General features: G+C 57.4%; 44 protein-coding genes, 1 other RNA gene and 1 pseudogene (1 of these 46 running past the window's edge). 22 read left to right on the top strand and 24 right to left on the bottom strand.

Annotation, left to right across the window (positions count from 1 at the left end; genetic code table 11):
- Both ftsH and rlmE read right to left on the bottom strand, forming a co-directional pair.
- Positions 1-1,419, bottom strand: the 5' portion of a protein-coding gene (gene ftsH / locus QMX91_RS02630) for an ATP-dependent zinc metalloprotease FtsH (protein WP_027610779.1). Its footprint begins 489 nt before the window's first position; only the first 1,419 of its 1,908 coding nucleotides appear in the window; its start codon is at positions 1,417-1,419; the stop codon falls past the left edge of the window.
- A gap of 202 nt (positions 1,420-1,621) precedes the next feature.
- Positions 1,622-2,251, bottom strand: coding sequence for a 23S rRNA (uridine(2552)-2'-O)-methyltransferase RlmE (rlmE, locus tag QMX91_RS02625; protein WP_003221536.1), 630 nt, complete (start codon positions 2,249-2,251; stop codon positions 1,622-1,624).
- 101 nt (positions 2,252-2,352) lie between these two features.
- On the opposite strand from rlmE, the gene QMX91_RS02620 reads away from it, so the two are divergent.
- A complete protein-coding gene (locus QMX91_RS02620; protein WP_003221534.1) occupies positions 2,353-2,661 on the top strand; it encodes a YhbY family RNA-binding protein in 309 nt (102 codons plus the stop codon).
- Positions 2,662-2,670: 9 nt separating this feature from the next.
- Here QMX91_RS02620 and QMX91_RS02615 read toward each other — a convergent pair whose 3' ends face one another.
- The 8 genes from QMX91_RS02615 to grpE all read right to left on the bottom strand — a co-directional run bounded on the left by QMX91_RS02615 (position 2,671) and on the right by grpE (position 13,142).
- Positions 2,671-3,075 carry an MFS transporter gene (locus tag QMX91_RS02615; RefSeq protein ID WP_282412198.1) on the bottom strand — a complete coding sequence of 135 codons (405 nt, stop codon included), beginning with the start codon at positions 3,073-3,075 and terminating at the stop codon, positions 2,671-2,673.
- A gap of 28 nt (positions 3,076-3,103) precedes the next feature.
- Positions 3,104-3,580 (bottom strand): transcription elongation factor GreA, encoded by a 477-nt coding sequence (gene greA, locus QMX91_RS02610; protein WP_003221530.1) that lies wholly within the window; start codon positions 3,578-3,580, stop codon positions 3,104-3,106.
- On the bottom strand, positions 3,577-6,798 hold the full coding sequence (carB, locus tag QMX91_RS02605; protein ID WP_007961429.1) for a carbamoyl-phosphate synthase large subunit: 3,222 nt from the start codon (positions 6,796-6,798) through the stop codon (positions 3,577-3,579). The genes greA and carB overlap by 4 nt, the downstream gene beginning before the upstream one ends.
- A gap of 126 nt (positions 6,799-6,924) precedes the next feature.
- The gene (gene carA / locus QMX91_RS02600; protein ID WP_027610776.1) at positions 6,925-8,061 is read right to left on the bottom strand and encodes a glutamine-hydrolyzing carbamoyl-phosphate synthase small subunit; all 1,137 of its coding nucleotides are present in this window, start codon (positions 8,059-8,061) and stop codon (positions 6,925-6,927) included.
- Between the two features lie 257 nt (positions 8,062-8,318).
- Entirely contained in the window at positions 8,319-9,125 is an 807-nt protein-coding gene (dapB, locus tag QMX91_RS02595) for a 4-hydroxy-tetrahydrodipicolinate reductase (RefSeq protein WP_134785409.1), read from the bottom strand.
- A 9-nt stretch (positions 9,126-9,134) separates the two neighbouring features.
- Positions 9,135-10,259 (bottom strand): molecular chaperone DnaJ, encoded by a 1,125-nt coding sequence (gene dnaJ / locus QMX91_RS02590; protein ID WP_003221522.1) that lies wholly within the window; start codon positions 10,257-10,259, stop codon positions 9,135-9,137.
- Positions 10,260-10,556: 297 nt separating this feature from the next.
- Positions 10,557-12,473: a molecular chaperone DnaK gene (gene dnaK / locus QMX91_RS02585; protein ID WP_003221521.1), complete on the bottom strand. Its 1,917-nt coding sequence runs from the start codon at positions 12,471-12,473 to the stop codon at positions 10,557-10,559.
- 102 nt (positions 12,474-12,575) lie between these two features.
- Positions 12,576-13,142: a nucleotide exchange factor GrpE gene (grpE, locus tag QMX91_RS02580; RefSeq protein WP_210559117.1), complete on the bottom strand. Its 567-nt coding sequence runs from the start codon at positions 13,140-13,142 to the stop codon at positions 12,576-12,578.
- A 240-nt stretch (positions 13,143-13,382) separates the two neighbouring features.
- On the opposite strand from grpE, the gene recN reads away from it, so the two are divergent.
- A complete protein-coding gene (recN, locus tag QMX91_RS02575) occupies positions 13,383-15,056 on the top strand; it encodes a DNA repair protein RecN (RefSeq protein WP_282412197.1) in 1,674 nt (557 codons plus the stop codon).
- Between the two features lie 75 nt (positions 15,057-15,131).
- Here the strand turns inward: recN and fur are convergent, their stop codons facing one another.
- The gene (fur, locus tag QMX91_RS02570) at positions 15,132-15,536 is read right to left on the bottom strand and encodes a ferric iron uptake transcriptional regulator (RefSeq protein WP_003221515.1); all 405 of its coding nucleotides are present in this window, start codon (positions 15,534-15,536) and stop codon (positions 15,132-15,134) included.
- Between the two features lie 97 nt (positions 15,537-15,633).
- On the opposite strand from fur, the gene QMX91_RS02565 reads away from it, so the two are divergent.
- On the top strand, positions 15,634-16,161 hold the full coding sequence (locus tag QMX91_RS02565; protein ID WP_027610774.1) for an outer membrane protein assembly factor BamE: 528 nt from the start codon (positions 15,634-15,636) through the stop codon (positions 16,159-16,161).
- Between the two features lie 61 nt (positions 16,162-16,222).
- Here QMX91_RS02565 and QMX91_RS02560 read toward each other — a convergent pair whose 3' ends face one another.
- From QMX91_RS02560 to QMX91_RS02550, 3 genes are read right to left on the bottom strand one after another with little or no spacing between them, the layout of a single operon-like run.
- Positions 16,223-16,537, bottom strand: a complete 315-nt coding sequence (locus tag QMX91_RS02560; protein WP_282412196.1) for an RnfH family protein — start codon at positions 16,535-16,537, stop codon at positions 16,223-16,225.
- Complete coding sequence (locus QMX91_RS02555; protein ID WP_003221509.1) at positions 16,530-16,964, bottom strand: type II toxin-antitoxin system RatA family toxin; 435 nt, start codon at positions 16,962-16,964, stop codon at positions 16,530-16,532. Before QMX91_RS02555 ends, QMX91_RS02560 begins: the two co-directional genes overlap by 8 nt.
- 7 nt (positions 16,965-16,971) lie before the next feature.
- Entirely contained in the window at positions 16,972-18,375 is a 1,404-nt protein-coding gene (locus tag QMX91_RS02550) for a sodium-dependent transporter (RefSeq protein WP_282412195.1), read from the bottom strand.
- A 119-nt stretch (positions 18,376-18,494) separates the two neighbouring features.
- Between QMX91_RS02550 and smpB the strand changes: the two genes are divergently transcribed.
- Positions 18,495-18,977, top strand: a complete 483-nt coding sequence (gene smpB / locus QMX91_RS02545; protein ID WP_003221505.1) for an SsrA-binding protein SmpB — start codon at positions 18,495-18,497, stop codon at positions 18,975-18,977.
- 102 nt (positions 18,978-19,079) lie between these two features.
- Here smpB and QMX91_RS02540 read toward each other — a convergent pair whose 3' ends face one another.
- Complete coding sequence (locus QMX91_RS02540) at positions 19,080-19,847, bottom strand: GntR family transcriptional regulator (RefSeq protein WP_027610772.1); 768 nt, start codon at positions 19,845-19,847, stop codon at positions 19,080-19,082.
- 261 nt (positions 19,848-20,108) lie between these two features.
- On the opposite strand from QMX91_RS02540, the gene QMX91_RS02535 reads away from it, so the two are divergent.
- The 12 genes from QMX91_RS02535 (at position 20,109) to QMX91_RS02480 (ending at position 36,849) form a co-directional block, all read left to right on the top strand.
- Positions 20,109-21,803 (top strand): lactate permease LctP family transporter, encoded by a 1,695-nt coding sequence (locus QMX91_RS02535; protein WP_098967142.1) that lies wholly within the window; start codon positions 20,109-20,111, stop codon positions 21,801-21,803.
- A 150-nt stretch (positions 21,804-21,953) separates the two neighbouring features.
- Positions 21,954-22,778, top strand: coding sequence for a (Fe-S)-binding protein (locus tag QMX91_RS02530; protein ID WP_282412194.1), 825 nt, complete (start codon positions 21,954-21,956; stop codon positions 22,776-22,778).
- The gene (locus QMX91_RS02525) at positions 22,775-24,229 is read left to right on the top strand and encodes a LutB/LldF family L-lactate oxidation iron-sulfur protein (RefSeq protein ID WP_135294931.1); all 1,455 of its coding nucleotides are present in this window, start codon (positions 22,775-22,777) and stop codon (positions 24,227-24,229) included. The genes QMX91_RS02530 and QMX91_RS02525 overlap by 4 nt, the downstream gene beginning before the upstream one ends.
- Positions 24,229-24,900 (top strand): lactate utilization protein C, encoded by a 672-nt coding sequence (locus QMX91_RS02520; RefSeq protein WP_135294930.1) that lies wholly within the window; start codon positions 24,229-24,231, stop codon positions 24,898-24,900. The genes QMX91_RS02525 and QMX91_RS02520 overlap by 1 nt, the downstream gene beginning before the upstream one ends.
- Positions 24,897-27,707, top strand: coding sequence for an FAD-binding and (Fe-S)-binding domain-containing protein (locus tag QMX91_RS02515; RefSeq protein WP_282412193.1), 2,811 nt, complete (start codon positions 24,897-24,899; stop codon positions 27,705-27,707). The genes QMX91_RS02520 and QMX91_RS02515 overlap by 4 nt, the downstream gene beginning before the upstream one ends.
- 133 nt (positions 27,708-27,840) lie before the next feature.
- The gene (locus QMX91_RS02510; protein WP_027610766.1) at positions 27,841-28,122 is read left to right on the top strand and encodes a hypothetical protein; all 282 of its coding nucleotides are present in this window, start codon (positions 27,841-27,843) and stop codon (positions 28,120-28,122) included.
- A 197-nt stretch (positions 28,123-28,319) separates the two neighbouring features.
- Positions 28,320-28,595, top strand: a complete 276-nt coding sequence (locus QMX91_RS02505) for a hypothetical protein (protein WP_027610765.1) — start codon at positions 28,320-28,322, stop codon at positions 28,593-28,595.
- A gap of 96 nt (positions 28,596-28,691) precedes the next feature.
- Positions 28,692-29,081, top strand: a transfer-messenger RNA (tmRNA) gene (gene ssrA / locus QMX91_RS02500).
- A 185-nt stretch (positions 29,082-29,266) separates the two neighbouring features.
- Positions 29,267-30,523 (top strand): integrase domain-containing protein, encoded by a 1,257-nt coding sequence (locus QMX91_RS02495; protein WP_220381822.1) that lies wholly within the window; start codon positions 29,267-29,269, stop codon positions 30,521-30,523.
- An 825-nt stretch (positions 30,524-31,348) separates the two neighbouring features.
- Positions 31,349-33,538, top strand: a complete 2,190-nt coding sequence (locus tag QMX91_RS02490) for a hypothetical protein (protein WP_282412192.1) — start codon at positions 31,349-31,351, stop codon at positions 33,536-33,538.
- Positions 33,539-33,549: 11 nt separating this feature from the next.
- The gene (locus QMX91_RS02485; protein WP_220381824.1) at positions 33,550-35,256 is read left to right on the top strand and encodes a LeoA/HP0731 family dynamin-like GTPase; all 1,707 of its coding nucleotides are present in this window, start codon (positions 33,550-33,552) and stop codon (positions 35,254-35,256) included.
- 18 nt (positions 35,257-35,274) lie between these two features.
- Complete coding sequence (locus QMX91_RS02480) at positions 35,275-36,849, top strand: tetratricopeptide repeat protein (protein ID WP_282412191.1); 1,575 nt, start codon at positions 35,275-35,277, stop codon at positions 36,847-36,849.
- A gap of 437 nt (positions 36,850-37,286) precedes the next feature.
- Here the strand turns inward: QMX91_RS02480 and QMX91_RS02475 are convergent, their stop codons facing one another.
- From QMX91_RS02475 to QMX91_RS02455, 4 genes are all read right to left on the bottom strand, one after another.
- A complete protein-coding gene (locus QMX91_RS02475) occupies positions 37,287-39,830 on the bottom strand; it encodes an AAA family ATPase (protein ID WP_282412190.1) in 2,544 nt (847 codons plus the stop codon).
- Positions 39,831-39,839: 9 nt separating this feature from the next.
- Positions 39,840-41,093, bottom strand: coding sequence for a DUF1269 domain-containing protein (locus QMX91_RS02470; RefSeq protein WP_282412189.1), 1,254 nt, complete (start codon positions 41,091-41,093; stop codon positions 39,840-39,842).
- A 370-nt stretch (positions 41,094-41,463) separates the two neighbouring features.
- Positions 41,464-42,516, bottom strand: coding sequence for an ADP-ribosylglycohydrolase family protein (locus QMX91_RS02460; protein ID WP_282412188.1), 1,053 nt, complete (start codon positions 42,514-42,516; stop codon positions 41,464-41,466).
- 9 nt (positions 42,517-42,525) lie between these two features.
- Positions 42,526-42,783 carry a hypothetical protein gene (locus QMX91_RS02455; protein ID WP_127650044.1) on the bottom strand — a complete coding sequence of 86 codons (258 nt, stop codon included), beginning with the start codon at positions 42,781-42,783 and terminating at the stop codon, positions 42,526-42,528.
- A gap of 119 nt (positions 42,784-42,902) precedes the next feature.
- Between QMX91_RS02455 and QMX91_RS02450 the strand changes: the two genes are divergently transcribed.
- Entirely contained in the window at positions 42,903-43,778 is an 876-nt protein-coding gene (locus QMX91_RS02450) for a WYL domain-containing protein (protein WP_220381831.1), read from the top strand.
- 50 nt (positions 43,779-43,828) lie between these two features.
- Here QMX91_RS02450 and QMX91_RS02445 read toward each other — a convergent pair whose 3' ends face one another.
- From QMX91_RS02445 to QMX91_RS02435, 3 genes are all read right to left on the bottom strand, one after another.
- Complete coding sequence (locus QMX91_RS02445) at positions 43,829-44,497, bottom strand: ankyrin repeat domain-containing protein (RefSeq protein WP_282412187.1); 669 nt, start codon at positions 44,495-44,497, stop codon at positions 43,829-43,831.
- A gap of 45 nt (positions 44,498-44,542) precedes the next feature.
- The gene (locus QMX91_RS02440) at positions 44,543-47,944 is read right to left on the bottom strand and encodes a TM0106 family RecB-like putative nuclease (RefSeq protein ID WP_282412186.1); all 3,402 of its coding nucleotides are present in this window, start codon (positions 47,942-47,944) and stop codon (positions 44,543-44,545) included.
- 63 nt (positions 47,945-48,007) lie between these two features.
- Entirely contained in the window at positions 48,008-49,489 is a 1,482-nt protein-coding gene (locus QMX91_RS02435; RefSeq protein ID WP_282412185.1) for a hypothetical protein, read from the bottom strand.
- A gap of 219 nt (positions 49,490-49,708) precedes the next feature.
- Here QMX91_RS02435 and QMX91_RS02430 point away from each other — a divergent pair, with 219 nt between their 5' ends.
- The 4 genes from QMX91_RS02430 to QMX91_RS02415 all read left to right on the top strand — a co-directional run bounded on the left by QMX91_RS02430 (position 49,709) and on the right by QMX91_RS02415 (position 54,820).
- Positions 49,709-50,356, top strand: coding sequence for a HEPN domain-containing protein (locus QMX91_RS02430; protein WP_057025050.1), 648 nt, complete (start codon positions 49,709-49,711; stop codon positions 50,354-50,356).
- 187 nt (positions 50,357-50,543) lie between these two features.
- A complete protein-coding gene (locus tag QMX91_RS02425) occupies positions 50,544-51,287 on the top strand; it encodes a hypothetical protein (RefSeq protein ID WP_282412184.1) in 744 nt (247 codons plus the stop codon).
- Positions 51,288-51,303: 16 nt separating this feature from the next.
- Complete coding sequence (locus QMX91_RS02420) at positions 51,304-52,800, top strand: DUF262 domain-containing protein (protein WP_282412183.1); 1,497 nt, start codon at positions 51,304-51,306, stop codon at positions 52,798-52,800.
- Entirely contained in the window at positions 52,790-54,820 is a 2,031-nt protein-coding gene (locus tag QMX91_RS02415; protein WP_220381837.1) for a DUF262 domain-containing protein, read from the top strand. Before QMX91_RS02420 ends, QMX91_RS02415 begins: the two co-directional genes overlap by 11 nt.
- 415 nt (positions 54,821-55,235) lie before the next feature.
- On the opposite strand, the gene QMX91_RS02410 is transcribed toward QMX91_RS02415, so the two are convergent.
- Positions 55,236-55,871, bottom strand: a complete 636-nt coding sequence (locus QMX91_RS02410; protein WP_220381838.1) for a hypothetical protein — start codon at positions 55,869-55,871, stop codon at positions 55,236-55,238.
- Positions 55,872-55,937: 66 nt separating this feature from the next.
- A complete protein-coding gene (locus QMX91_RS02405) occupies positions 55,938-57,224 on the bottom strand; it encodes a hypothetical protein (RefSeq protein WP_282412182.1) in 1,287 nt (428 codons plus the stop codon).
- A gap of 167 nt (positions 57,225-57,391) precedes the next feature.
- Here QMX91_RS02405 and QMX91_RS02400 point away from each other — a divergent pair.
- Positions 57,392-57,671 (top strand): annotated as a pseudogene (locus tag QMX91_RS02400) (lambda-exonuclease family protein); the annotation flags it as partial.

The following is a 57,671-nucleotide window of genomic DNA, read 5'->3' as shown; positions in this document are numbered from 1 at the left end:
ACCGTACAGCGAGCAGATCTGACTGATCAACGCACGTTTGGACAGGCTGTAGCGATCTTCTTCCGGCAGGAACATGGTCACACCCAGCGCACGACCACGTGGAATGATCGAAACCTTGTAGACCGGATCATGCTCAGGTACGACGCGACCGACAATAGCGTGACCCGCTTCGTGATAAGCGGTGTTCTGCTTCTCTTTCTCGGACATGACCATCGATTTGCGCTCGGCGCCCATCATGATCTTGTCTTTGGCCAGCTCGAACTCTTTCATTTCGACGATGCGCTTGCCGCTGCGTGCAGCGAACAGCGACGCTTCGTTGACCAGGTTGGCCAGATCGGCACCAGAGAAGCCCGGGGTACCACGTGCGATAACGGCCGGGGCAACGTCGTCACCCATTGGCACTTTGCGCATGTGAACCTTGAGGATCTGCTCGCGACCACGGATATCCGGCAAACCTACAACGACCTGACGGTCGAAACGGCCCGGACGCAGCAGCGCAGGGTCGAGTACGTCAGGACGGTTGGTAGCGGCGATCACGATGATGCCGTCATTCATTTCAAAGCCATCCATCTCTACCAGCAACTGGTTGAGAGTCTGCTCACGCTCGTCGTGACCGCCGCCCATGCCGGCGCCACGGTGGCGACCGACGGCGTCGATTTCGTCGATGAAGATGATGCACGGCGCATGCTTCTTGGCCTGCTCGAACATGTCGCGAACGCGGCTTGCACCAACACCCACGAACATTTCAACGAAGTCGGAACCGGAAATAGTGAAGAACGGAACCTTCGCTTCGCCGGCAATCGCCTTGGCCAGCAAGGTTTTACCGGTACCCGGAGGGCCGACCATCAATACGCCGCGAGGAATACGACCACCCAGGCGCTGGAACTTGCCCGGATCACGCAGGAACTCAACCAGCTCGCCGACCTCTTCCTTGGCTTCGTCGCAACCTGCAACGTCAGCCAAGGTGGTTTTCACCTGATCTTCGGAAAGCAGGCGTGCCTTGCTCTTGCCGAAGCTCATCGGTCCGCCCTTGCCGCCAGCACCGCCCTGCATCTGGCGCATGAAGAACATGAACACCGCGATGATCACCAGGATCGGGAAGCTCGCCACCAGGAGTTGAGTCCAGATGCTTTGCTGTTCAGGCTGCTTGCCCTCAACCACAACGTGGTTGTCGACCAGGTCGCCGATCAGGCCATTGTCCTGGATCGCCGGACGAATGGTCTTGAAGCTGTCGCCATCGTTGCGCTTGCCGGTAATCACATAGCCATCAACGGCTACGCGCTCGACCTTGCCATCCTTGACCTGCTGGATGAAGTCGGAATAGTTGAGGGTCTGCGGCTCGTTAGGGCTGGAGAAGTTGTTCATCACCGTCACGAGGACTGCCGCGATGATCAACCACAGGATCAGATTCTTTGCCATATCGTTCAATTAACTACCCTCTGAAGCAAGCTCCGCTACTGGCGCGCGCTTCGCATGATATTCACCGGCCTAACTTACTACATTACCTACAACTCTGGCAGGCGCCGTCTGTAACCCTTTGTGAAACACTTTCTACACAATATTCGCTTATGCACGCGGGGCAAAATACGAAAAACCTATCGCCCCGGCAAAAAACCTCGTTTTACTCGTTACCACCGCGGTAACCCCAAGCCAGCATATATTGCTCGCGGGAGCTGCCTCGGGAAGAATCCGGCTTGATCATCTGGATCTTGTCGAATTTCTTGCGAGCATCCTTCAGGTAAACATCGAAACCTTCACCCTGAAAGATCTTGATCACGAAATTGCCACCCGGCTTGAGTATCCGTTCCGCTAGATCAAGCGCCAGTTCGCAAAGGAACATGGCTTTCGGCATATCCACTTCAGGCGTACCACTCATATTGGGGGCCATATCGGAAATCACAAGGTCCACCTGCGAATTACCCACGGCCTCAAGGATTCGCGCGAGCACTTCGTCCTCGGTGAAGTCACCCTGAATGAAGGTAACGTCCGGGATGCTGTCCATTTCCAGAATGTCCGAAGCGATCAGACGCCCCTGACCGCCGATCAGCCGGCTGGTGACCTGCGACCAGCCGCCGGGCGCTGCGCCCAGGTCGACAACGCTCATGCCGGAACGGATCAGCTTGTATTTCTCCTGGATCTCCAGAAGCTTGTAACTTGCACGCGAACGGTAGCCATCCTTCTGCGCCTGCTTCACATAAGGATCGTTGACATGTCGTTTCAGCCAACCAAGGCTTGTCTTGGAACGCGCCATTGGGCACCTCGATGATTAGGGTCGTGATTAATTGGGCGGATCCACGAACCCTCGGGTAAAATGGCCGCCATTTTACAGAATCCAGACGAAAGGGTCAGATTATGCCGCTCACTCCAGAGCAGAAGAAACAGTACAAATCCATTGGCCACCACCTGAAGCCGGTTTTGACGGTGGCGGACAACGGTCTGACTGAAGGTGTATTAGCCGAACTCGAACGCGCACTGGCGGATCACGAGCTGATCAAGATCAAGCTCAACATCCTCGATCGCGAGTCGCGCCTGGCGCACATTGCAGAATTGTGCAAGGTCGGCAAGGCTGACCTGGTTCAGGTCATCGGCAAGATGGCACTGGTTTATCGCAAGAACTTCAGCGTCAACAAGCAGCTGTCGAACGTTCATCGCTTCAAGTGATGACAAGGGTCAAGGGTGTGCTTCGCGCACCCTGCCACTCCATCCCGGCAGTGGCTGCAACACCAACACCACACCGGAGAAGCCCAACAGCAGAAAACTGAATTCCTGCCAGCGCTGCGCTTGCGGCCAGCCGACACGCACTGCAATAAACATCGCACACGCATACAACGCCATCAGCAACACCTGCCCGCGAAAATCCCGCCATAGACTGGCAAGGCCATCGGCCTGTACCAGCACCAAAGCCTGAAAAATCACGCATGCCGCGGCAAAACCCGCCACCGGCACTTCGAATGCATCGGCAACTTCATCGATCAGCAACGGTGCCAGGCCAATCTTGCCCAACACCGGTCGCAAACCGAGATATATCAACCAGAAGCCGCCGACCCACAACATCTGGGTCAGCTGCCAAAGCATGGCGCCCGCACGTAGCGGGCGCCTGCCTTCAGATGTGACGGACTTCGACAATCTCGTACTCGATAACGCCACTCGGCGTTTTCACGGCGACCACATCACCCTCTTCCTTGCCGATCAAGGCACGGGCCAATGGCGAGCCGACCGAAATCTTGCCGAGTTTGAAGTCAGCCTCATCCTCACCCACGATGTGGTAAGTGACGCTTTCATCAGTCTCGACGTTGGCGATTTCGACGGTAGTACCGAAGATCACTTTGCCGGTGTGCGGGATAGTCGTGACGTCGATGATGACCTGATTCTGAATCCGGCCTTCGATGTCACGGATCCGCGCCTCGACCATGCCTTGCTGTTCGCGGGCGGCATGGTATTCAGCGTTTTCCTTCAGGTCACCCAACTCGCGAGCGGTACCGATGTCCTGGCTGAGCTTCGGACGAACGACCTTGGTCAGGTGAGCGTGTTCTTCTTCCAGGGCTTTCGCGCCCTGGACGGTCATTGGGTATTTGATCATGCCTTCAATCCTGCGTGTAGATCCTGCAAGCGGCGCACGGTCTTCTCGGGACCGAACTTCAGCGCTTCGCAGATAGCTTCGCCCGCAGCAATGGTGGTGGTGCAGTAGATCTTGTGCTGCAGGGCATTACGACGAATGGAGTAGGAATCAGCGATCGACTGACGGCCTTCGGTGGTGTTGATGATCAGAGTGACTTCGTCATTCTTGATCATGTCAACCACGTGCGGACGCCCCTCGGTCACCTTGTTCACACGGCGCACTTTCAGGCCTGCAGCTTCGATCAGCTTGGCAGTGCCGGCAGTCGCGACCACTTCGAAGCCCAAGTTGATCAGATCACGGGCCACGCCTGCAACCAGCGGCTTGTCATCATCACGCACGCTGATGAACGCGGTACCGCCGGTCGGCAGCACTTCGCTGGCGCCCATCTGGGCCTTGGCGAATGCTTCACCGAAGGTGTCGCCGACGCCCATCACTTCACCGGTGGACTTCATCTCTGGGCCGAGGATCGGGTCAACACCAGGGAATTTGGCGAACGGGAACACCGCCTCTTTCACGCTGTAGAAGTTCGGGATGATTTCCTTGGTGAAGCCGATTTCCTTCAGAGTCTTACCGGCCATGACGCGAGCCGCGATCATTGCCAGGGAAACACCGATGCACTTGGACACGAACGGCACGGTACGCGAAGCGCGCGGGTTGACTTCGATGACGTAGATGTCTTCGCCCTGCAGCGCCAGTTGCACGTTCATCAGGCCGACAACGCCCAGTTCCAGGGCCATTTTCTTGACCTGTTCGCGCATCTCGTCCTGGATGTGCGCCGGCAGCGAGTAAGGCGGCAGCGAGCACGCGGAGTCACCGGAGTGAACGCCCGCCTGTTCGATGTGCTGCATGATCGCGCCGATCACCACGTCTTTGCCGTCGCAGACCGCATCCACGTCCATCTCGATGGCGCAGTTGAGGAAGTGGTCGAGCAGCACCGGGCTGTCGTTGGACACTTGCACCGCATCACGCAGGTAGCGCTTGAGTTCGTCTTCCTTGTAAACGATTTCCATCGCGCGGCCGCCCAATACGTAGGACGGGCGCACCACCAGCGGATAACCGATTTTCGCCGCAGCGCGAACGGCTTCATCTTCGCTGCGCACGGTGGCGTTTGGCGGCTGACGCAAGTTCAGGCGTTCAACCATTTGCTGGAAGCGCTCGCGGTCTTCGGCGCGGTCGATGGCGTCAGGGCTGGTACCGATGATCGGCACGCCAGCGGCTTCGAGGGCACGCGCCAGTTTCAGCGGCGTCTGGCCGCCGTACTGAACGATTACGCCCTTCGGCTTCTCGACGCGGCAGATTTCCAGCACGTCTTCCAGGGTTACCGGCTCGAAGTACAGACGGTCGGAAGTGTCGTAGTCGGTGGAAACGGTTTCCGGGTTGCAGTTGACCATGATGGTTTCGTAGCCGTCTTCGCGCAGTGCGAGGGCCGCGTGTACGCAGCAGTAGTCGAACTCGATGCCCTGGCCGATACGGTTCGGACCGCCACCCAGAATCATGATCTTGTCGCGACCGGACGGCGCGGCTTCGCACTCTTCCTCGTAAGTCGAGTAGAGGTAAGCGGTGTCGGTGGCGAACTCGGCGGCGCAGGTGTCAACGCGCTTGTAGACCGGGAACACTTCCAGTTTTTGACGGTGAGTACGCAGATTCTTCTCGGTCACACCCAGCAGTTTTGCCAGACGCTGATCGGAGAAGCCTTTGCGCTTGAGTTTGAACATCAGGTCGCGGTCGATGGCGGACAGACCGAGGGTCTTGACCTTCTCTTCGTCCTTGATCAGATCTTCGATCTGCACCAGGAACCACGGGTCGATCATGTTCATGCCGAAGATGTCTTCGACAGTCATGCCGGCGCGGAAGGCGTCCGCCACGTACCAGATACGCTCGGCGCCCGGCACGGTCAGCTCGCGCTTGAGGATGCTCATGCTTTCCGGATTGCTCAGGTCGAGCTTCTCGTCCAGACCGCAAACACCGACTTCCAGACCGCGCAGGGCTTTCTGCAGGGATTCCTGGAAGGTGCGACCGATGGCCATGACTTCGCCGACCGACTTCATTTGAGTGGTCAGGCGTGCGTCAGCGTTGGCGAATTTCTCGAAAGCGAAACGTGGCAGCTTGGTCACGACGTAGTCGATCGACGGCTCGAAGGACGCCGGGGTCTTGCCGCCGGTGATGTCGTTCGACAGTTCGTCGAGGGTGTAGCCCACAGCCAGCTTGGCCGCGACTTTGGCGATCGGGAAACCGGTGGCTTTCGAAGCCAGTGCCGAGGAACGCGATACACGCGGGTTCATCTCGATCACGACCATGCGGCCGGTGTCCGGGCAGATACCGAACTGCACGTTGGAACCGCCGGTCTCGACGCCGATCTCGCGCAGTACCGCCAGCGAGGCGTTACGCAGGATCTGGTATTCCTTGTCGGTCAGGGTCTGTGCCGGAGCAACGGTGATCGAGTCACCGGTGTGCACGCCCATCGGGTCGAAGTTTTCGATCGAGCAGACGATGATGCAGTTGTCCTTTTTGTCGCGGACAACTTCCATTTCATATTCTTTCCAGCCGATCAGCGACTCGTCGATCAGCAGCTCTTTGGTCGGCGACAGGTCCAGACCGCGGGCGCAGATTTCTTCGAACTCTTCACGGTTGTACGCGATACCGCCGCCGGTGCCGCCCATGGTGAAGGACGGACGGATGATGCACGGGAAACCCAGACGCTCGAGGACGGCGTTGGCTTCTTCCATGCTGTGGGCGATACCGGAACGCGGGCATTCCAGGCCGATCGACTTCATGGCCTTGTCGAAACGCGAACGGTCTTCAGCCTTGTCGATGGTGTCGGCGTTGGCGCCGATCATTTCCACGCCGAACTTTTCCAGAACGCCTTCGCGCTCCAGGTCCAGGGCGCAGTTCAGAGCAGTTTGGCCGCCCATGGTTGGCAGCACGGCATCCGGACGCTCTTTTTCGATGATCTTGGCCACGGTCTGCCATTTGATCGGCTCGATGTAGGTCGCGTCGGCCATGTCCGGGTCGGTCATGATGGTGGCCGGGTTGGAGTTCACCAGGATGACGCGGTAACCCTCTTCGCGCAGGGCTTTGCAGGCCTGGGCGCCGGAGTAGTCGAATTCGCAGGCCTGGCCGATAACGATCGGGCCAGCGCCGAGAATCAGGATGCTTTTAATGTCTGTACGTTTTGGCATGGGTTTGTCACTCAAATCCGCAGGTCAGTCGGCAAGCCGTCTTGATCGATTTCTGAAGCCCTGAGGGGCGCCACCGGTATCGGGGCCGCCCTCGAGGGCTTCTCGCTACAGTCTCAAGGCGAACGCTTAGCGTCGCTTGGCCATCTCGTTGATGAAGCGGTCGAACAGGGGCGCCACATCGTTCGGGCCCGGGCTCGCTTCAGGGTGGCCCTGGAAGCTGAACGCGCTCTTGTCGGTGCGTTCGATGCCTTGCAGGGTGCCGTCGAACAGCGACTTGTGGATCGCACGCACGTTGGCCGGCAGGGTCGCTTCGTCAACTGCAAAACCGTGGTTCTGGCTCGTGATCATCACGACGCCAGTGTCCAGATCCTGTACCGGGTGGTTGGCACCGTGGTGGCCGTGGCCCATTTTCAGGGTCTTGGCGCCGGAGGCCAGAGCCAGCAGCTGGTGACCGAGGCAGATACCGAAGACAGGAATTTCGGTTTCCAGCACTTCCTTGATCGCCTTGATTGCGTAGTCGCAAGGCTCCGGGTCACCAGGGCCGTTGGACAGAAACACGCCGTCCGGCTTGAGTGCCAGCACATCGGCAGCCGGGGTTTGCGCCGGCACCACGGTCACGCGGCAGCCGCGCTCGACCAGCATGCGCAGGATGTTCAGTTTGACGCCGTAGTCGTAGGCAACCACGTGGTACGGCAACTCGGACGCTTCGATGGTCGCGTGGCTGTCGGTCTTCAAGTCCCAGACAGTGGAGCGCCATTCGTACTTTTCCTTGGTGCTGACGACTTTCGCCAGATCCATGCCCTTCAGGCCCGGGAAGCCTTGCGCAGCGGCAATTGCAGCTTCTTCGGAGATGTTGTCGCCGGCCATGATGCAGCCGTTCTGTGCGCCTTTTTCACGCAGGATGCGGGTCAGGCGACGAGTATCGATACCAGCGATTGCCACAACATTGTTGGCTTTCAGGTAGTCGGACAGGGACATCGTGTTACGCCAGTTGCTCGCTACCAGCGGCAGGTCACGGATGACCAGGCCAGCGGACCATACGCGGTCAGACTCGGCGTCTTCCGGCGTGGTGCCGGTGTTGCCGATGTGCGGGTAAGTCAGGGTAACGATCTGTTGGGCGTAGGAAGGATCGGTAAGGATTTCCTGATAGCCGGTCATTGCGGTGTTGAACACCACCTCACCAACGGTTTGACCGTCGGCTCCAATGGCTTCGCCGCGAAAAATGCTGCCATCAGCAAGGGCGAGTATGGCTGGCTTAGTCAAGAAGACCTCCCGTAAATAACGCATGAAAGGGCAATCGCAGGTTGTAAAAAAGCGGAGTGACGTATGGACACGTCACCCCGCTTCTTCACTGAATTATTCTGCGCGCTTTTAGTGGACACACTAAAGCTGTAGCTTACAGAAAAAGGCTTTTTTGGTCCACCGCTAAAGAGCCTAAAAGGCCGGAGAATGCGACAGGCCGTCGCGCGGTGTAGAAAAACCAGCGCAAACCGGGCGTTTGCGCTGGGTAAAGCAGTCAATTAATGCAGGTCGAGCACGTCCTGCATGTCATACAGACCCGGCTCGCGACCATCCAGCCACAACGCCGCACGCACCGCGCCCTTGGCAAAAGTCATGCGACTGGAAGCCTTGTGCGTGATCTCCAGGCGCTCGCCTTCGCAAGCGAACAGCACGGTGTGATCGCCGACCACATCACCACCACGCACGGTAGCGAAACCGATGGTTTCCCGCTCGCGCGCACCGGTGTGGCCTTCACGGCCATAGACCGCAACCTTCTGCAGATCACGATCCAGCGCCTCGGCGATCACTTCACCCATGCGCAGGGCCGTGCCCGAAGGCGCATCGATCTTGTGCCGGTGATGCGCCTCGATGATCTCGATGTCCGCATCATCGCCCAGCACCCGAGCGGTCATTTCGAGCAGCTTCAGCGACAGGTTGACCCCGACACTGAAGTTGGCCGCGAAGACGATCGGAATATCCTTGCCCGCCTCAGCCAGCAGCTGCTTCTGCGCAGCGTCGAGCCCGGTGGTGCCGATGACCATGGCCTTGCCAGCCTTGCGACAGAACGCGAGGTTTTTCAGCATGACTTCCGGCAGGGTGAAATCGATCAGCACATCGAACTCTTCAGCCACCGATTCGAGATTGCCGGACAACGGCACACCGATGCGACCCAGCGAAGCCAGCTCACCGGCATCCACCCCGATCAGCGTACTGCCGGGACGAACGATCGCCGCGGTCAGGCCGGTCAGCGGCGCGCGCTGTTGCACGGCCTCGACCAGAATCTTGCCCATGCGCCCGGCGGCGCCCATCACAGCTATACGTCGCATGCCGACTCCTTACAGATCGCCGAAGAAGCGCTTCACGCCATCGAACCAACCGGTGGTTTTTGGCGAGTGACTGTTGTCATCCGCCAGCGAGCTGCGGAACTCTTCGAGCAATTCGCGCTGACGACGATTCAGATTGACCGGGGTCTCGACCGCTACACGGCACATCAAGTCGCCCGCACCACCGCCCCGCACCGGCGCCACGCCTTTGCCGCGTACACGGAACTGCTTGCCGGTCTGGGTGCCTTCAGGGATTTTCAGTTTGACGCGACCGTCGAGGGTCGGGATTTCCAGCTCGCCGCCGAGCGCCGCATCAACAAAGCTGATCGGCACTTCGCAGAACAGATGTTTGCCATCGCGCTGGAAGATGTCGTGTTCGCGCACGTTGATCACCACGTACAGGTCGCCGGTCGGGCCGCCCTGGGTGCCCGCCTCGCCCTCGCCAGACAGACGAATGCGGTCGCCGGTATCAACGCCAGCCGGCACCTTCACCGACAGGGTCTTGTACTCTTCGACGCGACCGTCGCCGTGGCAGGAATCGCACGGATCGGAAATGATCTTGCCTTGGCCATGGCAGCGCGGGCAGGTCTGCTGCACCGAGAAGAAGCCCTGCTGCATACGCACCTGGCCGATGCCGCCGCAGGTCGGGCAGGTTGATGGCGACGAGCCTTTCTTCGCACCGGAACCATCGCATGGCTTGCAATTGACCAGTGTCGGAACGCGGATATTCACGGTAGTGCCGCGCACCGCTTCTTCCAGATTCAGCTCCAGGGTGTAGCGCAGATCGCTGCCGCGCTGGGCGCCGCCACGGGAACCGCCACGACCGCCACCGAAGAAGTCACTGAAGACATCGCCAAAGATGTCGGAGAAGTTCTGCCCGCCGAAACCGGCGCCACCGCCACCCATGCTTGGGTCGACGCCAGCATGACCGTACTGGTCGTACGCCGCGCGCTTGCTCGAATCGGACAATACTTCGTAGGCCTCGTTGGCCTCTTTGAACAGTTCTTCCGACGCTTTGTCATCGGGATTACGGTCCGGGTGATGCTTCATCGCCAGACGACGATAGGCCTTCTTCAGGTCTGCATCGCTTGAACCACGCTCTACACCCAATACTTCGTAATAGTCACGCTTTGCCATAAGTCTTTTGCACTCTTGAGGACGTTCGGCAAACCCCTCCTGAGGATGGCCAAACTCGTTGAGCCCCAATACAGGCCCGGACCCAACTCACGTCAATTCAACGATCCTGGTCTTTGTTTCTTTTGGTACTTGCGGCGCGAAAAGCAGGAGCATTCCCGGCCATACCAGCAGCAGGCGAACCTTGTCGCATGCTGTAAAAATTCGTGTATTCCAGATACGCCAACGCGGGAGCAAGCTCCCGCGCGGCGACATCCTACCAGTCACCGCCGCAAGGCAGTCAACCGGCCGACCAACAACTTACTTGTGGTCTTTGACTTCTTCGAACTCGGCATCGACAACATCGTCAGCCTTTTCAGCTTTCTCGTCGTGCGGTGCCGCGCCTTCAGCAGGCTGAGCCTGTTCGGCGTACATCTTCTGAGCAACCGGAGCCGAGACTTTCGACAGCTCTTCGATCTTCGCTTCGATGGCAGCCTTGTCGTCGCCTTTCACAGCGGCTTCCAGTGCAACCACAGCGGCTTCGATCGCGGTCTTCTCTTCAGCGCTGACCTTGTCGCCCGCTTCGGTAACCATTTTGCGAGTCGAGTGAACCAGTGCATCACCCTTGTTACGGGATTCAGCCAGTTCAGCGAACTTGCGGTCTTCCTCGGCGTTCAGCTCGGCATCGCGAACCATCTTCTGAATTTCTTCATCCGACAGACCGGAGTTGGCCTTGATGGTGATCTTCTGCTCTTTACCGGTCGCCTTGTCTTTCGCACCAACGTGCAGAATGCCATTAGCGTCGATGTCGAAGGTCACTTCGATCTGTGGCACGCCACGTGGAGCTGGTGGAATGTCGGCCAGGTCGAACTTGCCCAGGGACTTGTTCTGTGCGGCTTGCTTACGCTCACCTTGCAGAACGTGAATGGTCACAGCGCCCTGGTTGTCGTCGGCAGTCGAGAAGACTTGCGATTTCTTGGTAGGAATCGTGGTGTTTTTCTCGATCAGCGCGGTCATCACGCCACCCATGGTTTCGATACCCAGGGTCAGCGGGCTGACGTCGAGCAGCAGAACGTCTTTCACGTCACCGGCCAGAACGGCGCCCTGAATCGCAGCACCCATGGCAACCGCTTCGTCCGGGTTCACGTCTTTACGAGCTTCTTTACCGAAGAAGTCGGTCACCAGCTTCTGCACCAGCGGCATACGGGTCTGACCGCCGACCAGAATCACGTCGTTGATCGCGCCAACGTCGATACCGGCGTCTTTCATGGCGATGCGGCAAGGTTCGATGGTGCGCTGAACCAGGTCTTCAACCAGAGCTTCGAGCTTGGCACGCGAAATCTTCACGTTCAGGTGCTTAGGACCGGTGGCGTCTGCAGTGATGTACGGCAGGTTGACGTCGGTCGACTGCGCGGACGACAGCTCGATCTTGGCTTTCTCAGCGGCTTCTTTCAGGCGCTGCATGGCCAGCGGGTCACCTTTGAGGTTCATGCCGCTTTCTTTCTTGAATTCGTCAACGAGGTAGTCGATCAGACGAATGTCGAAGTCTTCACCGCCGAGGAAGGTGTCACCGTTGGTGGCCAACACTTCGAACTGGTGCTCGCCGTCAACTTCAGCGATCTCGATCACGGAAACGTCGAAAGTACCGCCACCCAGGTCGTAAACGATCACGGTGTGATCGCCCTTGGCCTTGTCCATACCGTAAGCCAGAGCAGCTGCGGTTGGTTCGTTGATGATACGTTTAACGTCCAGACCGGCAATGCGGCCGGCGTCTTTGGTCGCCTGACGCTGGCTGTCGTTGAAGTAGGCCGGAACGGTGATCACCGCTTCGGTCACAGGCTCGCCGAGGTAGTCTTCGGCGGTCTTCTTCATCTTCTTCAGAATTTCAGCCGAGATTTGTGGCGGCGCCATTTTCTGGCCGTTCACTTCAACCCAGGCGTCGCCGTTGTCAGCCTTGGCGATTTTGTACGGGACCATCTTGATGTCTTTCTGTACGACTTCTTCGTCGAACTTGCGACCGATCAGACGCTTCACCGCGTACAGGGTGTTGTGCGGGTTGGTCACTGCCTGACGCTTGGCCGACTGACCAACGAGGATTTCACCATCGTTGGCGTAAGCGATGATCGACGGCGTGGTACGCGCGCCTTCGGCGTTTTCGATAACTTTGGCTACGCCGTTTTCCAGCACGGAGACGCAGGAGTTGGTAGTCCCCAGGTCGATACCGATAATTTTGCCCATGTTCACTCTCCCGAAACTTTGGATTTTGTTGCCGCAGCAGTGGTGGCTAACTGCGGTAATACTTAAACGCTTGACTTCTAAATGGGGGCCTTGCGGCTAATTTCAAGCCTTCTCGTCAATCGAAGGCGAAATTGGCGCCGGCGCCTTGCTGACCACAACCATGGCCGGACGCAACAGGCGGCCATTGAGCTGGTAGCCCTTCTGGAACACCTTCAGAACGCTGTTCGGTTCGACGTCGGCGCTTTCCTGCATGGCCATCGCCTGATGGTGAACGGCATTGAACGGTTCGCCATGCGGATCGATCGCTTCAAGCTGGTAACGCTTGAGGGTGTCGTGGAACATTTTCAGGGTCAGCTCGATGCCTTCGCGCATCGGACGGATGCTTTCGTCGTCCGGGCTCGACAGTTCGAGACCACGCTCCAGGCTGTCGACGATCGGCAGCAAGTCACCGGCGAATTTTTCCAGCGCAAACTTGTGCGCCTTCTCGACATCCTGCTCGGCACGGCGGCGGACGTTCTGCAGATCGGCAGCTACGCGCAGCGACTGATCCTGCGCGGCGGCCAACTGCTCTTCGAGCACTTGTACACGGGTCGCCAGGTCGTCACCCAAAGTTTCGGGCGCCTGATTGGCTTCTGGATTTTGCGTATCTACTGTCTGTTCGTCAGCCATAGAATTCTCCTTTCAATTACGTCCGCGAGCTGTACTCGCGCTTCTGCCCCGATATATGGGGCCGCAAAATCAGGCTTCAAGGGCCTGCAATGATTAACCCTACAAAAAAGTGCTGCATTGTCATTCCCGCTCGGACTAAGCATTTGATCGGATCAAGCAAATCGAGCTAAGCGAGGGCATTGTCAGCCTGAAACAAAACACTGTATAAATAACCAGACCTAAAGCCTGGGAGCGGCCTTTATGCTGGTGCACCTGTCCGTACACAACTACGCCATCGTTGAACATCTCGATCTCGAACTCGATCGCGGGATGAGCGTGATCACAGGGGAAACCGGCGCCGGCAAGTCGATCATGCTCGACGCCCTGGGCCTGACCCTGGGCGATCGCGCCGACAGCGGCGTGGTTCGCCCAGGCGCCGACAAGGCCGACATTCTGGCCACCTTCGATCTGGTCGACATTCCCGAAGCCCATGCCTGGCTGGCCGAACGCGATCTCGAAAACGACGGCCCATGCATCCTGCGTCGGGTGATCACCGCTGAAGGCCGTTCGCGTGGCTATATCAATGGCACGCCCTGCCCGCTCGGCGATCTCAAGGCTCTCGGCGAACTGCTGATCGATATCCACAGCCAGCACGAACACCAGTCCCTGCTGAAAACCGATACCCATCGCCGCCTGCTCGATGAATACGCCGGTGCCACCGATCTGGCCCGCCAGGTTCAACTGGCTGCGCAGCGCTGGCGCCAGACTCGCCAGGAGCTGGAGCGCCTCTCCAACTCCGGCGACGAACAACGCGCGCGCCACCAACTACTCAGCTACCAGCTCGAAGAACTGGAAAACCTCGGCCTCGGCGAAAACGAGCTGGAACAGCTGGAGCAGGAACACAAAAACCTGACCAATGCCGAAACCCTGCTCGGCATCTGCCGACAGGTGGTCGAGCAGTGCAGCGAAAGCGATTCCGGCAACGTACTGAATGCACTGACCGCCAGCCTCAACCGTCTGTCGAGCGTGAACAACTCGGTGGGCGCACTGGGCGAAGCCAGCAGCCTGCTGACCAGCGCGCAGATCCAGGTCGAAGAAGCCGTGGGCGAACTCAATCGCTTCCTCGACAACTTCGATGCCGATCCGGCGCGCCTGCAGTATCTGGAAGAACGCCTCGACGCAATTTACACCATGGCCCGCAAGCACCGGATCCAGCCAACCGAAGTCGCCGAGATGCAGCAGAAGTTGCTGGATGAGATCGAAACCCTTAACGCCAACGACGAATCTATCGAGCGCCTGGGTGAAGAACTGGCGTCCTACGCACGCCATTATCAAGAGAAGGCCCGAGAGCTGAGCGACTTGCGTCACCAGGCCGCCGGCAGCCTTGCCAGCGCCGTGGAGCAGGAAATCCAGCGCTTGGGCATGCCGGGCGGGCGCTTCACCATTGAATTGCGCGCCAATAGCAGCGACGAACTGCTGCCCAATGGTCTGGAACAGGTTGAACTGCTGGTCAGCGCCAACCCCGGCCAGCCACTGAAGGCGCTGGCCAAAGTGGCCTCCGGCGGCGAGCTGTCGCGGATCAGTCTGGCGATTCAGGTGATCACCGCGCAGACCTCACGGGTACCAACCCTGGTATTCGACGAAGTGGACGTGGGTATCGGCGGGCCGACCGCCGAAATCGTCGGCCAGTTGTTGCGACGTCTTGGCGATCGCGGGCAGGTACTGACCGTGACGCACTTGCCGCAAGTGGCAGCGCAGGGTCATCAGCATTTGTTCGTGCACAAGGTGCGTGGTGAACAGGCGACTCACACCGCCGTGTCCAAGCTGAGCAAGAACGACCGTATAGAAGAAGTGGCGCGGATGCTGGGCGGCATCGACCTGACCAAAGAGTCTCTGGCTCACGCAAAAAAAATGGTGGTTACCGCAAAAGTATAAGAGCAGCAGAAAGCACGAAGGCGACCCTTGGGTCGCCTTCGTTCGTTTCGCGAACCTGAAATTCGCGCGACATGCTTACTTTTTCTTGCGTACGTACAGCACCAGATTGTGATCTACCAGATCAACACCGTGCTCCTCGGCAATTGCCTTCTGGAGCTTTTCGATTTCCGGACTGACGAATTCGACGACTTCACCGGTTTCCACGTTGACCATGTGGTCGTGGTGGCCACCGTCGGCCAATTCGAATACCGCGTGGCCACCGTCGAAGTTGTGACGGACCACGAGGCCAGCGGCTTCGAACTGGGTCAGAACACGGTAAACCGTGGCCAGACCGACGTCCTCGCCCGCTTCCATCAACGCCTTGTAGACGTCTTCGGCACTCATGTGACGCTGCTCGGTAGAGTCGAGCATTTGCAGGATCTTGACCCGTGGCAGGGTCACTTTAAGGCCGGCTTTGCGTAGTTCGCTATTTTCAACCATGGTCAGCTTTCTCGCGATGCTGCTTCGCAGCTTCTCTTAATGCGGGTATGATCGGCGTTTACGTTGTCCCAGCCAAGATAGTGGAAGTCGCCCACCGATGCAAAACACCAAGCTCTTGCTAACCAGTTTCACCTTTGTGGGACTGCTCGCACTCGCCGGTTGTTCATTCCCCGGGGTTTACAAAATCGACATCCAGCAGGGCAATGTCGTCACGCAGGACATGATAGACCAGTTACGCCCGGGAATGACCCGTCGGCAAGTACGGTTTATCATGGGTAACCCTCTGCTGACCGACACGTTCCATGCCGATCGCTGGGATTATCTGTACAGCCTGCAACCTGGTGGCGGTGAACGCCAACAGGAACGCGTGAGTGTTAACTTCAACTCCAACGACCAGCTTGTCAGCCTGTCCGGTGACTTCATGCCGGGCGTGAGCCGTGACGAAGCCATTCTCGGCAAGGACAGTGGCACCAGCGTGACCGCCCCTGCTGAAAACGCCGAGAAGCCGAAGCCGGAACAACCAGCCAAACCAGGCTCCTTGCTGGATTCGATCCAGAAGGACGTGGACGGTGTTGAAACCGTTCCGGTTCCGACGCCCGAACCGCTGGACACCTCGCCGCAGTAATGTGCGAGGCAATAAAAAACCCGGAATTTCCGGGTTTTTTATTGCCTGCGATTTGGCCCATCTACTGATTTCGCGCTTTCGCCTCGGCAGCCTTGGCCGCGCGCAGACGCCGCACCTCTTTCGGGTCAGCCAGCAATGGTCGGTAGATCTCGATGCGATCCCCCGCCTGAATCAGGCGAACCTGCGAATCCGCGATCACTTTGCCGAAGATACCCAACGGGCACTCGCTCAAGTCCAGCTCCGGAAATTCATCGCCAATACCTGACTTGAGCACCGTCTCACGCACTGTCGTCCCTTCAGGAACGCTCAAAGTGCGCAAGATCTGACGATCCACGGCGGCATACACCACCTCAATCTCGATCACCGACTCAACCATGCATCTGCTTGGCGCGCTGGCAGAACGCATCCACCAACGTATTCGCCGCCTGATTGAACAGCGGGCCGAGTGTCGCGCGCACCAGCGGGCCGGCGTAGTCGAAAGACAGGTCAAGACTGATCTTGCAGGCCTTCTCGTTCAACGCCTTGAAGACCCAGACGCCATGCAGTTGGTTGAACGGGCCTTCTTCCAGGTTCATCTCGATCGATTGCCCCGGCACCAGCGTATTGCGAGTGACGAAGTGCTGACTGAGGCCACCCTTGGCCACGCCAACGCTGGCACGCATGTGCTCGGGCGAACTCTCCAGCACCTCGGCGGACGAGCACCACGGCAGGAATTCCGGGTAACGCGCGACGTCGTTGACCAGGTCGTAGAGGAATTGCGCCGGGTATGGCAGCAACGCCGAACGTTGAATATGTGTCGTCATGTAAGCGTTACTTCCAGAGCTGAGCGGCAAACACTACCAGAATGCCGATGGGCGCCACGTAGCGCATCAAGAACAGGGACAGGGCAAACAGCGCCGGGTTACGAATCGACAACTCGTCACGCACCGCCTCACGCCCCATCACCCAACCGGCAAACAGCACGAAGCACAAGCCACCGAGCGGCAACATGATCCGCGAGGTGAAGAAATCAATCACGCCGAAGAAGTCCAGACCGCCTGCCGCCCCCCATTGGTAGAGGTGAAACAGCCCGCCATCGTTCACGAAAAATTTGGCTTCCTTCCAGATATTGAAGGAGAAAACCGTACCCAGACCGACGAACCAGCAAATGAATGCCAGCCAGAAAGTCACCCAGCCACGGCTGATTTTCGTGCGTTCAACCAAATAGGCAACCATCGGTTCGAGCAGGGAAATCGCCGAGCTCCAGGCGGCAATTGCCACCAGGACAAAGAACACCACGCCCATCAACTGGCCGAAAACCACGTTACCGAAGGCAAATGGCAGACTGACGAACATCAGGCCTGGACCTTCGCTAGGGTTCAAACCGCCAGCAAACACAATCGGAAACAATGCCAGACCGGCCACCAGCGACACGAAGGTGTCGAGCAGTGCCACACCGACCACCGTCCCGGACAACGAGGCTTCCTTGGTCATGTAAGCGCCGTAGATCATGATCGATCCGACGCCCACGCTCAGGGAAAAGAACGCATGGCCCATGGCGGGCAGCAAGCCGTCGAGGACTTTTTCCGGGTGGAAATCGAACATGAAATGCACGCCTTCCATGAAATGCCCGGTGGTCATGCTGTAACCCAGCAACACCAGCACCATCACGAACAGCAGCGGCATCATGATCCGCAGACTGCGCTCAAGCCCGGCAACCACGCCTTTGGCGATCACCACGGCCGACAACAGCATGAAAACTGTGTGCCAAAGTGTCAGGCGCCAGGGATTGGAGATGACATTGCCGAAATAAGCGCCGACCTGCTCCGCCGTAGCGCCCTGGAAGTCGCCGCGCCCCATGTCGATGATGTAATCCAGCGACCAGCCGCCAACCACACTATAGAAAGACAGGATCAGCAACGCCGTGATCATCCCGGCAAATGCGCCCCACGACCACTTGCCCGAATGCCCGGCTTCCAGCGCCAGCACCTTCAGGGCGTTCGCCGGACTCTGCCGTGCGCGGCGGCCGATCAGGGTTTCAGCCAGCATGACCGGGATCCCGATCAGGGCGATGCAGGCCAGAAACATCAGCACGAAGGCGCCGCCGCCGTAGACCCCGACCATGTAGGGGAATTTCCAGATGCTGCCCAGTCCCACGGCCGAACCGGTCGCGGCGAATATGAAAACCCAGCGGCTAGCCCAACTGCCGTGGACAGAAACCTTGTCTGTCGACATTGAATATCACGCCCAAGCGTTAGAAAAAGAGGCCGCATTGTCCGGGATTCACTCAACGTGCTCAAGCACGCAGCATCACCGTAGCCGAGGACCGTTTATCTCCATATAATGCCGCCCCTATGGCTAAACAGAAGAAACACCCAACAGGGACCATCGCGCAGAACAAAAAGGCGCGACACGATTACTTCATCGAACATCGTTTCGAGGCTGGTCTGGTCCTGGCCGGCTGGGAAGTAAAAAGTCTGCGGGCAAGCAAGCTGCAACTGGTCGACAGTTACGTGCTGCTCAAGGATGGCGAAGCCTGGCTCCTCGGCAGTCACATCACGCCGTTGATGACCGCCAGCACCCACGTCATCGCCGATCCGACCCGCACCCGCAAACTGCTGCTCAACAAGCGCGAGCTGGAAAAACTCGCCGCTGCCGTGCAACAGAAAGGCTACGCCTGCGTGTGCCTGTCCTTCTACTGGAGCAAGCACATGGTCAAGTGCGAAATTGCTCTGGGCAAGGGCAAGAAGGAATACGACAAGCGTGACACCGAGCGCGAACGCGACGCTGGTCGAGAGCTGCAGCGCGCCGTGCGCAACAAGGGCAAGGAAGAATAATTTTCCTGCTTTAAAAGATCGCAGCCTGGGGCAGCTCCTACACAGGAATGAGAATTTCCCTGTAAGAGCTGCCGAAGGCTGCGATCTTTTTGCCTCTAAAAGCTACATTCCCTTGCGCCGCTCCGCCCGAGCCATGCGCTGAACTTCCTGCCGTACCTCCTCCAGCACTTCCTGCACATACAGAATGTGCCGACTGGAAACCTCCCGCGCCTGCTCCGCACGCCCCTCGATAATCGCCAGATACAGCTCCCGGTGCTGAGAGATCAGCATGTCGCGGGTTTCCGTGCGCTGCTTGTACATGCCGCCAATGTTGGTCACCACGTTGCGCTTGAGCAGATCGAACAACCCGCGAATGGTGTGCAGCAGCACTGCGTTGTGGCTGGCTTCGGCGATCGCCAGATGAAACTTCGCATCCGCCGCGCCCTCTTCCGCCCGGCTCACTTCGTCATGCCGCGTATAGCAATCCTGCAACTCATTGAACGCAGCAGTCAGACGCTCACGATCCACATCCGTGGCGCGCAATGCTGCGTAATAGGCGCACGATGCCTCCAGAGTGTGCCGAAACTCCAGCAAGTCGCGCTGCGCCTCGGGATTGCTCTCCAGCAGCAATAGCAGAGGATCACTGAAGGTCGAGCCGAGCGTTTCCACCACATAATTGCCGCCGCCCTGGCGACTGACCAGCAAGCCCTTGGCCGCCAGTTTCTGAATCGCTTCGCGCAACGACGGACGCGACACGCCGAACTGCTCGGCCAAGGCGCGCTCGGCCGGAAGCCGCTCACCGGACTTCAGCGTGCCCTCGAGAATCATCCCCTCGAGGCGCTCGACAATATCGTCAGACAAACGGCGCTGACGAATCTGATCAAACCCCATAACTCAATTCTCCACGATCCCGACCGCTCGCCGGGCTCTCTATTCTGGCCTATCGGCGCCCCGCCGACACCTGTCAGCGCACATTCGCCCGACCGGATCAGATGCCCTCTGCACCGCTTATTCGACAAAAGTTTCAGGGCGACAAATTGACACACCGACATCAAGGCTTTTACCCTAGCCAACAGCGATTGTAAATTGGTATTACCAATTAACCAAGAACGCTGATAGTGCCTGACCAACAACAATTAGGGGCCACCCCATATGCAAACCTGGCAACAGCTCTATACCCCGCTCGGCAGTCTCGGCGTCTCCGCTCTTGCGGCCGTCATCCCCATCGTTTTCTTCTTTCTCGCGCTGGCGGTGTTCCGCCTCAAGGGTCACGTGGCCGGCAGCATCACGCTGGCCCTATCGATTGCCGTGGCGATTTTCGCCTTCCACATGCCGGTCGACATGGCCTTCGCCGCTGCTGGATACGGCTTTGCCTATGGTCTGTGGCCGATTGCCTGGATCATTGTCGCGGCGGTGTTCCTCTACAAACTGACGGTCAAGAGTGGTCAGTTCGAGGTCATTCGCAGTTCGGTGCTGTCGATCACCGACGACCAGCGTCTGCAGGTGCTGCTGATCGGTTTCTGCTTCGGTGCATTTCTTGAAGGTGCCGCCGGCTTCGGCGCGCCAGTGGCGATTACCGCCGCGCTGCTGGTCGGTCTCGGCTTCAACCCGCTGTACGCCGCCGGCCTGTGCCTGATTGCCAACACCGCGCCAGTGGCGTTTGGCGCACTGGGCATTCCAATCATTGTTGCCGGGCAAGTGACCGGCATCGACGCGTTCAAGATCGGCGCCATGACCGGCCGCCAACTGCCACTGCTGTCGCTGTTCGTGCCGTTCTGGCTGGTGTTCATGATGGACGGCCTGCGTGGCGTGCGTGAAACCTGGCCGGCAGCACTGGTCGCAGGCCTGAGTTTCGCCGTGACCCAGTACTTCACTTCGAACTTCATCGGCCCGGAGCTGCCGGACATCACCTCGGCCCTGGCCAGCCTGATTTCCCTGACCCTGTTCCTCAAAGTCTGGCAGCCAAAACGCGCCGCCGGCCAACACATCGCTGGCGCCGTTTCGGCCTCGGCAGTAACCGCCAGCGCAGGTGGTTTCGGCCAGAAACGCAGCACCGTGGCGTCGCCTTACAGCCTCTGGGAAATTTTCATTGCCTGGTCGCCATTCCTGATCCTCACCGTGCTGGTAACCATCTGGACCCTCAAGCCGTTCAAGGCCATGTTTGCCGCCGGCGGTTCGATGTACGCCTGGGTGTTCAACTTTGCCATCCCGCACCTTGACCAACTGGTGATCAAGACTGCTCCGATCGTCGCCACCCCGACCGCCATCCCGGCCGTGTTCAAACTCGACCCGATTTCCGCGACCGGTACCGCGATTTTCTTCTCGGCGCTGATCTCGATGCTGGTATTGAAGATCAACTTCAAAACTGGTCTGACCACTTTGAAAGAGACCTTCTACGAACTGCGCTGGCCGATTCTGTCGATCGGCATGGTGCTGGCCTTCGCTTTCGTCACCAACTACTCGGGCATGTCTTCGACCATGGCGCTGGTCCTGGCCGCGACCGGCGCAGCCTTCCCGTTCTTCTCGCCGTTCCTCGGCTGGCTGGGCGTGTTCCTCACCGGCTCGGATACCTCTTCCAACGCCCTGTTCAGTTCGCTGCAGGCGACCACCGCACACCAGATCGGCGTCAATGACACCCTGCTAGTAGCCGCCAATACCAGCGGCGGTGTGACCGGCAAGATGATCTCGCCACAATCGATCGCCGTGGCCTGCGCCGCGACCGGGTTGGTGGGTAAGGAATCGGATCTGTTCCGCTTCACTCTCAAGCACAGCCTATTCTTTGCCACGATTGTCGGCCTGATCACTCTGGCCCAGGCTTACTGGTTCACCGGCATGCTGGTGCACTAAACCTATAAACAAAACGGAAATAACCGACGCCGGCTGGTGATTCCGGCGTCAGCAATTCACACCCCGGTCTGTAAGGCTGCTGAAAGCAAGGCTCTTTATATTCAGCAGTCTCAACAGACGGATAACCGGGCCCACCCGGAGACACGCCTGATGAGCGAGCTTTTTTACAACGCTGTGCCCAACGCCACCCGCGTCGCACCGCCACTGCCCGAACCTCGGCAGTACCCCAGCGAGAAACCGTCGCGGGTCTATCTGTTCGGCACGTGCGTGGTCGACCTGTTCTACCCCGAAGCCGGGATGGACGCGATCCACTTGCTCGAGCGTGAAGGGATCGAGGTCGAGTACCCGCAAGGGCAGAGCTGCTGCGGGCAACCGGCCTACACCTCGGGTTACACCGAGCAGGCGCGTACGGTGGCGCGTTCGCAACTGGCGCTGTTTGCCGGGGATTATCCGGTGGTGGTGCCGTCGGGTTCCTGCGCCGGCATGCTGCGCGAGCACTATGCCGACTTGTTCAAGGACGAGCCGCAAACGTTGAAACAGGTGCAGGCACTCGCGGCCCGCACCTATGAGCTGGCCGAGTTCCTGCTGTTCGTCTGCAAGGTGCAGCTCAAGGACAGCGGCGAACCGGTCAAAGTCGCGCTGCACACCTCGTGTTCGGCACGCCGCGAGATGAACACCCACTTGCACGGCCGCGAGTTGTTGGCGCAGTTGAGCAACGTGGAACGGGTCAACCACGACCACGAAAGCGAATGCTGTGGCTTCGGTGGGACATTCAGCGTCCGTATGCCAGACATTTCCGGCGCGATGGTGGCGGACAAGACCCGCGCGTTGAAGGATTCCGGCGCGCACAAAGTGTTGAGCGCCGACTGCGGCTGTTTGATGAACATCAACGGCGCATTGGAGAAACAAAAGGAAGCGCTGCGCGGGCAACATCTGGCCAGCTTTCTGTGGCAACGAACCGGAGGTGCGCAATGAGCACCTCGACGATTATTCCTACGGTCGCCGTAGAAGAAGACTTCCGCACCCGGGCGCACAACGCCTTGGGCGATCAGCAGCTACGGAACAACTTCCGCACTGCGATGGATTCACTGATGACCAAGCGGGCAGCGGCTTTCAGCGATGCCCACGAAAGAGAACATTTGCGCGCCCTGGGCAACTCGATCAGGGCGCGTGCGCTCTCCAAGTTGCCCGACCTGCTCGAGCAACTGGAACAGAACCTGACCCGCAACGGTGTGACAGTGCACTGGGCGGAAACGGTGGACGAGGCCAATGGCATCGTCCTTTCGATCATCCGCGCTCACGAGGCGCGGCAAGTGATCAAGGGCAAATCGATGGTCAGCGAAGAGATGGAGATGAACCATTTCCTCGAGGCTCAAGGTGTTGAATGCCTGGAGTCCGACATGGGGGAATACATCGTCCAGCTCGACCACGAGAAGCCTTCACACATCATTATGCCGGCGATCCACAAGAATGCCGGTCAGGTCGCGTCCTTGTTCCACGACAAACTTGGCGTGGAGTACACCAAGGACGTTGACCAACTCATTCAGATCGGTCGCAGAGTCCTGCGGCAGAAATTCTTCGAAGCGGACATCGGCGTTTCCGGCGTCAACTTCGCCGTGGCCGAAACCGGCACCCTGCTGCTGGTGGAAAACGAAGGCAACGGACGCATGACCACCACCGTGCCGCCGGTGCACATCGCCGTCACCGGCATCGAAAAGGTCGTGGAAAACCTGCGCGACGTGGTGCCGCTGTTGTCGCTGCTGACCCGCTCGGCGCTGGGCATTCCGATCACCACCTACGTCAACATGATCTCCGGCCCGCGCAAGGAACATGAACTCGACGGCCCGCAAGAAGTGCATCTGGTGCTGCTCGATAACGGTCGCAGCCAGGCCTTCGCCGACAGCGAACTACGCCAGACCCTGAACTGCATCCGCTGCGGTGCCTGCATGAACCATTGCCCGGTTTACACCCGCGTCGGTGGTCACACCTACGGCGAGGTGTACCCAGGACCGATCGGCAAAATTATCACGCCGCACATGGTCGGTCTGGCGAAAGTCCCGGATCATCCGAGCGCTTCGTCGTTGTGCGGTGCCTGCGGTGAAGTGTGCCCGGTGAAAATTCCGATCCCTGCCCTGCTGCGGCGATTGCGCGAAGAAAACGTCAAAGCCCCGGACAGTCCGCATCAAGTGATGCGCGGTCAGGGCAGCAAGTATTCGCGCAAGGAACGTTTCATCTGGAACGCCTGGGCGAAACTCAACAGCTCGCCGACGCTGTATCGGCTGTTCGGGTTCTTCGCCACGCGCCTGCGTGCGTTAACGCCGAGCAATGTCGGCCCGTGGACACAAAACCACAGCGCACCAAAACCCGCCGCCCGCTCACTGCACGACATGGCCCGCGAGCATCTGGGCAAACAGGGAGACCGCTGATGAGCGCCAAGCAAAATATCCTCGCCAAGCTACGGAAAAGTCTGACCGGCACCACACCGATTGCCGACGACTTCGACGTCGATCTGGTGACCCAGCCTTACACCTACAGCGCCGAGCAACGCATCCCGCAGCTGCGCAAACTGATGGAAGCGGTACACACCGAGATCCATCTGACTACCGGCGCAGACTGGCCGACGCTGCTCGCGCAATTGCTGCGTGACCGGCAGCTACCGAGCCTGCTGATCGCACCGACTACGCCTCACGGGCAGCGCATCTCACAACACTGGGCGAACAATCCTGATCTGCCGACACTGAAATCCTACAACCGGCCGATGGAAGAATGGAAAGCCGAGCTGTTCAACGACACCCCGGCCAGCCTCACTGGCACTCTCGGCGCCATCGCCGCGACCGGCAGCCTGATTCTCTGGCCCACTCGTGAAGAGCCGCGATTGATGAGCCTGGTGCCGCCGGTGCATTTCGCCCTGCTCAAGGCCAGCGAAATCCGCGACAACTTCTATCAAGTGCAACAGGAATTCGAGTGGGCCCAAGGCATGCCGACCAACGCGCTGCTGGTGTCCGGCCCGTCGAAAACTGCCGACATCGAACAAGTACTGGCCTACGGCGCCCACGGCCCGAAAGACCTTGTGGTGCTGATCCTGGAGGACCAATGACGCTTCCAGTGAATTTCCTGCGCGACGCGCAGCAACTGATTCCAGCGGATCGCCGCTTCGACGATCCGCTGTCGACCTTGGCCTTCGGCACCGACGCCAGTTTTTATCGGCTGATTCCCAAACTGGTGATCCGCGTCGAGTCCGAAGATGAAGTGGTAGCGCTGTTGAAACTGGCCCAGCGCGATCAAGTCCCGGTGACCTTCCGCGCCGCTGGCACCAGTTTGTCCGGGCAGGCGATCAGCGATTCGGTGCTGATTGTGCTGGGGGATAACTGGAACGCTCGCGAGATTCGCGACCAAGGCATGCAAATCCGCCTGCAGCCGGGCGTGATCGGCGCGCAGGCCAACGCATGGCTGGCACCGTTCGGGCGCAAGATCGGTCCGGACCCGGCGTCGATCAACGCCTGCAAGATCGGCGGCATCGTCGCCAACAACGCCAGCGGCATGTGCTGCGGCACCGCGCAAAACACCTACCACACCCTGGCCGGGATCCGTCTGGTACTCGCCGACGGCACCCGTCTCGACACCGAAGACGCCGCCAGCGTCGCCGCTTTTCGCGTAAGCCACGAAGATCTGCTGGAGCGCCTGGCAACATTGGGCCGCGAGACCCGCGCCAATGCCGAACTGGCTGCGCGAATCCGCCACAAATATCGTCTGAAAAATACCACCGGTCTGTCACTCAACGCCCTGGTGGATTTCGACGAGCCTGTGGATATCTTGAGCCACTTGCTGGTCGGTTCCGAAGGCACCCTTGGCTTCATCAGCGCGGTGACCTATGACACGGTGATCGACCATCCGAACAAGGCGTCGGCGCTGATCGTGTTCCCGGATGTGGAAACCTGCTGCAACGCGGTCACCGTGCTGAAAAGCCAACCGGTGTCGGCAGTGGAATTGCTCGATCGGCGCAGTCTGCGTTCGGTGCAGGACAAACCGGGCATGCCGGATTTCGTACAGCAGCTGTCGAATAATGCCTGCGCGCTGCTGATCGAATCCCGCGCCGCCTCTTCCTCTTTGCTACAGGAACAACTGGCGCAGATCATGGCTTCGCTGACCCGTTTCCCGGTGGAAAAACAGGTCGATTTCACTGAAGACCCGGCCGAGAACGCCAAACTCTGGGCCATCCGCAAGGACACCTTTCCGGCCGTCGGCGCCGTGCGCAAAACCGGCACCACGGTGATCATCGAAGACGTGACCTTCCCGGTCGAGCAACTGGCCATCGGCGTCAATCGCCTGATCGAACTGTTCGACAAACATGACTACGACGAAGCGATCCTTTTCGGACACGCTCTGGAGGGTAATCTGCACTTCGTTTTCACCCAAGGCTTCAACAGTCCGGAAGAAGTCGCACGCTATCAGGCGTTCATGGACGACGTGGCGCAACTGGTGGCGGTGGAATTCGGCGGTTCGCTCAAGGCCGAACACGGCACCGGGCGCAACATGGCACCGTTCGTTGAGCTGGAATGGGGCAGCGATGCCTATCAGTTGATGTGGCAGCTCAAACGTCTGCTCGACCCCAACGGCATCCTCAACCCCGACGTGGTGCTCAGCGAAGATCCGCAGATCCACCTCAAACACCTGAAGCCGCTGCCGGCGGCTGACGAGATTGTCGATAAATGCATCGAGTGCGGCTTCTGCGAACCGGTCTGCCCGTCGAAAGGTCTGACCCTCAGCCCGCGCCAGCGCATCGTGATCTGGCGTGACATTGAAGCGAAGAAACGCGCCGGCGTTGACACCACCGAGCTGGAACAAGCCTACGAGTACCAAGGCATTGAAACCTGCGCCGCGACAGGCTTGTGCGCGCAGCGTTGCCCCGTAGGCATCAATACCGGCGAACTGGTGAAAAAGCTCCGCGCCCGTAACGCCACGCATCAGAAAACCGCTGACTGGATCGAAGGAAATTTCGCCAAGACCCTGCAAGGCGCACGCTTCACCCTGCACGTGGCCAACGGCGCACGGATGTTGCTTGGCGCACCGCGCCTGGCGAAGCTGTCGGCAACCCTGACGCGTTTGTCCAAAGGCCAGGTGCCGCTGTGGACCAACGCGATGCCGCAACCGGAAAAAGCCATTCGCTTCAGCCCGAGCGTGTCCGACGAACGCCCACGCGTTGTGTATCTGGCCGCCTGTGTTTCACGGGTGATGGGCCCGGCAGCGGGCGACAACGAGCAGATGTCGCTGTACGACAAGACCCGTGGCCTGCTGGAAAAGGCCGGTTACCAAGTGGTATTCCCGGACAATCAGGACAACCTCTGCTGCGGTCAGCCGTTTGCTTCCAAAGGCTACGCCGAACAGGCCGAGCACAAGCGTCAGGAGTTGATCAGCGCGCTGCTGCACGCCAGTCGCGGTGGACTCGATCCGATCTATTGCGACACCAGCCCGTGCACCTTGCGCCTGGTGCAGGACGTGGGAAATGTTCGCCTGGATCTGTATGACCCGGTGCGCTTCATCCGTACGCATCTTCTCGATCGACTGGAGTTCACCCCGCAAGAAGCACCGATTGCAGTTCATGTGACCTGCAGCACCCAGCATCTGGGCGAAAGCCAGGCGCTGATCGAACTGGCACGCAAATGCAGCAAAACCGTGGTGATTCCGGAAGGTATTCATTGTTGCGGGTTTGCCGGTGACAAGGGTTTCACCACGCCGGAGCTGAACAGCCACTCGCTGCGCACACTCAAGGACGCGGTGCAACATTGCAACGAGGGGATTTCCACCAGCCGCACCTGTGAGATCGGCCTGACGCAGCACGGCGGCATCGACTATCACGGACTGGTCTATCTGGTGGATCGGGTCACTCGAGCGAAGGCCTGCTAAAAGAAAGTTAGAACCCTTGAGCGAGGCGGTAGTCCACAGAACAAGCCCCCGAACACGCGGGGCTTTTCCTCCTTTCGCTGGCCTGCTCTGACGGTCAGCGAGAGTCTGGATTCCTCAGTGCAAGGAGATACTCATGAAGCATTCTGTACTGTTTGGTCTGTTCGTTACTGCCTCGATGATGGCTTCTACTTCGTTCGCCGATGGCAAACCTGCCGACTTGTGCGAGGCGAATCTGCAAAAGATCGAAAGCGCCAAGACGCAATATCAGACGTCGCCGGATCTGAATTCGCGCGTCTCGGCAAGCGTCAGTAAAGCCCAGGCCCTCAAGGCTCAGGGCAGGATTGACGACTGCCTGGCGGAAACCCAGCAAACCCTTCTGGTAATCCAGAACTCGACGGGGGATACCAAGAAATAAACCTCGGGACGACCAGTCTTCAGGTGGCGTGATGCAGCGCGGTTCGGGTTGACGGGCCACGATGTAAAAAAAACCGAATTCCTGCGTGCGGCCGCGGTCGATTGAACAGGCCCACTACCAAACACGGCCTGTTACGACCTCGGCATCGCCGCCAGACCGTCCGGCAGCACCGAGACCAACCGTTCAAGGAGATACCCATGAAGCATTCTGCAATTGCTGGATTGTTCATCGCTGGTGCCCTGCTGACGTCGCCGGTGTTTGCGGCAGACAAAGACCTTTGTGCCGGGAATCTTCAAACCATCAAAGACTTCGTTACCAGTCAGCCGTCAATTCCCGAGACGTCCATGAACAACGTCAAGGAAGCGCAGAAAAAAGCTGAAGACGCGCAGGCGGCCGGCAATGACAAGGATTGCGTTGAGGTCACCTCTTCCTTGATAACCAAAATGCAAATCCGCAATCCAACGCGCAATTGATATGCCACGAGGCCAACCTTCGGGTTGGCCTCGCCGGCCGTTTGGCGTACACTGCGCAGGCTTGTTGCCTCACCTGATGTACGAGGCAATGAGTTCGGGGCCGATTAGGATTCGACGCCGGTGACGAAACTTTAGGTGCATGCCGACTTGGTAACAGAAGTCGTAAATCCACTGTTGCAACTTCTTATAGTTGCCAATGACGACCAATACGGTGCTGCTCTCGCTGCTTAATTGCAGCTGACATGCACTCCTGGTGCCTTCGGGCCCAGCAATCATCAGGGGATGTCTGTAAACCCGAAATGATTGTCATATAGAACAGAATCGCCGTGCAGTACGTTGTGGACGAAGCGGCTAAAACTTACACAACTCGCCCAAAGCACCCTGCCCGTCGGGTCGCTGAGGGTTAACTTAATAGACACGGCTACGCATGTAGTACCGACAGCGGAGCACTGGCGGACGGGGGTTCAAATCCCCCCGGCTCCACCAACTTCACATCTAAAGACGTCCACGGACGTCTTTTTTTGTGCCTGAAATCTAGTAAAATCAAGGCTTTAGGGTCTGCCTGCGTCCATGGACGTCCGGCACAATCCACGACATCGGGTATTCCAGATGGTATTCCAAGCCCTTCAGTGGTAATTTTTGGAATACCAATTGATGTCATGGAACACCTCATGTGCGCCCAAGCCACCCGCCTCTCTGACCGCCAACTCAAAGCGGTAAAGCCGAAAGACAAGGACTACGTCCTCAGTGATGGAGACGGTCTACAGCTGCGCGTGAGGGCCAATGGCTCTACGCTATGGAACTTCAACTACCGGCAGCCGATTACAAAAAACCGCATCAATATGGGCCTTGGCACCTACCCAGAACTCTCGCTCGCTCAAGCCAGGAAGAAAACGGTCGAAGCCAGAGAACTTCTCGCTCAGGGCATCGACCCGAAAGAACAACGTAGCGAGCTGGCGCAGACAAAAAGGCAGGCAACCGAGCACACATTCGAGAACGTGGCGTCTGCCTGGTTTGAACTGAAAAAGGATTCTGTAACTCAGGCTTATGCCGAGGACATCTGGCGCTCGCTCACGCTGCATGTCTTTCCATCGCTGGGAACAATACCTATCTCGCAGATCAATGCCCCGATGGTCATCGAGCTGCTGCGCCCTTTGGAAACCAAAGGCAGCCTGGAGACAGTGAAGCGACTGACCCAACGACTCAACGAGATCATGACCTACGGCGTGAACTCAGGAATGATCTTTGCCAATCCCCTCAGCGGCATCCGGGCCGTTTTCAAGAAGCCGAAAAAGCAAAACATGGCCGCCCTCCGTCCCGAAGAGCTGCCAGAGCTGATGGTTGCCGTCGCCAATGCGAGCATAAAAAGAACCACACGCTGCCTGATAGAATGGCAACTCCACACCATGACCCGCCCTGCGGAAGCCGCTACGACATCCTGGGCTGACATCGACCTCGACAAGAAAACCTGGACGATCCCAGCGGAACGTATGAAGAAGCGACGTGCTCACGTCATACCACTGACCGAACACGCGCTTGCTCTGCTTGAGACTATCAAACCCTATAGCGGCCATAGAGAGTACGTGTTCCCTGCTGACAGAGACCCACGTACCCACTGCAACAGCCAGACCGCCAACATGGCGCTGAAACGGATGGGATTCGAAGGGCGCCTGGTAAGTCATGGCATGCGCTCAATGGCGAGCACTATCCTCAACGAGCACGGCTGGGATCCTGAATTGATCGAGGTTGCGCTTGCCCACGTTGATAAAGATGAGGTACGCAGCGCCTACAACCGAGCAGATTACATCGAACGCAGACGCCCAATGATGGCTTGGTGGAGCGAGCACATCCAGGAAGCGGCGACAGGCAGCCTATCGGTCTCAGCTATTAAGGAAAGCAGGGCCAGAAAAGTCGTTTCTATTCGCTGATATAGGGTCCGGTATCGGACAAAACCAACGGTTCTCGGGCGCGGAGAGCGTCATTGCTCCGACACCTCGTTGTTAGGTCTCTACATTGAATTTCATCGTTGCATACATCTTCTCGAGCCATGGCCCAACGATGCGCTCAGCCACGTCCCAATGGTCTTCACGAAGCATCGAGTACTTCACATCCAAGTGAATCTCCTGATCAAAGGGGAAGACCGTTTGCGTCTCTAACCAACAATTAGGTGCATGTCCTGCGGTAACGCCAGCAATATTGCTTCACTCTGAACGGCCATGAAAATTGGCGCGACCATTGGTACCGTCGGCGGTGCCGCCCGAGGCTTCAGCGCAACTCTAGCAAGTGGGCCGGATGGTGAGCTCATCGGCGATGTCGGCGGCTGTGCGCGCAGCGCCCAACTGGGCGAGTCGCTCGAACACCACGTTCTGGCTATACGGCTAAAGAGGTAAGTAGACATACCTTTTTTAGCCGTTAGTTGAGCTCATGCCGTGCACTGCGCCGAGTTCTGAGCGATATGCAACATGCGCCTGGATTCCAACTCTTCGAAATAAGTGCTCGCCACCACGTTAAAGTTTTTTCTCTGACGGCCGATGTCCAGATGCCAGCATTGTACCAATGACGCGGGTGATTCACTGAGCTAGCAAGGACGATAAGGTGCTCAACCTGCCCGCACTACGCCTCCTTACTTGCCCTCAGTTTGCCACGTTGATTGGGGTGCACCTGCCTGAACACAACTTGCGCAGCCCATGAATTTGGATAGCCAACAGATCGCTGCAGAAAATCGAGCCCATTTAGTCAGATAGGAAGACACCATGACTGCAGCTGAAGACCTCTCCGAAGGCCTCTATCTTAAACTTATCGATCACATCAGCACCTTGCTCAAAGCCTTGGCACGGGGTGCCGACGATCCAAGCCTAGCCTCGGCCCAAGCAGAAGCGCAGAGCAAACTGCAGGAAATCGAACAAGCGCTGACCAACGCAATCAACGAGCTAAAGGACAACGCCGAACACAAAACCTTCACCGTTGCGTTCTATGGCGAAACCAACGCTGGCAAGTCGACGCTGATCGAAACCTTGCGCATCTTGCTCAGGGAAAACACCAAACGAGAACAACGTCATCGCTTCCTCGCCTTGCAGCAGCAGTCGGGGTTGAGCGAAGAGGCGTTGCAGGCACTGGAAACCGAAATCGAGTCGCTGGACGGTCGCCTGGCCCAGGCCGAAAGTGAACCGGCCGCCGCCGATGCTCGACATGACCAGCGCCAAGTCGAACAGCAGTTGCAAGAAGACGCCCTGCGCGCGCGTATCGAGGAACAGAAACGAAGCGCTGGTCTGATCCAGCGCATTATCAACCTGCTGCGCAAGCTTCCCGAAGAAATCGCTTTGGTGCAGTTGCAGGCCGGCACCTCCGTGCTGCCCATGCAGCGTGAAACCGAACTGACCAGGCTGCGTCAGCAGAGCGAAGATATTCAGTCCCGGCTAGGCGAAACCCGTCAGCGTCACGCAACGGCACTGGATAGTCTCCAGCAACTGGCGGCCTTCGAAGACGGCAGCATCATCGGTGATGGCCGCGCTGACTTCACCCGTCAAACTCAAGCGTATGCCTTTGATTCAGAAGGGCAGCATTTTCAGTTGCTCGATGTTCCTGGCATCGAGGGTGACGAGAGCAAGGTCAGTGAGCAGATAAACAACGCGGTCAAGCGTGCCCATGCGGTGTTCTACGTAACGTCCAAAGCGGCACCTCCGCAGACCGGTGATGCCGGCCGTCCTGGCACCCTGGAAAAAATCAAGGCGCAACTGGGTGCGCAGACGGAAGTCTGGACGCTCTACAACAAACGCATCACCAACCCCATGGCTTTGCAAAAACCCGCCCTGATCAGCCCTGACGAGCAGGCCAGCCTGGATGATCTGGACCAGATCATGCGCAAGCAACTGGGCGAGCATTACCAGCGCAGTATGACCCTCTGTGCCCTGCCCGCGTTCTATGCAGCAGCCGATTGCCTGGTGCCACGCTCCACGATAGCGATCAGCCGCAAGAAATTCCTCGATGCCATGGCGCCAGATGCGCTGTTGGAAAAATCCGGCGTCAAGCAATTCTATCGACACCTGACCCGAGACCTGGTCACAAACGTGAAGGCCAAAATACGCCGCTCGAACATGAACAAGGTTCAACTCGCGGTAACCGACGTTTGCTCAGAAGTGAAAGCCATCCAGGTAGCGCAGTTCGCCCCACTGGCCAAAAAACTGCACGAGGAAGCCGAGAACGCCTGCCACCAGCTGCAAATTGCGTTCAAGTCCCTCAACAGCCGCCTGAACAATGCGGGCGAGCAGGCCATCGGCGAATTTGAAGATGCCGTGCGCAAGCGCGTTTACGACCGCATCGATGACGACATCAGCAACGATGATTTCAAAGCAGTGCTGGAACGGGTACTAAAGAGTGAGCAGTCGACACTGCAAGACAAACTGCCGGCAACACTCGACAAGCAGGTTGATCAGTTCCAGAAGAATGTCAGCGAAATTGTCCAGCGTTTCGAATCGCATGCCAAAGACCTGTTGGCCGGCTACTCACAGATCGGTAAGGCACGTCTGGCCGGAGACTTCAGCCTGAACGTGAGTATCGACAACGGGATCAACGTCGTGGGTTTACTGGCCAGTCTGGCCGGTGGTGCAGTGATGATCTGGAACCCCGTGGGCTGGGTGCTGATGACCATTGGCGTGGCGACGCTACTAGTCGGTCTCGCGAAGGCCGTGTGGAGCTTTTTTGACAGTGACTACAAGAAAGGCCAACAGCGCAAAGCCACCGACAACAACCTCGACAGCGCTTGCGAGGCCATCCGCGACGGTTTCCGCGAAACCCTCGCGCAGGCGCTGCCGCCACTGGAAGAGAAAATCGAACAGATCCGTACCGTTCTGCAGAAGCCCGCCCTGCAAGCACGGCACATCAACCAAAAACTCGACGCTGCCCACCTCGGCCTGAAAAAGATCGCCAGCGACCTCAAAGCATAAGGAACTGCACCATGAATTCGACCCTTGAGCTCTTTCTGAATCAAAACAACAAGGCTCTGGCACTGCTGGACAAACTGCGTGTATTCCTCGAGCAAGGTGCTGCACTGGGCGTCAACATCGACCCGACACTGCTGAGCAAACTCGAACATGCCAGCCAGAACCTGGCCAAAGACAAGCTCAAAATTGCCTTGATCGGCGGTTTCTCTGAAGGCAAGACGTCCATCGCTGCGGCCTGGATGGAACGTCTCGACAAATCCAGCATGAATATCAGTCAGCAGGAGTCATCGAACGAGGTGAAAGTCTACGAAGTGGATGACAACTTCGTGCTGATCGACACTCCCGGGCTATTTGGTTTCAAGGAACAGTACAACGCCGATATCAATGCGATGGAGAAGTACAAGGACATCACGCGCAAATACGTCAGCGAAGCCCACCTGGTGCTGTACGTGATGAACTCAACCAACCCGATCAAGGACAGCCATAAAGATGACCTGAACTGGCTGTTCCGCACGCTCGACCTGCTGCCGCGCACCGTATTCGTATTGAGCCGTTTCGACGAAGTGGCCGACGTGGAGGATGAGGCGAGCTACGCGCAGCACCTGCAGGTCAAACGCAACAACGTCGAAAGCCGGCTTCGCGAGTCCATCGACGCCAGCGACGCGGAGGTGGCTACGCTGAGTATCGTCGCGGTGGCTGCGAACCCGTTCGACATGGGGACTGACTATTGGCTCGAACGCCTTGGCCAGTTCAAGACGCTGTCGCACATCGCCAGCCTGCAACAGGCCACGGCGAGCAAGATTCAGTCCAGTGGCGGCCCTGCGGCGATTGTCGATCAAGCGCGCAAGAGCGTGATCCTCGACGTGCTGCATAAGGAACTGCCGGTGGCGGTGGAAAACGATCAGCGCCTGGGCGATGAAGTCGAGCGCCTAAGTAGCGTCAGCCGCACGCTCAGTCGTCAGCTCGTCGGCGCCAAGAGTCAAATAGGCGAGGTGCGTATCGGCCTGCGTGATTTTGTCTCACGCTATTTCTCCGGGCTGATCATGCGTACGGAGGGACTGACCCAGGAAACCTTCAAGGAGTTCTTCGAGCGTGAGATTGGGCGTGATGGCGTCATGGTGACCACGCGCCTGCAGAACGAATTCGATCGTCAACTCAACGGAGTGAGCCAGGAACTCAGCCGCATGCGCCTCAGCTTTGACTCCGAGATCGATCACTTCAACACCAACGTGATCAACCTGGGCAAGCAAGGCGTGAACTATGTGATCAAGGGCAACCTGATCAACAACGGCAGCATTTTGGCTGCCCGCGATGGCATCGTTAACGTGGCCAAGACCCTCGGCGTGGATCTGGGCAAGGCACTGAAATTCAAGCCTTGGGGCGCGATTAACCTGGCGAAAAACCTCAACGGCATCCTGTCGGTTGCAGGCTTGGCGCTGGAAGCCTGGGACAGCTATGAACGCAAGAAACGCGAAGATCAGTTCAGACAGGCTATCGCAGAGATGGTGGACAACTTCAACAACCAGCGTGAAGAACTGTTAACCATGATTCAAGACGTCTCGTTCGAGGAGCGCTTCTTCCCCGATTACGCCTCACTTGATGCCAATGCCGCAGACGTTCAGGTCGCCATCGATACGCAGAAAAGGTTGCGTGAACAATTCAAGGAATGGCGCCAAAGCGGGGAGTTGATAGAAGCCGAATTCACCCGGATCGAGGGCTAAGATCATAATGAACACGATGTGCGTGAGCCGCTGGTTAATGGTTTCTCCAAAGGGCCCCGAAACCTGCGCCGAGACAAGGAAACCCAGACTGGCCTTGGATGGGCGTTGTTCAAGCACTCCAAGGAGTTGATGGCTGCCGACAGCGTTAACCTCGGAGCCATCAAGCGCAACCTGCACGACTATCTCAAGCTGGATGTTGAAAAGCCTTCGCTGCTGCACGCGTGCGTACTTCAACTTGCCGCGAAACTCGCAGGGCAGGACAAATTGAGCATGCTTGGTTTTTCGCGCCTGTGGAAACTAGAATATCTGCGCTCGGAGGATTTCGAGCGCTACCGAGCGGAGGACGGCAAGGAATACCCGTCCTTGGCGGAGAAGGTCATCCAGCAGGCAGGTAAGGAGGCCAGCGCCTCAACCAACGCCGAAGACCAGAATTACATGCTTCCCCATATCAACGCGGCAATCGAGCGATTTCCCGACAACATCTGGCTGAAACTCGACAAAGCGAAGGTGCTCTTGTCCTTGGGCGCGCATGACGAGGCCTTAGCCTTCGGGCTCCAAGTCGCTAAGGCCAAGGCAAACGACTACTGGGCTTGGGGGTTACTGGGGGACATCGTTTCTCGCACCGACCAGCAAGCGGCGCTCGGCTGTTACTGCAAGGCACTGTCCTGCCCCGCCGATGACAAATTCACGGGAAAAATCAGGCTCAAAGTCGCTCAACGAATGTTGGAATGCAATGACTTGTCTGCCGCCAAGCGCGAAATCGAGACGGTTATCGCCTCCAAGGAGAATGAGGGCCACAAAATCCCCGAAACCGCGGCTCAACTCGCTTCTCAGCCATGGTTTGCCGAATCGCAGGCCAGCGCTTCAAACCGCGCCTTCTATCAGACTCATGCGGCAGCTGCCGAAACTCTGCTATTTAGCAACTTGCCTTGGCTCGATGCCAACATTGGCGAAAAATTTACGGTTCCTGGCAAAGAGGACAAGCCGAAGCGGAGGTTATTCCTGAAAACCTCCTCTGTCCCGACAGAGGTGAGCATTTCCGAATCCAAGGTTGGACGCAAGAAGCTGGCTCCGGGCAATGCGGTAAGGATCAAGGGCGAGTTTGACGACAATCAGAGGTTCAGGATTTTCGTGCTGGAAGATAGGCCATCCGAAACGCTTTGGGATGTTTTTCCGGAAAAAACAGGTGTGATCGACCACATCAACAAGGACAAGCACGTCCTCCACTTCATCGTCGACCGCGAGATAGAGGGTGTAATCCCTCTTTCCGAACTGTCCGGTTCTTTCGTTGAAGGGGACTCGATAGGTCTAAGGCTATCCCGATACACGTCAAAAAAAGGCCAGGGGTTCCGTGTGCATCAGGCTTGGTCGACCGACAAACAGCCAGATGCACATGTCAAAAAGGCATTCTGTGAGGAGGTACGCGTATCCAATGGCATGGGCTTCACGGAAACCGACATCTTCGTTGCGCCCCCGCTCGTGACAGAGCACGGAGTCGAGGATGGCCGGAAAATATCTGGCACAGCTGTGCTGAGCTACAACAAGAAGCGGGCTTGCTGGGGGTGGAAAGCCGTTTCGATTGACGCGGAATGACTAGTGCCGTTGCTGGGAAACTGCCAATAGTTTAACTCGAATCTCAGCTCTACTATTTGCCAATTGCCCCTGTAGGTCGATTCCAGCCCCAAGTCAGTCGGTAGGTCCCGGAATTCCTGAGCGGCCCTTTTTCCCATCGAACTTATTTGGCGTCCTGCCGTACACAGTCGGCACGTTGTCCAGCTTACGGAAAAGGCCGTCCAGTGTAGGGTCACCGCCCCCCAGCTGCCTGCAACGCGCCGAGCAGGCCAAGGTGGTTGACGGGCGATTCGTACTTCTGTGGATCGCCTTCAATGCTGCCTATGCCACCGACATCGATGAGACCCAACGATTGGCAAGCGAGTACCGCCATTTACCAACGCTAAGTTATCGCTAAATGCCGTTGCGCAAATTCGCGCTCTTCGTAATCGGTAATTCAGAAACGCTTCGGAACACTCCTAGTTCTCCGTTGAGTACAGAGTGGCTGCGATGTTCCCAAAGAGTCCCGAATTACGCTGCATATTGAGCATTCTAGCGGCTGGCGAGTTGTTTTCTATCTTGAATTTTGCCAGTTTCAGCTTGGCTTCCTCGCTTAGGCATAGAGCTGGATTTCCGAGCAAAGCGATCTTCACATCAGCGTTGGTATCGCTAGCCAAAGTTTCTTGAACCTCGCTGGTAACCTGTAAGTTTTTGGCAAGGTTGATCCGCACCTTGTAGCTGGAGTCACTAGCTAACTGGACTTGAATTGCTTCGGCAAGTTTCGGGTGCGCGGCAAGGACAAGCTTTAAGGGATTGTCGGCATTTTTCAGCAACATTTGCTGTTCTGCCACCGTCAACTCTGGACGTCTGGCAAATGCCTGCTTGATCTTGCTTGCGCCCTTCTCAAGGAGTTGAAGTTTTACATTGGCTCCAAGCGATGGATTAGAAACCAGGGCAGCGACAACCGAAATGTTGTGATCCACCGCCAGCTTAAACTGCAGGGATTCAGGCAGAATCAAGTTGCCGCCCACCGCCCTCCTTACGTCAGCATCGTCATCCAACACAAACTTCTCCAGAACTTGTTCGGGAAGCGCCCTATTACTTGCCAAACCCTGACGAACAAGCGCATCGCTATCGGCTGCCAGCTTCTGCTGAAGAGTTGTCCCTTTCGCCAGGCTTGCCAGCTTGGCGCGAAGCTCTTTGGCAAGAGTACCGTCATTGATCTGGCGAATCAGCAGATCTTCCGGTGCATTGCCGTTCAGGCAGGCCAGCTCGAGTAGCTCCAGATCGTACTGTGGGTTGCTCTGGAGAATATTGATGCGGATCGACAGCAAGCGCTCCGGACAACGAGGGTTTTCGTAAACGGCCTTGATCACTGTGCGCTGCGAATCCATTGCCAGCTTCTCTAGCTGATCGTCCGGACAATCCGGGTTACTCGCGACTTCCTCACGTTTCACATGGTTAGGGTCGGCAGCCATCTTGATCATCTGTGCCACACTGAGCCCCTGATACTCAGATGCCGGGCGCAACTTGAGTTTTTCGAACAACTCTTCGTACTTGCCGACCTGATCGCGCAGGGTTTCGCGTAGCGGGATGGTGGACTGGATCGCGTCTTCCAGCAGTTTCTGAGTCAATGCGCTGCCGTTAATGAAGGCATTAGCCAAGGCTTCATTGACCGCATTCTCGATGTCAGCACCGCAGTAATCACGACACAGCTTTACGAGCTTAAACATCTCCAGTTCAGCAACCGTCTGGTGCGACTTGCCCAGGTGAATACTCAGGATTTTTTCCCGCTCCACGGCGTTAGGAAATCCAACATAGAAGATCTCGTCGAAACGACCCTTGCGCAGCAGCTCCGGCGGCAGTGCGCTGATATCGTTGGCAGTGGCTATGACAAAAACCGCACCGGTCTTTTCCTGCATCCAAGTCAGGAAATAGCCCAGCAGGCGCGCCGTCACTTCCGAAGCATTACCGCCCCCCATGCCAACGAAAGCCTTTTCCAGCTCATCAACCCAGAGAATGCAGGGGCTAACGGTCTCCGCCATACTCAGTGCACGGCGCATATTGTGCTCGCTTTCGCCGACATACTTACCGAGCAATGAGCCGATATCCAAACGCAATAGGGGCAACTGGAATAGGCTAGCGGCGACCTTGGCTGTCAGCGACTTACCGCAACCGGGCATGCCGGCAATAAGCACCCCTTTGGGCGCTTTGACTCCCCGTTTAGTGGCCTCGTCCAGCCGACGGATAATGGTGGAGCGCTGCTCCAGCCAATGTTTCAGGTTCTCCAGTCCACCGATATCGTCCAACTCCACGAGGCTGGGGACCATCTCCAGCACACCGCTCTTGGCGATAATCTGTTCCTTTTCGTGGAGAATCGTCTTCAATGCACAAGCATCCATTGTCGCGGCTTGCCGCCCCATCATCCTTAATAGCTGAGCGATTTCGCTAACGGTCAGTCCACTCAGTCCTGAAACCACCTGATCATTCAGATTTTCCGGTATGGTCAATTGTCCGCTGGCTGCTGCCTGCGCCAGCAAGGCCTTGATTTCCTCGCGATCCGGTAGCGGTAGGGTGAGCAAGGAGACTTGAGCCTCGATCGGGGCAGGGATACAGACCGCCTCCGAGACCAGAATGACCGAGCATTCGCCGGCGTGATGACGTTCGATCAGGTTCAGCAACTGCTTAAGGCGTGCAATAGCGAGCGTGTTGTGTTCCAAGGCGAGTCGGGCGCCCTTGATCAAGATCAGTGACTGCTCCAGGTCCGCGTCCAACAGTGCTAACAGCGCATGTTCCAGCTCGGTTTTGCCGGACTCGAGATTGCTCAGTGGTCGCTTGTTGTCGAAGTCGACCCAACCATGCCCCAGGTTCCACTCATGGATACGCTTGAGCCCGAGCTTATCCTGAAGTCGGATCAGCAATTGATCGACACGGGCCTCTTCAGCGGACTGGATATAGATGGCGGGAGCGCCAGCCAGGAAATGCTCTTCCAGCTTGATTTCGAAATTCTTTTTGCTTTTCATGAAAGAGCCTTAGCCAAAAATCGAGTTAAACGCGCCTTTGAAAACATCTACTACGGCCGAGCCAACCTCTTTAATGGTTGCCGTCACTTTCCGAACAACCTTGCTGGCAACCTCGACAATCTTCCTGCCACCCTTTTCAATAAGCGTGCCCACCGCCTTCCCCGCTAAACGACCGGCAATGCCGCCAACAAGACCACCCACAGCCGTACCTCCAGGACCAAAAACGGAACCTAACGCAGCTCCCCATTTGTCGCCAAGTTGGGTGCCTTTTTGTTCGACTACTTGCGCCAGCGAGCGAGCGGCCACCATGGTTGTCTGCTCGATGGCATTAATTGCGGTATCGGCGAGGATGTCGCCCTGCCCCAGCTTATACAACGCCTTGGAACGCTCCAGGCCGGTATAGGTAGTAGTCGCGATCACCTCGGTTGGCGTATCGCGAAAAAAACTCAGCCAACCGCTTTTGGCAGCAATCACCACGCCACCGGAAACGGCAACCTGCGCACCGATATGCCGGGTGGACTTCAGCGTACTATCGAAAAATTCCTGCAGGGCCACACTGACAGGTGGGTTTTCATGGCCACGCATCCAGTTCCAGGTGCGCTGCCCGAGGATGCGGGCACCATGGCAGGAAGCATTCAGCGCCGCATTTAGCAACGCCTGATTGTTGATGTCCTTGGCAATGGCCAAACGGGAGTTTTCGTCCCAAATAGTCGGTTGTTTTTCCGTAGTGACTGTCGTACCGCCAATGGCGACGCCGGCTGGTACCGTAGTGTGACGAACATCCGGCTTGAGTGTCTGCATCAGCGATACGTTGGCCGACTCCAGCATGTCCTGCACATGCCCGGCGTACTCGCCCAGATTCAGGTCGGGATTGTCCTGAGCGTCCTGCTCCAGCTCCTTGGCCAGCCAGTTAGCCGTGCTTTTCCCCTTGTCGAGATGTCGTTGCAACGACTCTTTATGCTGATTGGTACGCGTGATCGACTCGATGAGCGTGCGCGCGACACTTTCGACTTCGGCGTTGTTTTCCCAGAGATGCGGATACTTGTTGAATTCATGCGTGAGCCACTGATCCAGGGGCACCTCGTGGCGATGCTGGTCGTAGGAACGAATGAAGCTCCAAATGACCTCTACAGCCTTGGGCGCACTACCAGAGTCAGCGAATGCGACTTGGCTCAGCAGATCTGCTTGGCGCTCGTGCTCTTTTTCATCGTTAAGCATCGGCTCGGAAACGTTCGACATAGAAAATCCGTCTGATTGGCTCATGGCAGAGTGTCCTTTGGGGATCAGCAAGGGTGACAAAAAAAAGAAATGATACCCGGCAAAGTGCCTATGGTCTCGCTAACGAATGGCCTTTTGCCATGCGACCCCACCCAAATATCACAGGACATGCACTTAGAGACGCAGAAGCAACTCTGCTAACGTCCGCTCAACCCACCCCGCATCGCGCATCTTCAACGATTCGCTCCCGCATTTCGGGCACTGCTTGAACCACTCCCCCGGTCCCAGCGCATCACTCTGGGGTGCCATCGTTTTCTTCCAACCACATTCACCACACACAAACGTAAATGGCCTGGGCCTTATAGGCATCGCAGCTCTCCTGAAAATTTATCCATAGTCGTCTCCATCAGCGCTCTCAACTACCGGGATACGCCAACTCGATCTGCTGATCGAACACTCCACCAAATCCACAGTACTCACGCGGAATGCGCTCCATGTCCTCGGCGACTTGCACAATCACTTCGCGCAGCTCCAATTGTTCGAACCACCGAGCAGGAATCGCTGCAGCACCATACTGAACACCCAACAAGTGCCCGGCGATGAGCCCGGTACTGTCGCTATCGCCACTGTGATTCACCGCCGTGATTACGCCTTCTTCGAACGAAGGCGCTGCCAGGGCACACCACAATCCGATAGCCAGCGTTTCTTCGGCGACCCATCCGCCACCGAGCTCGCCTATTCGTTGCGGAGTGGGCTGGTAGCCCTCGTAAAAGAAGAAAAGTACGCGCTCAATGAGGCTCCGTATTTCTTCCATACCGGGCACTTGTCCATATTGGGCCAGGCTCTGAGTGACTGCGTGTTCCAGGCTGTCTTGCCGATCGACAATGCGCTGGAGAATATCGGCAAACAACCCGGCCGCCAGGTAGCCCGTAGGGTGTCCGTGAGTCAGGCGCCCTGACTGGACAGCGTAGTCAAAGGCGTTTGCAAAGAAGGCGCAGGGCGCAGCGCGCATCAAGGCGCCACAGCCTTTGCTGTTGTTCTCGGCAACTGCGCCCAGCCGCGGACTGGCCTTGAGTGCACCTAGGCAAGTAGTGCCAGGGGCACGCCGAGACCAGAGCTCCGATTGCTTGATCAGCCAGCCGTCCACGCCGATCGGCATCGCCGTAGGGTAGTCCTGGGTTATCAGCCAGCGAAGCAACGAATGGTGAATAATACTGGGGACGTGGCAAGTCCCTCGTGAGCTGCCGCACACATAAGCCCGCAGCAAGCCTTCTGCGGTGAAAAGCATCATCTGCGTGTCGTCGGTGATGGCGCCGGTGGTACCGAAAGCAGGGGCAAAATCAACGATACCTTGTGGACCGAACTTAGCTTCAATTGCAGACCACTCGAGAAACTCCACTGGGGCGCCTAGCGCATCACCGACGGCGCCGCCGAGCAGGCAACCCTTGATCCGTTCAAGTCTGTTCATGTCCTTCCCTCATCCCTCTGCAGGGATCAATTCCTGCAGAATCACCAGCTTTCTTTGCAACTGCTGGACGTGCTCTTTCTCGGCTCGCAACGCCGAACGCAGTTCGCGGTTTTCCATTTCCCAGATCCGCGCCCAACGCACATTTTTTTGGCAGCCCATAGCCATCTGCCAGAGCTCACGCAATCTCAAACACTGATGCAGTAACACCAGCAGGATTGCTCCCATCATCAGCAATGCACCCGTCGAAACCGCTTCCGACATACTCATGTCCACTTCCTTTCGTGACTTCAATTCATTTTGAAGACAGACACACGATATGTAGTGTTAAACGACAGGTCTAGAATGTAGACTTATACAGGTAAAGTATTCGCGCACATGGAGAGGGTATGAAACGGAAGCAGTCCATCGAACAGGTCCGCTGGGATCTGGCACTTCGCTATCGTTTGATTGAGACCGTTGCCTGGTGGGAGGGCCGGTTGACCACGGGACACTTGATGCAGAGTTTCGGCATCAGCCGTCAGCAGGCGTCCAAGGACATCAACACCTACATCACAGAACATGCGCCTAAAAATCTTACATATGACAAAAAAATAAAAGGTTACGTGCCCAGCAAGACGTTCACGCCGCTGTTCATCGACAACAGCGCCAGCGCCTATTTGCACCTGCTCTATCAGAACAACGAACGCGCCCCGCACATCGATGGACTCGCCCTAGCCTACGCCCACACCAAGGTGCTGGAAGTCCCGGATCGTCCAATTCGGCCGGAAGTCCTGCGCCCATTGCTCAAGGCCTGTCGCGACGGCCTGCGCCTGGAAACCGAGTACGTGTCGCTCAATACTCCGAACGTGGAGATTCGCCTCATAGCCCCTCACACGCTGGTCTACACCGGTATGCGTTGGCATGTTCGGGCTTACTGCGAGAAGAATGGCCAGTACCGCGACTTTGTGCTCAGCCGTCTACGGGGCCAGCCGGATCTGCTCGACGAATCGCCAAACACTCGTGAGCTGGATGAAGACTGGAACACCGAGATACCGGTCATCTTTGCAGCCGATGGGCGATTGAACGCGGCGCAGAAGTCAATCATCGAAACCGACTTCGGCATGATTGATGGCCAGCTAGTGGTGCCCAGTCGCAGAGCGCTGGTGAAGTATGTATTGCAGCGCTATCAGATCGACCCCAGAAGCCAGGCCACTAACCCCGAGGCACAGCAAATCGTGGCAACCAACCTTAAGGAGCTGCGCCCCTGGCTCATGCATGACTGATCCTCAATCCTTTGGGCGAAGGCGTGTTGCCCCGAGTCGATCGCTGTCTGTCAGGCGTTTCGACTCGGCAACATCCATGTCCACCCGGCCGATATCTCGTGCCAGATACGCGCAGCGCTGATGCAGCTGTTGATCTCCCGGATCAGCAGCTGCTCAGCGATGTCGTGATGGCCATAGAGGATGGCCAGATTTCGAGCGGTATTGCCCTCATTGTTCTTCGCGTTCATATCAAGTTCGAATATATTGTAGTTGTCAGTGAAGTACTTGACGGCCTTGAAGTGGCCGTTTATTGCTAGCCAATGGATAGGCGTATTTCCTCCCACATCACGATGGTTGAGACTCCCGCCTAGCCGGAAACGCGTTTCAAGAGTTTTTATTTTTCCCTGCCTGGCGGGAAGATGCATGTATTTATCGTGCGGCATGAAGCTGCCGAGGCCTTTCCAGTCCCGCAGTTGCTTGTCCCCCAAGGCACCGAGTGCCTCCAGCTTCTCGATCAGGGCGATTCGGTTCAGCCGATAGGCGATGTCCAGTGGGGTGTCCCCCACAAGATTCCGGTCATTGAACGCCAGCGGATCAAACGACGACAGATACTGCGTATTGTCGAGTAGCACTGAAGCGTGCCAGTCCCCCAAGCCGAGCCCCTCCATGTCGTCAACGCAAAAGCTCGTCGAGGCCAAAGCCTTCTGCAGCAGAGGAAGCAAAGCGGGCGTGTATGGCATTACTGTCTTCCCTGTTGCGGCTAGATGACAAAACCCTTGATGGCGCTACTCACACCGGGCGAGAGCATTGGCAGCCGTCCCGTACCTGACAGCCATGCACAAACCGTTGACCAGGCTCATGTCGTGCGGAGTCAGGCAGCGTATGGCAGTCAGATCGGGGCTGGCGACGATACAGGCCAGCGATTTCGCCCGGCTGACGGCCACATTCAAGCGATTTTTCGAATACAGGAAGCCAATGTCTCTGGGCAAATAGTCTTCATTCGAGGTCGCCATCGATACGATGACAATCTCCGCTTCCTGCCCCTGAAACTTATCTACACTGCCGACACGAGCGCCCGCTGGCAGCACCTGTTTCAGCAACTGCACTTGCAGGTTATAGGGTGCTACTACCAGGATGTTTTCGATGCACATCGCGTGCTCGACGCCCTTGTTATCCACATAACGCTGCCGCAAGAAGTATGCGTAAAGCGCTTTGACTTGTGCCGCTTCTTCATCCGAACTCTGGCTGTTGCCATCGTGCTTCACAGGGCAAAACATCAGCCCGCTGTTCGGCACCTCAGGTCGCTGGCCATCGAGTAACAATACCCGTCGCTCTGTGCCTGGCGCCGAAGAAAGTTGCCCTTCGTACACGGCTTGGGAAATGAACGAGCAAACGTTGGGGTGCATCCGCCAGGTTTGCGCCAGGAACACCCCACGATCAGGCGCGATGGTGGGCGTGCCATCCAGCAGATAGTCGAGTATGGAATCGCCGGAGCGGCCCGGATGCACGCCTTGCACTGGCTGCGACAATTGCATCTGGTCGCCCATCAGGACGATGTTTCGCGCAGCCAGGCCCATCGTGACCAGATTAGCCACACTCACCTGACCAGCCTCGTCGATGAACAGATAATCCAGTTGTTCGGTGAAGGTGTCATCGGCGAATAGCCAGGCGGTGCCGGCGGTCAAGTCAATGTTCGGCCCCCAGGCATTGAGGAACTCCTTTTTCTCCTCGATGGAACGGATGCAGCGGCCGGTGAACTCCGTGCCTTCGCCATCCGAGGACTTTTTCAATCCCGTGAAAGTGAATCCCTCATCCTGCGCACGAGATTCAACCGCCGCCAGCAGGTTATTGATGGCGTGGTGCGAGTTGGAAGTTACGCCGATGCGCTTGCCCGCCTTGAGCAAGTCAACTATGAGGTGCGAGCCAGTGAAGGTCTTGCCTGCACCTGGCGGCCCCTGAAGAAACAGCACACTGTTCTCAAGATTGCGTACCACCTCCTTGATGGCATCAATCGTCGGCAAGCCTGGATCAAGCAGTGGCGCACCAGGCTCGACGCCCTTCACCCGCGGAGCGCGTCGATGCAGAAAGTCCGCAATCGCCTGGAAGCGCTGTTCTCCGGCCAAGAGGCTGTCGGCATAGCGGAACAACGCCTTGCGCAGCGAAGTAGACGGGATCGGTCTCCCGGGAATCATGTCGAAGTCATCAGGCGGTGCATTTCTCTCGGTAGCCTTGAATGTCGCCAGACCGTTGTCATGGTCCAGATTAACCAGCTGTACGCTGGCCAGGGACTCGGTGATGACACCCTGAGAACCGGTACGCATTTTGGTTTCTTGAGGGTCGAAGCTGTACTCATACAAAAACGATTTTTTGTTTGGTTCAGGCGGTGTGTTTGTGCGCTGCAAACCGGCCAGACTCTCGATATCTTCCAGCAGTTCCTCGGTTGTCATGTCCTGACGGCTGAACAGCTGCCACCACGTCGGCTTATCTGCGCGGCGGTGGAAGTCGAGTAACTGGAAGGTGAGCAACGTGACCTGATCCTCGTTACTCATGACCTCGTCGTCGGTTCGCAGACCACCCAGCAAACGAACGCGATAATTCTCCAGAAGAATTTCGATTTCCTTTTGCTCCATGACTGACTTGTCGCTTTCGGCTTCAGTCCCGAGAAAAACGCCTGCATTTGACGGCTTGATTTCCAGCAGCCAGTTACGCAGAAGATAGGTGGATAGCACGTCGTCTTCGTTATAACGCTCGATTTGCTCAAGCAATGCCGACTCGCCGGTCTCTTTCCATCGCTCATAAAACACGATGCTCGCGCCAGCATTGGTCACGTCGCCGGCGCGCTGGCCCATGTAAAAATGCTCGATATTCTTGATCGAGTAGCTGGGCTCTGACACCCGGATCGCTTCGCGCACGACCTTGTACAAATCGATCAACTTGCCGTTGCGCAGCAACCAGTCCACTTGCGCTTCGCGCGTTCCGTGCTGGCTCATCAGGCGCTTGATGGCCGTCTCTTCGTAGCTGGCATAGTGGTAAATATGCGCGTCGGGATAGCGCTTGAGATGGCCGATGACCCAGTCGATAAACTGCTCGAAGGCGATCTTTTCTTCATCCCGGGTGTGCGCCCAAAAGGGTTTGAAGGTTTGTTTGCCACCCTCGTCGATGTAAAGGCCGAAGAGGTATTCCAGGCCACCCTCTTCCAGCGGATTGCCCTCCATGTCGAAGAACAGGTCGCCCTCAACCGCCTTAGACATCCGGTAGAAACCACGCCGTTCACCCAAGACAGGCAGAAGCTCGAACAACGGGACATCACTGGAACGCCCCTGGAATTGCAACCGAGCCTGATGCCGTAACTTGCTTAGCGACTCCGTCTGCAATTTCGGGATGCGCAGGTCGTCGGTACTGTCCGCCAACTGGCGCAACGTGGTCACGCCAGCACTCTGCAATTTCCGGGTTTGCGAACGGCTGATGCCGGCCACTGCCGAGAGGTGGTCGTCTCGCAACCGCTGTTCGTCACAGCGATCACGCCACGCACAGAACCCGCAATGGCTGCATGGCTCCGGGTAGGTAACGAGGCGCTCGGCACTGTTCACGAACGCCTCAAAACGCTGTAGCACATGCTCCAGATAATCGGCGTAGTCAGCGACCCGAAATGCCTGCTCGGTGCGCGCAGCATCACCGAGTACGACGTACATGAACTGTGGCTGTACGCCCTGGATCGAGATCAGCATTCGTGAATAAAGCGCAACCTGTACAAGGAACTTGGCCTTGGCCGTTTTCGCCAGTTTGGTGTCGATCACCTCATAGCTGTGGTCGCCCAGCGCCGACGCCCGCGGCACTTTGCGCAGGAAGTCGGCATGGCCAATAAAGGCGCCTTCCTGAAGCGACGCCTGGAAGATGATATCGACACCGGCCTTCATGGCCTGGATGGTCAGTTCCACCCGACGCGCGAAACTCGGATTGCCCTCGGCAATGTCGACAACGTTGGCGTATTGGTTTTTCAGCCGTTCGAAAAAGGCCGCTTCATGGGCCAGACCTTTGTCCTGGATCAAACGGTTCTGCTCGCTTGTCGCCGCTTTTTCCATAGGGCTTACAAGGTTCTGAAGGTCCAGCGCCGTGAGGTGCTGGCACTCAAGAAAACCGCAGATATCTGAGGCAGAGTAGAACTGAATTCCGTTTCGGCTTTGCATGGTCGCTTCCAGTACGGTGAAGCGTCCAGGAACGCTTCACGCTGATTTAATGTCGTGTGTGAGTCAGGCGTCGAGCGAGCATCCGCCGAAAAACTGCTCGAACAACGTCGTCGGCAAATGTTCTGCATCGAGCAGCCCGAAGTGCTTGCCCACGTTGCGCCCCAATGCCAACAGCGTCTTGGCAGAGTTCTCGGTACCTGCATATCCGGCGCTCAAGAGGTAGCCGATGCGTGCCTTTTCAGTCGTCGCCCGCAGATACGCATTGCCCGTGATCAACACATCCACCAAACAGACGCTTGCCCGTTCATCACCCAGGGTGAACGGTTCCAATGTCTCGCTCACCAATGCAGCGCACAACCCATCCTTGCCACCGACGACGATACGTTCGAGTTCTTCGAGCGACCGGCCAAACAGGTCGAATTCATCGATGGAAAACGCGAAACAGTAGCCCTGCGCTGTGGCACGCGTGAGCGGGTTCTCGTTGCGCGGGTTGGCCAACAGCCAGGCAATGAAGGACGCTTTGTTGTCGAGCGAACCGCTGTGGCGGAAGGCCAGATAATCCTTTAGGACCTGACTGAAGGGATGCCCGGTTGGCACCCATCCAGTGCTTTCACGTTCACTTTTCTGCGGATCACTCGCTGGCACTGCGGCCTTCGGATCAGTCGCCAGCGTCACATCGAAGCACCGCAGGTCATAGCCGAGCATAAACAGGCTGGCCTCGAAGGCGTGGCATCGCGCGGGCAGCGCCCCTTGTTCGGCAAACCAGCCAGTACGTTCGAGCAGGGCGCGGATAATCCAGCCCAACCGCACCTGCCAACGTGCCCATTCGGCATAATCAATCGCCGAAAATTGCGGCGCCGCCAAGCCGTTCAAGAATGCTCCCGGGTTTCGGATCTGGTTGCCACGAGCGGCTCCGGACGGGAACGCCAGCAGAGGTTTGCCGCTCCCCGTCCATTGCTGGCGAAACAATGAATACAGCATGCCTGTCGCTGCGCCGACGCGACTGTCATAGATGGGTGACCCCGACGGATCAAGCAAGGCGTGAATCTTGGTCAGGCCAGCATCGAAACGCTCGACACTTATCGCGTCGAGATCATTCAGATCATTGTCGCCGTCGAGCGACATGAGCCCGGCCATTTCCCGCAGATAGCTCGACAGCTCGCCCTTTTCGGCCAGCCGGTGCAAAAATGGAATGGCTCCCCGGACACCACCCCAACGAAGAATCTGCAAACACGCCTGAAGCGCTTGTTGTTCGTCCCCCCGGTTGACCGCACTCGTCAGCCACTCGCGAAGTTGTCCGAGAGAGCGTTGAGTTTCAGCCCAGGTTTGTGAATCCACCGAATTTTGATGGGTATCTTGCCAGCTTGCTTTCCAGCGGTATTGCTCAAGAATCTGCTCGAAACCCTGGACATCAGCGGTTAAACCGCCCGGCACAAATTTGCTCGCCTTGAAGCGCAGCTTGAACGTCAACGTCGGCAAGTTCGTTGCGAGCCATGCGATGAAGGACTCAACTTCAGGTTGCGCCAGGAACTGTTCGCGCTTCATGCAGACCACCTTGCAGGTAATATCGAATGGCCATACCCTAAGCAAAACCACAGCCCCCGTCCATGTTGTTTGTCCGTACAGGTAAACAAATGGAGCAGGTTCTCAGGCCCTCGATTGAAACTTCTCTACCCATGCCTGGGTTTAATCAAAAATATGTAAAGTTTTCAGACGCTCCCAATCTGTTGACGTACTGCCCATGACCTCAAGGATCGGCACCCCATGGACCATCAAGCACTCAAGACCCGTCATCGACAGGAACGTGAAAGTCATCATCCCAACCTCACCTTGCGTGTTCATCGGGCGCTGAGTTGGCTCAATCGTGCCGAGCAAGCTGACGATGTCGATGGGCGTTTTATCTTCCTGTGGATCGCCTTCAACTCGGCCTACGCCACCGATATTGACGAGCAGTACCGCCTTTCCGAGCAATCCACGTTCAAGGCGTTCCTGGACAAACTCTGCGCGCTCGACACGGCCAACCTGATCGAGAATCTGGTCTGGTCCGCGTTCTCCGGCAGCATTCGCGCGTTGCTGGACAACCCCTACGTGTTCCAGAGCTTCTGGGATTACCAGAACGGCAAGATCAGCGAGCAACAGTGGACCGAGCGCTTTGCCAGCGGTCGGCGAGCAGCGCAGCAAGCGTTGGCCAACCGCAATACCCCAGCAGTGCTCGGCGTTCTGTTCAATCGAATTTATACATTGCGAAACCAGGTCATGCATGGGGGCGCAACCTGGAACAGCAGTGTGAACCGGGATCAGCTGCGCGACTGCTCAAACCTTCTCGGCAAGTTGGTGCCGGTGATTATTTTGCTGATGCTGGATAACCCGGAAACGCTATGGGGTGATGCTTGTTATCCGGTTGTTTCTTAGGTCGTGGGACTTTCCAATCACGCGATCACAAACGAAGTGATTCCGCTGGCTGTTCATCCTCATCCCCTAACTTGCCACTGTCGAGCATGACATCTTCGTCCTCGATCAGAGGGACTGCGAAAAAGCGGGGACTTTGGGCGCAAACTGCGCCCGTTCCCGCCCACGAACTGTTCAAGGAAAGAATGCAATGATCAAGAAATCGGTATCGGAGCTCTCGTTCGTCAACAAAGGGTCGCCATTGCCCACTGTCGAGGTCGACTCGCACTCCGTCGAAAATGCGGGCTTTAGTATCTACCGCACTGTGATGCAGGTACTGACCCAGTTGGCCGAACAGGACGCATCACTTCGCGCAACCCTTTACATGTACGCTTCTGCCAGCGTCAATTTCCGTGAGCAGAGCTGGTCTGAATTCCTGTTGGTTGCCGGCCCTAATAAGGTTCTACTGGCCTTGGGCGCTGGCTTCGAGCGGTTGCCAGCGGTGAAGTCGCGGTTCAGCGATTACGTTTCGTCCTCCATAGCCCTGCGCACATTTCATGTCGAGGATGGGCTGGTATGGGAGCAGGAGGACGCCTGCACTTGGTATTCCAATGGTCAGAGCCTGGCTGACCTGACCGCTGAGGCCGAAGAGGCCGAAGAGGCCGATGATGATCCGGAACTTATAGAGGGGGATGAAGAGGACGAGGACTGGGATGTCGAGGAACCAGATGCCGAGGATGAGCAGGGTGCAGACCAGGCCGTGGCCACTGCCGAGCGAAGGGCGGCGCGCTATCGGGCCGCACGTTCGGATGCGAAGGTCAGCAGCATTCGGGCAGCCATCGAGGAAGTCTTTGGTCTACCGGAAGGTTCGGTCGCGCTCTGTGGACCGGATCGGCGTGCGCTGCGGGGGGATGCCCGGATCAGGACGTTGCGCAAACGCTGGGAAGAGAGCTGAGCAGGGGAGCCGATAAATGACGCATGAATCTCCTGTCCGGGTCAGCACCCTGGCATTCGACGATCTGCTAAAGGTAGGTTGGCCATTGGCACTGGACAGTTATCAGCGCGGCTTCGTGTGGGGCCCGGACAAGCTGTTGCAACTGACCAGTGATCTCGCAGAGTTCGCAGGCCAGCCGGACAAAACCTTGCCTTACTACATTGGCGCGGTATTGCTGCATCGCGATGTGCACCAATCGAGAAGGTTCATCATCGATGGTCAGCAGCGCATCACGGCGTTGTCGCTGCTGTATCACCGCGCGACCGGTGCACTGCCAGCGGGCCAGGTGCTCAGCTATTCGGGGCAGTCCGCACGACATATCCGTGAAGGGATTCAGGCGTTGAAGCAGCAAGAGCCGATTGCACCGGAGATCATCGGAAAGCTTCGTCTGACGGTGATCGAGGTGGACAGCAGCGACCTTGCTTTCACCTTTTTCGATACCCAGAACAATCGCGGCGTGCCTCTGCGGGCCACCGACCTGCTCAAGGCCTATCACCTGCGTGCGATCGATCACGCAGACGCTAAGGGCGATCTGAAGACAGCCCTGCAGCAGCACTGCGCCGAGCGCTGGGAGGCGCTGCAACGTCAACCTGCGATACTGTCGCCCGGCCAGGATTTTGCCCCCAACCTGTTCAATCGTTTTCTCTGGCGTGCGCGGCGTTGGCGCGGTGCGCAAACTCCAGCCGGCAGACACGAGACGCTGCTGACCGAGTTCCAGTGCGACACATGGAACCACGTTGCGGACAGCCGCAGCAGCGTCGACAGCGTGCCGCTCTACGCCACCCGACACAATCGGCTGGCAACTGCGTTGACGCTGACGGGCGACGGAGAGCACGTACTGCACGGCAGTCAACTGCGCATCAGCCACAACCCCGCGAACTTGCCGATGGCACTGCGCCAGCCCATTCATGAGGGCGTGGGCTTCTTTCTCTACGCAGACAAGTATGCCGCCCTGCTGCAAAGGCTGATGAACGATCCTGCGCCGTGCGCGCAGGTGAGTTTTTTCCGCGCGATATATCGACAGCTGCTGTGCAACAACCAGGAGTATCTGCGCGAAATTTTCATGCTCTGCAGCCTGGTGTACATGGATCAGTTCGAAGTCGAGCAACTGACCGCGTTTGCCTTACGCCTGGAGTTTCTGCTGGGCGCAATTCGCCTGGAGAAAAAACAGGTCAAGCAGGAAACCGCCGCCAACTTCTTCAGGTTGGCCGAGCTAAACCTGCTGGATGTGATCGCACAAAGCTACCATCCTAAACAGGTGCTGGACTTTCTTCAAAAGCGCCAACACGCCGTGGCATCGTTGTATGCCGATGAAACGATTGAAGTGGGGAATGGTGTGCAAGGTCGATACAAACGGGCTGTTCTGGAGTTCTACAAGGTGCAGGCGGATCCTGAATGCCGCAACCTTGCGGACAAATCGCAATGGCTTGAGGTGTTTCTTAAAGCCTCCCATGGAGGTCGCCATGAGCATTGATTCCAGCCTCTGCACTCTGCAACAGCTGGCCAACAGGAAAGACGCTGCGTGGTGTTTCAATGTGCCGATCTACCAGCGCCTGTATGTGTGGGGTGATGAGCAGATCAAAACACTGCTGACAGACATCGCCAATGCTTTCGATCGAGGCGACACGCAGTTCTTCCTGGGCGGCACGCTGTTGGTGGAAAAAACCACCGATGAAGATCGCAATCAGGGCATGCGCCGCTTCGACCTGATCGACGGCCAGCAGCGTTTCACCACGTTGTGGATGCTCAGCACGGTGCCGGTATGGAGCCAGGTGATGGAGGACTTCAGTAGGGTTGTGCTGAAGGAAGGGACGATTCCGCGTCTGCACTTCTCAATCCGGGAGCAGGTGAACGACTTCCTTGCCAGCATGATGCCGGGGGGGAAAGCGACGAGCAGCGAAATCATCGACACTCAGAGCATGAGAGAGGCTCAGCAATTGATGGCCTCCTTCGCGCAGACCTACAAGCGTGCGGACGGCGGGCCTGTTGATGATGAATATCTCAAGGCGCTGGCCAACTTTGTGTATCGCAATGTATCGCTGGTGCTCACGCAAGTGCCTGAGGGCATGGACCTGAACAAGCTGTTCGAAGTCATCAACAACCGTGGTATCCAGCTACAGCACCACGAGATCCTCAAGGCTAGGTTGCTGCAGGACATCCCCGCGGAAAGCCGTTTCCGTTTCGCGGCACTGTGGAATGCCTGTGCCGACATGAGTGGCTTTGTCGAGCGCAATCTGTGTCTGGAAACCCAGCTGGAGGCGCACCGACTGGGGGATCTCTATAACAAGGGGCAACTGCTCCATGCAGGCGCCGTACACGGGTTGCTCGATCGAAAGACCAACTCCGCGCAAACGGATGGCTACGACCGCCTGACCTTGCAAGCCATCGTTGACTGCTCTGTTACCGATATCGGTGCGGCTCCGGCAGCCATCACCGGGGATGACGGAGAAGCCCCCTGGGCGCGGAGCATCATCGGCTTTCCACTCTTCTTGCTGCATGTGTTGCGTATCTGGCTGAAGGAGCAAGGGCAGGCAGATCTGCCGCGTGTGCTGGATCGGCAGCTGCTCGCCCTGTTTGAAGCCCACTTGCTAACGCCAGCGGATTCGGCGCAGCGTGTGGCAAGGGCGCAAGGGTTCATTGATCTGCTCTGGCGCATGCGTGTGCTGTGGGACGAGTATGTGATCAAGTGGGTCGATCAGGGCGATGACGAAATCCATCAGGTCTGCCACACATCGATTTCCGCCAGTGAAGACAAGCGTTACATCAATCGCAGTCGCGACAATGCCGTGCACCAGGGCCTATCGTTGCTGCAGAGCATGCTGTATCACTCGCAGGAAATCACCACCCATTACTGGCTGACCCCCTTCCTGTATTTTATCCACAAGCATGCGCACACCGTGCGGGGTGGTGGCGGTGAAATCGAGCGTTACTATGGCTTCCTATGCCATCTGGATAACCAGCTGCTTGGAGAAGTGACGGATGCTTCGCTGGTCGTACGTAGCCGCCGGTTCATGGACGATCCCTGGCGTACCGCTTCGGCGCTGCAGTTCGACGCTGTGCTGACGGAGGACCATGGCGTCAGATTTGCGCATTACTGGTTCTATAAACTGGACTTCGTGCTTTGGTATGAACAGCAACGTGATCATGAGTTCTGGGGCAATTTCCGTTTCACCGCGAAGAACTCGGTGGAGCATATTTCGCCGCAGACCCCACAGGCGATCGATACCAACACGGTCTCGCGGGATTGGCTGGACCGCTTTGGCAATCTTGCGCTTGTCTCGCGCAGTATCAACTCGGAGTACGGTAATCTGCCCTACAACGAAAAACGCCAGCGATTCCTCAACAAGCGGGCGTACGAGAAGCGGCCTGACTCCCTGAAAATGGACTTGATCTATTCGAAGGAAACGTGGGGAGAGGTCGCGGCCGATGCTCATCAGGCTGCTATGCTGGCGGCACTGCAATGCCATTATCAAAGGGTTTTCACCATCGACTAGGGTGACGGTGAAGCAAGCGTTATCTGCGCTATCCATTAAGCGCAACGACGGGTGATAACCCTGCAGCGATGTCGCCCGATGTATCCACAGCCAGGAGCGACGGTTCAGCATCTACGGCATGAGCAGGATTACACTGCGAACCACTGGGATGATGCCATCGCGTGCAAGCCCGCTCCCGCAAAGCTTGGTGCCCAATCCCTAACTACCGTCCATTTGGGTCGATCTCAATCTGCCACGACCGGCTAATGACGACCCAAAGCTCCCTGTCGCAGCAGCTAGAAAATCAGAGGAGATTCAGCGTGCCAGATGGAGCTGAGCATAAGTTCACTGAGAAGAGCCAAAATTCATTAAAAAGCTGGTCACATAGGTCTGGCAAGAAGTGGCCCGAAAACGTGTGTATGGATTAGATCACCCGTCATTTGAGAAGCGCGAAGAGTACATCCAGTGAAATTTCCACATTGGTGTCTGGTTCGTAGAAACAATCATCTAACGGATCCGTCCAAACCAACTCCCCGGTCAAAGGCCGTCGCATGCAGTTACTCAGCCGCAGGTCCATCGACTCAATCCCCCGAAACTCCGCCGCCAGCGCCAGCGTTTCCATCAACCCAGCATACTGCCTGTGAGCGCGCGCCAGTTCACGACATTGCTGTGCAACAACGGGTAAGTCCCTCGAGCCAGGCTGCCCCTCTTCATCGAATCGCGCAAGCCAAGCCTCAATAACAGGCTCGCTGCCCACTTCAATATCAACCAGGCGCTCGACCTGCGCAAGCCAGTAGAACTCTACCTCAGGACCAGACTCGTAGGTGTCCGATAACGCCACCGCACCATAGTTGTGCAGTACCCTGACCACGTTTGGGTTACCCGCAGCCGATTGTTGCGCCAGGAAGTTATGGCCACTGCCTTGCAGGGTTAGCCTCAGCAAACTGTCACCCGTCTCGAAGATAGTTGAACTGGAACCGGTCTTGAATACCTTCGCGCCTTTGAGTCGCAAGGTTTCCAGCAGTCGGTCGAAATTCGGGGTAGGGAAACGCGCGCAGATGTGTTCGCTCATTGTGTTCTTCCATAACAGATTGAGGTCTGCCGAGCGCAAACTTCGGCTCATTTGGACAACGACAATTCAGCTTGTAGCCGGTTTAATTTTAAGCAGGCCTTCCACCACAGCACTGACGTCTGCCAGGCCGCCAATGCTCACAAGCCAGCCATAAGTTATGGGTTGCTTGCCATTATGCAATTTCGATGGAAACTTCGACATGCTTGAGTGGTGTCGATGGCCTGTGCTGACGGCGATTTCCGTCAGCAGAACTACCAAGTGCCCCCTGATGATATTGGGGTGAACCATCAGACAGATGTTGTTGATGCGGGTCCTTGCTTTCAATAAATAAACCGTCTGGCCGGCAGCGCAAAACTCTGCGAGGTATTTGCTCTCCCTGACGAGCACATATCCGCTCTGTTCAATCTGCTTGATCACCTTTTTGGTGAATTCATCGCATAGGACAGCTACGGTCTTGCGGGCTGGCTTGGCCGGAGGCGGTGGGGCAAGGGCAGCTTGGATACTGTCTGGTATAGGGACGGCGCATGGCGGTTCCGACATTGGCGCAGCGCCGCCCAGAAGCAACGCAGTTGCGTCAGCCATTCGCGCATAGGCCCGATCGAGTTTCGCAACTCTGTGACGTACAGGGTCTGTTGGCTTCAGGTCACTGAGTATTTTATCTCTGATATACACACTCGGTGCGCTGCCGCCACTGGTTGAAGGATGGCAAAAAGAACCCAGAAACTGCCGGGCGTGCAGATACCCGTTATCGACGCACCATTGCAACGCGTCTTCGGGACAATCGCCCAGGCCGATATACAGGGCGTCTGGGTTAATTTCGCGGAGTGTGGAGACGAAGCAGTCCATGAAGCACCCTCGAAATAAAGGGGAAGCCATCAGGTAGGCAAATGAGCCCGCAAACATGGATTCGCCGCCCTCAGGCGTTGTTGTAAAGGCCGCGTGAGGTATGACCGAGGTTCCGTGGAACAAGCCGGCGTTTTCTTCCCACAGGGACTCTACATCTGGAATGCGCAGGATCTTGTCGAACTTGAAGTGCCGCAGATAGCGCAGCAAGTTTGGGCGCATGGCGCTGCCACCGAATGCACCAAGTTTTTTCACATCATGAAGCAGCTTTGCAGTCGGGATGCCAACGGCCATTAGTCGTTGAACTTCGCCGTACGCCAATCGCAGCTGGTTAGGGCCTGGGGTGATGCCCACGATGACCAACTTGGCATCAGCGTTGAGGTGTTCGAAAGGGATGTACCTGAGGATGTCTCTGCCTGTGTTTTCAATCACGAGCTCGGGACTGTTGGCGCCCGCCGTGCCGAGCCTGCAGATGGCAGGTGAGTAGCGCTCGAAAAGTGTGTGGTCCATCGAGTTGTTCTCCTGATCTGTTCGAGCTCGTTCCGTTAGTAGGGCAGTTGCTCAGCGGTGCCGGAGTTGGACCGGTATTTTCTCGGTCCGAATCAGTCGCTCGCACTCTTCGACTCGTCCGCCACGGTTGATAGGGGCCAACCTGTATCCTACCGGCGGAATCGGCTCACTACACCAGGCGCAGTGGTCACCGGGTACGACGCATCAATGCTGTGTTGCAGCATCCTGATCCTAAACTGCCCTGGATGCTGGCCAACATCGACCGCGAGGTGATCGGCGCCGGCGATGTACAGATCCTTGAATGTAAAACTGCAGGTATAAACGGCGCGCGCCTCTGGAAAGAGGGCGTGCCGGAGTATGTGCAGTTACAAGTGATGCACCAGCTGGCCGTGACTGGCAAGCAGGCGGCGGATGTAGCGGTCTTGCTGGGTGGTCAGCACCTGGAGA

The organism is Pseudomonas sp. PS01299 (assembly GCF_029960145.1).
Taxonomy (GTDB): Bacteria; Pseudomonadota; Gammaproteobacteria; order Pseudomonadales; family Pseudomonadaceae; genus Aquipseudomonas; species Aquipseudomonas putida_A.
The sequence above is the reverse complement of the archived record's forward strand: the minus strand, read 5'-3'. Positions and strand labels throughout refer to the sequence as shown.

Bases quoted from the DNA above. Each gene is read 5' to 3' on its own strand.
- QMX91_RS02525 (WP_135294931.1), top strand. From the start codon at position 22,775: ATGAGCACCTCGACGATTATTCCTACGGTCGCCGTAGAAGAAGACTTC.
- QMX91_RS02520 (WP_135294930.1), top strand. From the start codon at position 24,229: ATGAGCGCCAAGCAAAATATCCTCGCCAAGCTACGGAAAAGTCTGACC.
- QMX91_RS02505 (WP_027610765.1), top strand. From the start codon at position 28,320: ATGAAGCATTCTGCAATTGCTGGATTGTTCATCGCTGGTGCCCTGCTG.
- QMX91_RS02470 (WP_282412189.1), bottom strand. From the start codon at position 41,093: ATGAGCCAATCAGACGGATTTTCTATGTCGAACGTTTCCGAGCCGATG.
- smpB (WP_003221505.1), top strand. From the start codon at position 18,495: ATGGCTAAACAGAAGAAACACCCAACAGGGACCATCGCGCAGAACAAA.
- greA (WP_003221530.1), bottom strand. From the start codon at position 3,580: ATGATCAAATACCCAATGACCGTCCAGGGCGCGAAAGCCCTGGAAGAA.
- QMX91_RS02415 (WP_220381837.1), top strand. From the start codon at position 52,790: ATGAGCATTGATTCCAGCCTCTGCACTCTGCAACAGCTGGCCAACAGG.
- QMX91_RS02515 (WP_282412193.1), top strand. From the start codon at position 24,897: ATGACGCTTCCAGTGAATTTCCTGCGCGACGCGCAGCAACTGATTCCA.
- QMX91_RS02460 (WP_282412188.1), bottom strand. From the start codon at position 42,516: ATGAACAGACTTGAACGGATCAAGGGTTGCCTGCTCGGCGGCGCCGTC.
- QMX91_RS02535 (WP_098967142.1), top strand. From the start codon at position 20,109: ATGCAAACCTGGCAACAGCTCTATACCCCGCTCGGCAGTCTCGGCGTC.
- QMX91_RS02450 (WP_220381831.1), top strand. From the start codon at position 42,903: ATGAAACGGAAGCAGTCCATCGAACAGGTCCGCTGGGATCTGGCACTT.
- QMX91_RS02550 (WP_282412195.1), bottom strand. From the start codon at position 18,375: ATGTCGACAGACAAGGTTTCTGTCCACGGCAGTTGGGCTAGCCGCTGG.
- QMX91_RS02455 (WP_127650044.1), bottom strand. From the start codon at position 42,783: ATGAGTATGTCGGAAGCGGTTTCGACGGGTGCATTGCTGATGATGGGA.
- QMX91_RS02405 (WP_282412182.1), bottom strand. From the start codon at position 57,224: ATGGACCACACACTTTTCGAGCGCTACTCACCTGCCATCTGCAGGCTC.
- QMX91_RS02490 (WP_282412192.1), top strand. From the start codon at position 31,349: ATGACTGCAGCTGAAGACCTCTCCGAAGGCCTCTATCTTAAACTTATC.
- QMX91_RS02495 (WP_220381822.1), top strand. From the start codon at position 29,267: ATGTGCGCCCAAGCCACCCGCCTCTCTGACCGCCAACTCAAAGCGGTA.
- rlmE (WP_003221536.1), bottom strand. From the start codon at position 2,251: ATGGCGCGTTCCAAGACAAGCCTTGGTTGGCTGAAACGACATGTCAAC.
- QMX91_RS02560 (WP_282412196.1), bottom strand. From the start codon at position 16,537: ATGGTTGAGTCGGTGATCGAGATTGAGGTGGTGTATGCCGCCGTGGAT.
- QMX91_RS02435 (WP_282412185.1), bottom strand. From the start codon at position 49,489: ATGAAGCGCGAACAGTTCCTGGCGCAACCTGAAGTTGAGTCCTTCATC.
- QMX91_RS02475 (WP_282412190.1), bottom strand. From the start codon at position 39,830: ATGAAAAGCAAAAAGAATTTCGAAATCAAGCTGGAAGAGCATTTCCTG.
- QMX91_RS02445 (WP_282412187.1), bottom strand. From the start codon at position 44,497: ATGCCATACACGCCCGCTTTGCTTCCTCTGCTGCAGAAGGCTTTGGCC.
- dnaJ (WP_003221522.1), bottom strand. From the start codon at position 10,259: ATGGCAAAGCGTGACTATTACGAAGTATTGGGTGTAGAGCGTGGTTCA.
- QMX91_RS02615 (WP_282412198.1), bottom strand. From the start codon at position 3,075: ATGCTTTGGCAGCTGACCCAGATGTTGTGGGTCGGCGGCTTCTGGTTG.
- recN (WP_282412197.1), top strand. From the start codon at position 13,383: ATGCTGGTGCACCTGTCCGTACACAACTACGCCATCGTTGAACATCTC.
- dapB (WP_134785409.1), bottom strand. From the start codon at position 9,125: ATGCGACGTATAGCTGTGATGGGCGCCGCCGGGCGCATGGGCAAGATT.
- QMX91_RS02530 (WP_282412194.1), top strand. From the start codon at position 21,954: ATGAGCGAGCTTTTTTACAACGCTGTGCCCAACGCCACCCGCGTCGCA.
- QMX91_RS02565 (WP_027610774.1), top strand. From the start codon at position 15,634: ATGCAAAACACCAAGCTCTTGCTAACCAGTTTCACCTTTGTGGGACTG.
- QMX91_RS02540 (WP_027610772.1), bottom strand. From the start codon at position 19,847: ATGGGGTTTGATCAGATTCGTCAGCGCCGTTTGTCTGACGATATTGTC.
- fur (WP_003221515.1), bottom strand. From the start codon at position 15,536: ATGGTTGAAAATAGCGAACTACGCAAAGCCGGCCTTAAAGTGACCCTG.
- QMX91_RS02440 (WP_282412186.1), bottom strand. From the start codon at position 47,944: ATGCAAAGCCGAAACGGAATTCAGTTCTACTCTGCCTCAGATATCTGC.
- QMX91_RS02510 (WP_027610766.1), top strand. From the start codon at position 27,841: ATGAAGCATTCTGTACTGTTTGGTCTGTTCGTTACTGCCTCGATGATG.
- carB (WP_007961429.1), bottom strand. From the start codon at position 6,798: ATGCCAAAACGTACAGACATTAAAAGCATCCTGATTCTCGGCGCTGGC.
- QMX91_RS02620 (WP_003221534.1), top strand. From the start codon at position 2,353: ATGCCGCTCACTCCAGAGCAGAAGAAACAGTACAAATCCATTGGCCAC.
- QMX91_RS02420 (WP_282412183.1), top strand. From the start codon at position 51,304: ATGACGCATGAATCTCCTGTCCGGGTCAGCACCCTGGCATTCGACGAT.
- QMX91_RS02430 (WP_057025050.1), top strand. From the start codon at position 49,709: ATGGACCATCAAGCACTCAAGACCCGTCATCGACAGGAACGTGAAAGT.
- QMX91_RS02555 (WP_003221509.1), bottom strand. From the start codon at position 16,964: ATGACGACACATATTCAACGTTCGGCGTTGCTGCCATACCCGGCGCAA.
- QMX91_RS02425 (WP_282412184.1), top strand. From the start codon at position 50,544: ATGATCAAGAAATCGGTATCGGAGCTCTCGTTCGTCAACAAAGGGTCG.
- dnaK (WP_003221521.1), bottom strand. From the start codon at position 12,473: ATGGGCAAAATTATCGGTATCGACCTGGGGACTACCAACTCCTGCGTC.
- QMX91_RS02485 (WP_220381824.1), top strand. From the start codon at position 33,550: ATGAATTCGACCCTTGAGCTCTTTCTGAATCAAAACAACAAGGCTCTG.
- grpE (WP_210559117.1), bottom strand. From the start codon at position 13,142: ATGGCTGACGAACAGACAGTAGATACGCAAAATCCAGAAGCCAATCAG.
- QMX91_RS02410 (WP_220381838.1), bottom strand. From the start codon at position 55,871: ATGAGCGAACACATCTGCGCGCGTTTCCCTACCCCGAATTTCGACCGA.